This is a genomic window from Methylovulum sp. (assembly GCF_028687615.1).
Taxonomy (GTDB): domain Bacteria; phylum Pseudomonadota; class Gammaproteobacteria; order Methylococcales; family Methylomonadaceae; genus Methylovulum.
Map to the genome: position 1 here is coordinate 1 of NZ_JAQTZU010000025.1, position 41,552 is coordinate 41,552.

General features: G+C 49.2%; 29 protein-coding genes and 1 tRNA gene. 27 read left to right on the top strand and 3 right to left on the bottom strand.

Annotated elements, in window-relative coordinates:
* Positions 1 to 234 precede the first annotated feature (234 nt).
* Genes PHH59_RS13625 through PHH59_RS13635 form a run of 3 tightly spaced genes read left to right on the top strand, consistent with a single transcriptional unit; the run spans position 235 to position 9,172 of the window.
* Positions 235 to 6,072 (top strand): MBG domain-containing protein, encoded by a 5,838-nt coding sequence (locus PHH59_RS13625; protein WP_300017174.1) that lies wholly within the window; start codon positions 235 to 237, stop codon positions 6,070 to 6,072.
* A gap of 22 nt (positions 6,073 to 6,094) precedes the next feature.
* Complete coding sequence (locus tag PHH59_RS13630; RefSeq protein ID WP_300017177.1) at positions 6,095 to 7,570, top strand: FecR domain-containing protein; 1,476 nt, start codon at positions 6,095 to 6,097, stop codon at positions 7,568 to 7,570.
* 39 nt (positions 7,571 to 7,609) lie between these two features.
* A complete protein-coding gene (locus PHH59_RS13635; protein WP_300017180.1) occupies positions 7,610 to 9,172 on the top strand; it encodes a ShlB/FhaC/HecB family hemolysin secretion/activation protein in 1,563 nt (520 codons plus the stop codon).
* A 50-nt stretch (positions 9,173 to 9,222) separates the two neighbouring features.
* Here PHH59_RS13635 and PHH59_RS13640 read toward each other — a convergent pair whose 3' ends face one another.
* Complete coding sequence (locus tag PHH59_RS13640; RefSeq protein ID WP_300017183.1) at positions 9,223 to 9,687, bottom strand: cyclic nucleotide-binding domain-containing protein; 465 nt, start codon at positions 9,685 to 9,687, stop codon at positions 9,223 to 9,225.
* A 260-nt stretch (positions 9,688 to 9,947) separates the two neighbouring features.
* Between PHH59_RS13640 and PHH59_RS13645 the strand changes: the two genes are divergently transcribed.
* On the top strand, positions 9,948 to 10,556 hold the full coding sequence (locus PHH59_RS13645) for an alpha/beta fold hydrolase (protein WP_300017186.1): 609 nt from the start codon (positions 9,948 to 9,950) through the stop codon (positions 10,554 to 10,556).
* 99 nt (positions 10,557 to 10,655) lie between these two features.
* Here PHH59_RS13645 and PHH59_RS13650 read toward each other — a convergent pair whose 3' ends face one another.
* Positions 10,656 to 11,690: a metallophosphoesterase gene (locus tag PHH59_RS13650; protein WP_300017189.1), complete on the bottom strand. Its 1,035-nt coding sequence runs from the start codon at positions 11,688 to 11,690 to the stop codon at positions 10,656 to 10,658.
* Positions 11,691 to 11,888: 198 nt separating this feature from the next.
* Positions 11,889 to 13,178 (bottom strand): MFS transporter, encoded by a 1,290-nt coding sequence (locus tag PHH59_RS13655; protein WP_300017192.1) that lies wholly within the window; start codon positions 13,176 to 13,178, stop codon positions 11,889 to 11,891.
* A gap of 1,161 nt (positions 13,179 to 14,339) precedes the next feature.
* Here PHH59_RS13655 and PHH59_RS13660 point away from each other — a divergent pair.
* The 23 genes from PHH59_RS13660 to PHH59_RS13770 all read left to right on the top strand — a co-directional run bounded on the left by PHH59_RS13660 (position 14,340) and on the right by PHH59_RS13770 (position 41,408).
* Positions 14,340 to 17,738 carry a DUF2126 domain-containing protein gene (locus PHH59_RS13660; protein ID WP_300017195.1) on the top strand — a complete coding sequence of 1,133 codons (3,399 nt, stop codon included), beginning with the start codon at positions 14,340 to 14,342 and terminating at the stop codon, positions 17,736 to 17,738.
* A 46-nt stretch (positions 17,739 to 17,784) separates the two neighbouring features.
* Complete coding sequence (locus PHH59_RS13665) at positions 17,785 to 20,355, top strand: circularly permuted type 2 ATP-grasp protein (protein ID WP_366145488.1); 2,571 nt, start codon at positions 17,785 to 17,787, stop codon at positions 20,353 to 20,355.
* Positions 20,352 to 21,263 carry a transglutaminase family protein gene (locus PHH59_RS13670; protein WP_300017198.1) on the top strand — a complete coding sequence of 304 codons (912 nt, stop codon included), beginning with the start codon at positions 20,352 to 20,354 and terminating at the stop codon, positions 21,261 to 21,263. Before PHH59_RS13665 ends, PHH59_RS13670 begins: the two co-directional genes overlap by 4 nt.
* Positions 21,264 to 21,469: 206 nt before the next feature.
* Positions 21,470 to 22,165, top strand: coding sequence for a mobilization protein (locus PHH59_RS13675; protein WP_300017201.1), 696 nt, complete (start codon positions 21,470 to 21,472; stop codon positions 22,163 to 22,165).
* 63 nt (positions 22,166 to 22,228) lie between these two features.
* On the top strand, positions 22,229 to 23,026 hold the full coding sequence (locus PHH59_RS13680; protein WP_300017204.1) for a transglutaminase family protein: 798 nt from the start codon (positions 22,229 to 22,231) through the stop codon (positions 23,024 to 23,026).
* A 69-nt stretch (positions 23,027 to 23,095) separates the two neighbouring features.
* Entirely contained in the window at positions 23,096 to 23,851 is a 756-nt protein-coding gene (locus tag PHH59_RS13685) for a peptidase (RefSeq protein WP_300017207.1), read from the top strand.
* Positions 23,852 to 24,124: 273 nt separating this feature from the next.
* A complete protein-coding gene (locus tag PHH59_RS13690; RefSeq protein ID WP_300017210.1) occupies positions 24,125 to 24,304 on the top strand; it encodes a hypothetical protein in 180 nt (59 codons plus the stop codon).
* A gap of 151 nt (positions 24,305 to 24,455) precedes the next feature.
* Positions 24,456 to 25,554 (top strand): peptide chain release factor 2 gene (gene prfB / locus PHH59_RS13695; RefSeq protein WP_300017213.1). Its coding sequence is split into 2 segments (ribosomal slippage): positions 24,456 to 24,530 and positions 24,532 to 25,554, totalling 1,098 coding nucleotides; the frame shifts between segments, so codons are not numbered across the junction.
* A 56-nt stretch (positions 25,555 to 25,610) separates the two neighbouring features.
* Positions 25,611 to 26,798 carry an AAA family ATPase gene (locus PHH59_RS13700; protein WP_300017216.1) on the top strand — a complete coding sequence of 396 codons (1,188 nt, stop codon included), beginning with the start codon at positions 25,611 to 25,613 and terminating at the stop codon, positions 26,796 to 26,798.
* Positions 26,795 to 27,349, top strand: coding sequence for a DUF4276 family protein (locus PHH59_RS13705; protein ID WP_300017219.1), 555 nt, complete (start codon positions 26,795 to 26,797; stop codon positions 27,347 to 27,349). Before PHH59_RS13700 ends, PHH59_RS13705 begins: the two co-directional genes overlap by 4 nt.
* Before the next feature lie 46 nt (positions 27,350 to 27,395).
* Complete coding sequence (gene lysS / locus PHH59_RS13710; RefSeq protein ID WP_300017222.1) at positions 27,396 to 28,892, top strand: lysine--tRNA ligase; 1,497 nt, start codon at positions 27,396 to 27,398, stop codon at positions 28,890 to 28,892.
* Positions 28,893 to 29,132: 240 nt separating this feature from the next.
* Entirely contained in the window at positions 29,133 to 30,482 is a 1,350-nt protein-coding gene (locus PHH59_RS13715) for an adenosylmethionine--8-amino-7-oxononanoate transaminase (protein WP_300017255.1), read from the top strand.
* Positions 30,483 to 30,564: 82 nt separating this feature from the next.
* The gene (locus PHH59_RS13720) at positions 30,565 to 31,020 is read left to right on the top strand and encodes a DUF29 domain-containing protein (protein WP_300017225.1); all 456 of its coding nucleotides are present in this window, start codon (positions 30,565 to 30,567) and stop codon (positions 31,018 to 31,020) included.
* 96 nt (positions 31,021 to 31,116) lie between these two features.
* Positions 31,117 to 31,845 (top strand): 16S rRNA (uracil(1498)-N(3))-methyltransferase, encoded by a 729-nt coding sequence (locus PHH59_RS13725; protein WP_300017228.1) that lies wholly within the window; start codon positions 31,117 to 31,119, stop codon positions 31,843 to 31,845.
* The gene (locus PHH59_RS13730) at positions 31,845 to 32,720 is read left to right on the top strand and encodes a CPBP family glutamic-type intramembrane protease (protein ID WP_300017231.1); all 876 of its coding nucleotides are present in this window, start codon (positions 31,845 to 31,847) and stop codon (positions 32,718 to 32,720) included. Before PHH59_RS13725 ends, PHH59_RS13730 begins: the two co-directional genes overlap by 1 nt.
* Positions 32,721 to 32,838: 118 nt before the next feature.
* Complete coding sequence (gene dnaE, locus PHH59_RS13735) at positions 32,839 to 36,324, top strand: DNA polymerase III subunit alpha (protein ID WP_300017234.1); 3,486 nt, start codon at positions 32,839 to 32,841, stop codon at positions 36,322 to 36,324.
* Between the two features lie 191 nt (positions 36,325 to 36,515).
* A complete protein-coding gene (locus tag PHH59_RS13740; protein ID WP_300017237.1) occupies positions 36,516 to 37,250 on the top strand; it encodes a DUF5765 domain-containing protein in 735 nt (244 codons plus the stop codon).
* Positions 37,251 to 37,387: 137 nt separating this feature from the next.
* Positions 37,388 to 39,286, top strand: coding sequence for an ATP-binding cassette domain-containing protein (locus tag PHH59_RS13745; protein WP_300017240.1), 1,899 nt, complete (start codon positions 37,388 to 37,390; stop codon positions 39,284 to 39,286).
* 143 nt (positions 39,287 to 39,429) lie between these two features.
* A tRNA-Ser gene (locus PHH59_RS13750) sits at positions 39,430 to 39,517 on the top strand.
* Positions 39,518 to 39,679: 162 nt separating this feature from the next.
* Positions 39,680 to 40,537 (top strand): integrase arm-type DNA-binding domain-containing protein, encoded by an 858-nt coding sequence (locus PHH59_RS13755; RefSeq protein ID WP_300017243.1) that lies wholly within the window; start codon positions 39,680 to 39,682, stop codon positions 40,535 to 40,537.
* A complete protein-coding gene (locus PHH59_RS13760) occupies positions 40,479 to 40,895 on the top strand; it encodes a site-specific integrase (RefSeq protein WP_300017246.1) in 417 nt (138 codons plus the stop codon). The genes PHH59_RS13755 and PHH59_RS13760 overlap by 59 nt, the downstream gene beginning before the upstream one ends.
* A gap of 79 nt (positions 40,896 to 40,974) precedes the next feature.
* Positions 40,975 to 41,172 (top strand): hypothetical protein, encoded by a 198-nt coding sequence (locus PHH59_RS13765; protein ID WP_300016112.1) that lies wholly within the window; start codon positions 40,975 to 40,977, stop codon positions 41,170 to 41,172.
* A 20-nt stretch (positions 41,173 to 41,192) separates the two neighbouring features.
* Positions 41,193 to 41,408 (top strand): type II toxin-antitoxin system RelE/ParE family toxin, encoded by a 216-nt coding sequence (locus tag PHH59_RS13770; protein WP_300017249.1) that lies wholly within the window; start codon positions 41,193 to 41,195, stop codon positions 41,406 to 41,408.
* The last annotated feature ends 144 nt before the right edge of the window (positions 41,409 to 41,552 follow it).

The following is a 41,552-nucleotide window of genomic DNA, read 5'->3' on the forward strand; positions in this document are numbered from 1 at the left end:
AGGGAATCGCCAAGCGCCAACCCCCAAAGCCCGCCCCACAATGGACGGGCTTTTTTTTGCCCGCAAAAAAGCCACGGACTTTCGGCGGCCTCCGTTCACCGTTGCGTTATTGGTGTTCCAGGAAAGGTTTGCTATTATTCTAACATTGGATACTTACCAGGCCGTCTTTATAAATAGTCTGTATTCATCATTGATGATAAGATTAAAAAAGTAAATTTTTATGAGGATATCGCCTTGAATTCCAATCGGCAATGTGCAAAGTTAGGTCATCCTTTATTTGGCGATTTTTTGCCTGTTCGGCGGGCGCTTCATTTGGCGGTTTTGGCAATCTTGTCCCCTGCCACATTGTATGCAAACCCTGACGGGGCGCAGATTATCAGCGGGCAAGTCAATATTGACACATCTACAGCGGGTGTGGCCAATATCACCAATAGCCCGAATGCCATTATCCACTGGCAGAATTTTAATATTGCCCAGAACGAAATTACCCGGTTTATCCAGCAAAACAGCCAAAGTGCGGTGTTGAACCGGATTATCGGTGAAAATCCCAGCCAAATACTAGGACAATTGCTGTCTAACGGTAAAGTCTTGCTGATTAATCCCAATGGAATTGTGTTTGGCGCAAATTCAGTGGTGGACACGCAGGGGCTGATTGCTTCCAGCCTTAATTTGAGCGATGAAGATTTTCTAAAAGGCAATTACCATTTTTTTGCCGGTTCCCAAACTGGCAATATCGTTAATGAAGGCATCATCCGCGCCGGTAAGGATGGGAATATCGTATTGATTGCACCTAACATTAAAAATAACGGTATCATCAAAACTGAAGGTGGGCAGATTACGTTGGCGGCAGGGCAAGAGCTTATTCTGACAAGTCTGGATGATCCCGATATTCGTTTTGCCGTTCAAGCCCCCAATAATTCGGTGTTAAATTTGGGTAAATTATTGGCTGAAGGCGGTGCAGTCAATGTTTTTGCCAATACTATCAAGCATCAAGGTGAAATCAATGCTGATGGCGTCGAAATGGATGCCCAAGGCCACATAAAATTAGTTGCGCAACATGACATCAGCCTGACAGAAAGCAGTAAAGTTTCTGCGAATAGTACCTTGGGCGATGCAGGAAATATTCATATTGAAAGCAGGGCCGGAACGGTAAGCTTGCAAGGTAGCGTTGAAGCCAATGCCTCACAAATTGGTAAAGGCGGCCAGATTAAAGTTTTAGGCGAACAAGTTGGTGTGTTAGATAACGCCAGGATTTCCAGCAATGGCGGGCAGGGTGGTGGTGAGATTTTGGTCGGTGGTGATTTTCAAGGAAAAAATCCAGTAGTGCACAATGCCAAGGCTACGTTTATCGGTGCTGACACCCGAATTGACGCAGATGCCAAAAACCAAGGCAATGGGGGTAAAGTCATTGTTTGGTCTGACAAATATACCCGCGCTTACGGTCATATCAGTGCCAAAGGCGGCGAAAAGGGAGGGGATGGCGGCTTTGTTGAAACGTCAGGACACGCTTTGGATGCGTCGGGTATTAAAGTTGATGCGTCTGCCGCTAAAGGCAATAACGGCAAATGGTTGCTTGACCCTAACAATATCACCATCCAGGCTCTCGGCCACGACACCCATGTCAAAGGCAATCCTGATTGGACAACGGAAAATGATGATGGCTTGGTGACTACGGGTAGTATCCAGGCTGCACTGAATAACGGCACCTCAGTGACGGTGACTACTGGAACGTCCGGTACCAACAGCCAGGCAGGCAATATTACAGTGGCTTCCGGTATTGTCAAAAGTGCTGGCGGGGATGCTTCGTTGAGCTTGCAAGCGCATAATAATATTGATATTAACGCAGCGATCATTGCTAAAACCGGAAAATTGGATCTGATGCTGACTCCTAATTCAGATGGTACTGGCGGTGGAATGACCAGCATCTCCAGTTTGATCGATTTGAATAACGGTACGCTAACGTTAAACAGCGAAAGCCAAGTTTTATTTTCAGGGGGGATACACAATGCGACCTTGACGATTCCAGAACTGGCAGTAAGCAAATTCAATGGCTTGTTAAATAATGTACCCACGATCAACATTGGGCAAAGCGCGAAACTGACTATCAACCGGGCTAATGCTGGCCTGAATACGGTTATCAATAACAATGGCATGCTGGACATTAATGCGTTTTTTGTTATGAATACCTTAAATCTTAATAGCGGTTCGTTAAGTGGCGGCGGTAACGTGACGGTGAAAGGGGCGTTTAATTTCCATTCTGGTACGGCATTGACGGGTAGCGGGGTGTTGACAACCGTTGAGGGTGCCCAAACCACCTTAAAGGATTCGGGAATCGTCTATGTGGATAAGCAATGGAACAATTTAGGGACTATAGATTGGAGCGGGCAGGTTGGCATTAGCCACACGACCGGCAATGCGGCGTTCTACAATTTTGCCACCGGCAATATCAACATTAACGCTCCAGGCGTCCGTGAACTGAATACGGGTCTTTTTCATAATCGCGGTACGCTAAATCTTACTGACGGCGTGTTGAAAATATTGAGTCCTGGTAACGATACCGGCAGCTATAAAGTAAGCGGGGCGGGCTTATTGCAATTTTTATCGCCAGGCATACGCAATTTTGTCGGTGCTGATGTAAATAGTACCAATACGGTCGCTTTCGCAAATGGCATCAATAATTTTTCGCATAATTCCAGTTATTACGCACCCCAGACCGAAGTAAATAATTTTGCCACACTCAGTTTCAATACGGGTAAGGCAGTGACGTTATCTGAATTGGCAGTTGATCAGGCAACCCTAAGCGGAGTTGACCCACTGACCATCAGTGATAAATTTGCGATGCATTCCGGGAGTTTGACCGGTTTCGGCAAACTAACGACAGCAACCGCATCGGTCACTGATTTAGCGGACAAGGGCTTGGTTAATTTAAATAAACATTGGGACAATGATGGAACGGTGAACTGGAAAAACGCTGACTTTGTTGATAACGGCACCGTGTCTGTTTTTACCAATGCCCCAAGCGGTACTATCAATATCGGTAGCGCAACGACGGTGGTAGAAAAAGAATTTTCAATCAATACCGCACGGTTTAATAATCAAGGGACAGTCAATTTAGCTGGAGGGACTTTGAAGATTTTCAGCCCAGGTTTCGATACGGGCAGCTATCAGGTATCTGGCAATGGACAACTGCAATTCTGGCATGGTTTGCGGGTTTTTGATAGTGCCGAAATCCATAGCCCCAATACTGTCAAATTCAGTAACGGTAAAAACTATTTCAGGAATGGGGCGGTATACAGTGCCGCCCAAACTGAACTTATCAGTGAAGCCGTGCTAAATTTCAGTAACCATGAGCCGATCACCATTTCCAAATTGACCATAGACGGCGGTACCTTGGAAGGTTCTGATGCAGTCACCATCACCGATACGTTCAATTTCCATGCAGGTACGGTCAAGGGAGGGGCATTAACGACAACGGCTGGAACTGTCACTACCTTGGCCGATAAAGACACGGCCTATCTAGGCAAAACCTGGGACAATTGGGGGGCTGTTACTTGGAACGGTGTAGCCAATATCAGAAATCCCAGCAATATCAATGCGGCATTTAATAATCGTCTAGGTGGGGTCATCAATATCCATGCCGCAGATTCTACTGCCATGCTGGAGATCAATTTGACCCGGTTCAACAACGCCGGTACGTTGAACCTAAGCAGTGGCCAGCTAAAGATTTCCAGTCCTGGAACGGATACCGGCAGTTATCAAGTCAGTGAGTCCGGCCAATTGCAATTCTGGTCAGGTAACCGCGTTTTTGACAGTCATGCGGTAGTAAATAGCATCAATAAAGTCTCGTTTGGCGGTGCAGGGCAATACGTCTTTAAAGCAGGTTCGAATTATAGTGCCGCTGAAACGGGAATTGATGCAGCGCATGTTCTGTTCAATACCGGCAATACCCTCAAGATGCCAATATTGACAATTGCTAACGATGGAAGGGTGATTAGCTCAGATAATATTGAAATAAGTAAACGTTTGGATTTTTCTTACGGTCTTTTTACCGGTAACGGGCTATTGACCAGCACATCGGCCGGTACCATCACTAATCTTGACGACGGCGGGGCATTGCTGGATAAAAACTGGGAAAATTACGGGATCGTTAATTTTAGTGCTGGAGCGGTGACAATAAATCCCCCTGGAACGGGGTCATTGCGCCACTGGAATAATTATGGCGTGATTAACTGGCAAGGCGAAATAGCACCTGTCAACGATCTAGGTAGCAATATTGTCCTGACCAATAAGGCAGAAGGTATTTTCAATATTGACAGTGTCAATGCGGGTGCTGGAACCGCTGGTAGGCGTATTTTGAATTTAGGCGGTTTTAATAATGACGGTACTGTAAATATAACCGGTGGTCTATTGCAAATCCTAAGTCCTGGAACGGACACCGGAACTTACGATGTAAGCAGTAACGGACAACTCGAATTTAAAGACAGCGACCGTATTTTTGACGGTGCATCAATTTTCAGTAACAGCCCGGTCCTCTTTACCGATAACATGAGTTTCTTTAAGAACCATGCTTATTTTGACACTTCTTCAAATTCCACGAAAATCGTCATTGATGGCGGCGAGTTTACTATCAATACCCCTTTGTCTTTAAACAAAGTGGCGATGACCAAGGGTACTATCCATAACTCTGCTGGTTTAACGGTCATCGGTCAATTTGACTGGTCAGGCGGAACAGTGGCTGGCTCTGGGGCATACCAATTTGATGATTTTGTTTATAGCGGCGGCTTAATGGCGGCAACTGGAGCGGTATTGGTTTCCGATAACAATAGAGGCTCTTTAATCTTGCCGTCAATGCCGTCGATAAGCCGGTTGAGCGCATTCTCCGCCGGTCAGTTGACCTTGACGGGTGATATTCGGGCGAGTGGTCAAGGTACTGCGATAGTTATGGAGACCAAGCAATTTAATAATAAAGCGGATGCCTTGCTTTCTGCCCCAAATGGCCGCTGGTTGGTATACAGTGATACGCCCGCAGAAAATACCTTGAGTGGTTTGGGTTCAAATTTCAAGCATTATGGCTGCCCATACATGAGCTTATGTAACGACGGGTTTGATGCGGCCACCGCCAGCGGCAATGGTTTGCTTTATAGCATCATTCCGGTATTGTCAGTGACGCCAGATAAATTTAGCAGTGTTTACGGTGATCCTACTAATTTATCGGCAAGCTACTCAGGGTTTATTGACGGTGACAATGTCGGCTCAGCGGGTATCGGCGGTACGGCGGGCTATGCTGTCAGCGGCTCTTTGAGCGGTGCCGGTTATTATCATGTCGGGAGCCATGAAGTGGCTTATCTGAATGGCCTGACCAACCAATTGGGCTATAAATTACAGGATAACACGGCATCGAAATTGGAATGGACGATCACGCCACGGGATTTAATGATTACGGCTGATGCGGCGGGCAAAACTTACGGGGAACTAGATCCCCTGTTAAGTTACCATGCCAGCGGTTTATTGGTTGGCGATAGCCTGACGGGTTCGGTGAGCCGTTTGAGTGGTGAAAATGTTGGCGATTACGAGATTACACAAGGCGGGCTTGCCGCTTCCAGCGATTATAAGCTCAGTTATTCCGCTAGTAATCTGAGCATTACGCCCCGTGATTTAAACATTATTGCCAATCCACAAAGCAAATTATTGGGTGAGCTTGATCCGATGCTGACTTATCAAAGTGCTGGCTTGGTTAATGGCGACACGCTGAGCGGTTTTTTAAGCCGAATGGCTGGTGAGACAGTCGGGCGTTATTTAATCACCCAAGGCAATCTTGCCGCTAGCCGTAATTACCACTTGACTTACCGTGGTGCCGATTTAACGATTAATGGACCACACTCGGATCCTGTCATAGTGGGGCAGCAAGAGAATGTTCAACAGAACCAAGTGTTGGTGTTGACACAACAGGCCACATTTAACGAACAATTAGACAATGTCACCACCAATAACACCCCCACAGTAAGCAACAAGGGGGCCGTTGTGGACGATGCCAAAAAAGATCGGCGGAAACCACTTGAACAATGTCAATAATCCACTTATAAAACAAACACTTATGAATATTCATATTGCCGAATTTATAAAATGCTTTGGATTATTGTTCTGCTTGGGCTTGGGTGTCACCGCCAGCTATGCCGCCCCCCCGGTGGTCGGCAAGATCAGTTTTGCCCGTGGCAGCAATGCGGCGCAACAACCGGGGGCGGCGCCAAGGATACTGGGTCAGGATGCCGACATTTTTCAAGGCGACAATATCCAGACAACCGAGCGCAGTTTTGTGATCATCGCCTTTAATGACGGCGCGAAAATGACAGTGCGTCCGAACAGCAGTTTTACGGTTGACCATTACGACTCCCAATCGCCACACCCACAGGCGACAGTGACCTTACACGAAGGTGGGGTGCGTACCAGTAGTGGCGATATTGCCAAACAAACGCCAGGGAATTTTCAGATAAAAACGCCATTGGCGACGGTCAATGCCCAACAAGCGGATTATTCAGTCCGGCTTTGCCAAAAGGATTGCGAAAAAGAAGACAACGAAAAGGAAGACAATCTAAAGCAAACTGTCCGGGTTAAAACCGATCAAAGTGTCGTTGCCCGCGTGGTTGATATTAAAGGTTTGGTGATTGCCCATAATCCACGCGACAAGAATGCCAAAGAACGCCAGCTTGCCTTGGGTGCACCGCTTTACAGCGCCGATTATTTGCGTAGCCAAGATAACAGCTACGCATTGATGGTGTTCCGTGATGGTGAAAAAATCACCTTGCAGGCCAATAGTGAAATGGAAATTGCCGATTATCGCTATCAAACCCCTGGTGAACAAGACCACGCTTTGTACCGTTTGACAATCGGCGGGATGCGGGCGTTGACAGGCAGTATCGGCAAAACCAACAAGGCGGCTTATGCGGTTGACACGCCGGTAGGTACTATTGGCATACGTGGAACGGGTTTTGATTTGACTTGCGTGGGGGCTTGCGCCAATAACGGCTTACCGCAATCCGAGAACGTATTGGATGGGCTGGCCGAAGGCCTATACAGCCATGTGTGGCAAGGGCAAATCGTCTTAAAAAATGATAGCGGCGAGCAACTGATAACGATGCCGGAGAGTGGTTATTTTGCCAATCGTAAATCCGAAGTTTTTAAATTACCTGAAATTCCCCAGGTAATCCCTGATAACTTGGTGCCCAGGCCGGATCATGACAACAGTTCCCTGGAAAAATTATTTAGCAAACAGCAGCAACAAGGAGTGCCAAGCGGATTATATGTCACGGTGCATCAAGGACATGTACAGCTAAAACAAGAAAATGTTGCAGGCGATCATGAAAATGTCGATTTGGGTAAAGATGAAGTTGCCTATGTGACTCCGCAAAAAAGCATGGTTCGGTTGAGATGGGGGCAAGCTTTCCAAAAACTTGACCCTTATCCCTTGCCGTCGTCCGATTCCGATGGACAACACTCCAATACTGGCACTTATTCGGTGCTGACCGAAGATGATGCCAGCAGCGATGCAACGACTTATGAATGTAGCAACTAGCCCACTTGCTTGCGCAAGCTATTTTTTCAAGAATGCACTATGAAATCATTACGCCCGCAAAATCGCCTGCTACGCCCTGTGCTGGTTGGTATTTTTTGTTTATCCAGCCCATTAAGCCTGACCGCCGCCCCCCAAACCATCCAATTCATGGTCAGGCATTTTACCGTTGAAGGCGCATCCCCATTGCCTTTGAAAGTGCAGGAAGATTATTTCCAAGCCCTGCAACAGCGGCAATACACGCTTAAAACCCTGCAAGAAGTGGGCAAAGGCTTGGAATTGAAGATACGTGAACAGGGTTATCCGTTTTATCGCGTCATCTTGCCGCCGCAAACATTGGACAACGGTGATGTCAAACTACGGATTGTCTCTTTTGTTTTGGGCGAGGTCAGTGTTGAAGGCAACCATTATTTTAGCAAAGACAATATCCTTGCCAGTTTGCCAGGTTTGCAAAGTGCCGGGTCACCGGACACCCAGGATTTGGCAGAATCCATAAAAGTCGCCAATAAACACCCGTCAAAACAATTGCAATTAACTTTCAAACAAAGCGAGAAGGCGGACCGTGTCGACGCCAAAATCAACGTCGCCGAACAACGCCCTTACCAAGCCTCATTGATATTGAATACCGTGGGTACTAAAAGCACCGGCAATTTCCGTATGACCGGCGCCTTGCAACACAGCAACCTATGGGGTTTGGATCATATTTTCAACGGCAGTTACACCACGTCGCCCGACCATGCCGATTCCGTGGAACAATACGGCAGCAGCTACAGCTTGCCTATCTATGCCCTCAAAGGCTGGTTGAGTGCCTATTATGCGTTTTCCAACGTCAATAACGGCACGGTAGCGAGTGATTTTACCGTGACTGGTTCCGGGGAAATGTATGGACTGCACTACCAACAGTTTTTGCCTAAATGGGGACGTTACGAACACTGGCTGGATGTCGGGTTTGATAACCGTTACTTTATCAACGACATCCAGTTCCAATCAAATCAAATCGGAAAAAATGTCCGCAGTGTGCCCTTGAGTTTACTCTATAAAGCCGAATATCCGTGGCGTAACAGCCATTTTGGCTACCACGTCCAGTGGGTGGGCAATACCGGTGTCGGCGACCACAACGATCAAGCCGATTATCTTGCTGTCCAGCAAAATGCCAATCAGGACTGGAACTTATTGCGCTATGGCGGTAATTTCTCGGTTAATTTTCAACAATGGCTGATACAAACCGTGTTTACCGCGCAATACAGCCAGGATGCCTTAATAGCGGGCGAACAAATCGGCGTGGGCGGCAGTTATGATGTGCGGGGCTATCAGGAGCGGGAAACCAGCGCGGATCGGGGTGAAATTGTCAAATTTGAAATCACCACCCCGACTTGGCAACAGTTCAACTTATTTGCTTTTTACGATTATGGTCATGGCCGTATGGAAAACCATGCCGCCGGTCGTTTCAATGATTGGAGTTTGAGCAGCACCGGAGTCGGTGCGAGCTGGCAATGGCAAAATTATGTCCAGGCCAAAATTGCGGTTGCCAATGCCCTGGATGATGCGGTGACGACACGGGCGGGCGACAGCCGCATCCATGCCAGTATTGTCTTGCGTTATTAAAAACAAAACCCCGAAAGTTTTTAGTATTTTCGGGGTTTTTTGAGCGATGGCTATTTGTGGGCGGGGCTGTTTTCTTTCAAATACAATTCCAACACCGTTTTAGTCCGCAAGTTGTTTTGCCGTATACGCATGACCAAATTCATAAACAACTCCCGCAAGACAAAATAACCTTTTTCAGGATATTTTTCCATAAAACCCAACATTTGTGAGCCACCCACCTTGGCGATGTCGCATTCTGTCAGGGCCGTGACCTCGGCGCTACGCGGCTCGCCATCAAACATCGCCAGCTCGCCAAAAAAATCCCCTTTAGTCAATCGTGCCAATCCGGGCAAAATTTTGTCGATTTCTTCACCTATGCAAGTGCTGATCTGTACCTGTCCATCCAAAATAAAATACACATCCTGGCTGATTTCATTTTCTTTTAAAATCACTTCATTCGGACGATACTTTATTTTTTCAAATTGGACAGTAGCGGTAAAATCGGGGTCATCAAGTAAAAGTACTAAATTTATCATGGTATTGTTATCTCAAAGGAAGTGACAAAAGAAACCCGGTCAGGACATCCAGGTTGTTAGATAGAATTATAGCCGATGTTAAAGACGTGTGGCGTTGTAAAAAACCAAGAAAGTGAGTCAATACCTCACAAATGGGGCATAAGCTTAATTTTTTCAGCTATGCTCATTTAAGATGTTTTAGTGATTTTAGCAAGATGTTGACCGTCGTTTAAAATGCTGCTTATTCTCTGAATACTAACTCATTGTTTAACTTAAAAATTATGATATTTGTGCTAGTCCACGGTATCAACGATACCCGCGTTAAATTCAAGGCCATGCAAGCCGTTCTTGAAAACCAAGGCCACCGCTGTATTGTGCCATCATTGACTCCCAAAAATGGCAGCTCAGGTCTGGCGTATTTGGCGAGGCAACTTAATGGGATTATTTGTGCTGAAATAGACGGCTCCAAGGCCAAAATTTGTCTGGTGGGTTTCAGCATGGGCGGGCTGGTTGCCCGCTATTATTTGCAAGAGTTGGATGGCTGTAAATATGTCAGCCAATTCTTTTCCATTGCCACACCCCATCATGGCAGCGTGTTAGCTTATTTGTCTTCAAATTTGGGGGGCAAGGATATGCGTCCGGGCAGCGGATTTCTAAGGATGCTGGCGCAAAGCGAGATGCGCTTGCAGGGTGTGGATAGCTATTCTTACTGGACGCCGTTTGATTTGATGATTTTGCCTGCCACCAGCTCGATATGGGCAAAGGCCGTGAATATAAAAGTCAATGCCTTATGTCATCCGTTGATGGTAAAAAATGGGCGGATTATTGCGGACATGCTTGCTAAAGTGGAGATCGCAGAATCTGCCGGGCTTGGTGATAATCGGCTTTGATTATCGGGAAGCCCGCCGTTTTTGTGGCAAAAGTGGCGGGCTTCTTTAGCTGTGGTGTGGGCGGCCCTGCCAAATGATCGGAGGGCCGTTACAAATCAATTAAGGTGTAACAACACGGTTTTTTTCAACAATCATTTGTTCAAAAATAAATACGCTAGGCTTGCTGACATCAATAGTCGCTTTTACCCAATGCGAATTAGGATTGCCGAAAGTTTCGACGCGGGTGAAGTTTTCCAGTCTATTGGCGGTAGATTCCCAAGGCATAATGAAAGGGAAGTCCGTGCCAATCACGTCAGAAGGCAATTTGGAAGGAAAAGGCTTGTCGATACGGAAATAATGGCTGTCACCGTGGACCAGGACAACAGGTTTGCCAAATTTACGGGTTTCTTGTTCAAGCAACACCAGAAAATCTTCATATCCAGTCAAGTTTTGGGCTGGAATAAAATCCCAAGGGTTCGCCTGGATAGTGATCATGATGCCGGGGCTTTGTCTTTTGGTAGCGAGTGCAAATGAATTATGCAACCATCTTAAGTTTGCGGCGTTACGTGATTTATATTCCGCTTTTGCCTGGTCAAGGTATTTTGGATCAGTGCTTAAACCGTTGTTGCTACCCGGGATGTGCAAGCCCACAAACATGACGTTGTTTTTGAACCAGCGTAAGTTTTCAGGAAAGCCTTCACTTTGTCTGTTTACCGGTAATTTGGTTGCGCCCAGGCTAGTGGGTTCGCTGAATTTTGCAAACAGGCTACGCAATAATGCCAAGCGTTCAAAAGGATTATAACCGCCGGCCGCTGCACGGTGGCAATCAGTCCATTCGTTATCGCCAAACACATAAAAAAGCGGGTGTGTGGATTGGTTGAAGGTAGCCAAACGGTCGTTATAAATTTTATCGTCGCAAGGAACGCTGCCGCCTTTAAAATCACCATCATGGATAATGAATGACAATTCTTTATGGGCATCAAGGTCTTCCATAAGGTTTTGCGATTCAATCAATTTCGCATCGGAGTAAGGCAGGTCGCCAATAAGGGCGATTGAAAAAGGTGTGGTTTGGATTTCGGCTTGCAGGTCGATGGATGAGCAAGCAGAAAAAACTACCGCAGAAGCAATTAATAATGACTTGATTTTGTTATTCATTGTGTTTCCCGTGATGTTGTGAAAGGAAGGAGAAAGATAAACAAAATTTATGTCATTAACGTGTCAACTGGATCATGGATTCCTTAACTTACTTTAACTGTGGCATAACCTGACATTTTTGTGCGGATTGCGTCGGGTTACGCTTTCGCTTTTATGCCCTTTGGGTAAACCCGACCGACGGTTCTTACCAATATTCCATCAATCCAACCTAGAAACCTCCTTAGTCTCCTTCATCCCCAAAGACACCACCAAAGCTAAAGCCGCACACCCGCTCACATAATAAGCAAACCACTCAGGATGTCCGACGCTTTTCAGCCATAAGGCCAGATATTCGGCGGTGCCGCCGAACAGCGCGACGGTGAGCGCGTAGGGCAAACCGACACCTAAGGCGCGGATATGCACGGGGAAAAGTTCGGCTTTGACGATGGCGTTGACCGAGGAGTAGCCGGAGATGATCAGCAAGGCGCAGATGTACCAGATTAACGCAGAAGCCATGCTTTGCGGTTGTGACAGTTGGGTAAGAATCGGCACGGTAAACGCCGTTGCCCCAGCGCCAAAGGCAATCAGCATAAACCGCCGACCGACAAAATCGGAAAGCAGGCCGTACAGGGGTTGGATGACCATAAACACCAGCAGGGCGAGGGCGGAAAGGGTGGTGGCGTCATCTTTGCTGAATCCGGTGGTGTTGACCAAGAATTTTTGCATGTACACGGTGAAGGTGTAGTAAGACACCGTGCCGCCCGCCGTCAGCGCGACGACGGTGAGCAATTCTTTCGGGTAGTTCAGCAGTTCGCGCAGATGGGCATTGCGGCTGGAAAAGGTGTGCTGTTCGACAAAGGCGTTGGTTTCCGCCATATTGCCGCGCAAACCCATCGCAATCACCGCCAACAAACCGCCGATGATAAACGGGATGCGCCAGCCCCATTGGTGCAGTTCTTCGCTGGTCAACAGCCATTTTTGCAAGACCATCAACAACACCAAGGCCAGTAATTGCCCCAAAACGATGGTGACGTACTGGAAGCTGGAATAATAGCCGCGCCGTTTGTGATGCGCCATTTCGCTTAAGTAAGTTGCCGAACTGCCATATTCGCCGCCGATGCTGAAACCTTGCAGCATCCGCGCAAACAGCAACAACGCGGACGCCCAGCCGCCGATGACGGCATAACCGGGCGTGCAAGCGATAATCAACGAACCCAAACACATCAGGCTGACCGACAACAGCAACGCGCTCTTGCGGCCTTTGCGGTCCGCCATGCCGCCCAGCAACCAACCACCTAAAGGCCGGAAGATAAAACCCACGGCAAATACGGCGGCGTTGTTCATTAATTGTGCGGTTTGGTCGCCTTCGGGGAAAAACTCAGGCGCAAAATACAGCGCGAAAGCGGCATAAATCGCCCAGTCGAAATATTCCACCAAGTTGCCGACCGAGCCACTAAAGATATTGAGTAGGCGGGTTTTGTGGGTGAGCGGGGGCGTTTGTTGGTTCACAGATCAATAGTTCCAAGGTTTTTTGGCGTGGAAAATTAGGTTTAAATGGCATTTAGCCGATTGACGGGTTAGGTTATCGCTTTTATTCTGGGTTACATTTTAGCGAAGCACTTTGCATGCCTTGCCGTCTTATCTTTTTCTGGGAGGATAATTGCTTGATAAAACTTTCGCTAAACAATTGGGTTTTACGGGCTGGTGCCTTTCTAAACGCTAGGCAAAAAAAAGCGCGTTAGTCCGACGACAGGAATAACGCGCAGTGCTTAATAAAGCAAGTATTATCACGAGGAGGTACAACACGCCGATGAATGCGCTTAATGTTTTAAGCAGTTATAATGCCAATATTAAATAAATTATCGAAAATTATTTTAATATACTGATTTACAAAGTAATAAAAATAGTTAAGGCAAGTAAATCCTGATTATGGTTTTTTTCGTATTGCACCGAAGATAGGCAAACGATTAAACAATAGCCCAATTTTGGGCGGAAATAGGCGGTTGTTGTAGACAATCAATGTTATTTTATTAGTGCACGTTATTGGTGCGTAATAATGAAGTTAAAGCGGTTATCTACGGCATTATCAGCGGCTGAATAACGATAAACGGGAAAATTTTGCCTGTTATCGCCTTCATCTATAAAAAATAAAGCATTGGATAGTGCTGTAAATGATTTTTGCAAAGTTTCTGGTATAGCGTTTGCTTAAAGATTGAAGTATAAAGTGATTAAACCACCGCTGAAAACTATAACAGCGTGTCTGTCACTTAGGAATGGGCATGGAATAAGTTCGTGGATTAAGACCTTTCAGGTTTCTTGTGCCCTGGAGGGTATAAAAATTTGGAAGGTCTGACGGGTGTGTCAAAACTATTTCATGCCCATTCCTTAGGATTTGGCCATTAATAACTTCCCGATTAAGACCTGACAGGTTTTTGAAACCTGTCAGGTCTAGGGTTTCAAGAATGGTTCAAGGAAGTTATTTTTAACCCATTCCTTATTCATTTTTCCATTCAACTAAGATTATGTGTGTTTCATAAGTCCTTGCCAAAAAATATGGGCGGGGCATTCCCTGTCCATACCAGCACTTATGAAACAGTTAAGACAATACGAACTTTTAATACAATACGAACTTTTGATCACCACCCAGCACAGGCAATAGGAAGAATCACCATGACAATTCGAGTGGCCATCAGTCACAAAACCAAATACAGCTTTGATCGGGCGGTATCCTTGTCGCCGCATGTGTTTCGCTTGCGTCCGGCGGTGCATAGCCGGACGCCAATTAAAGGCTATAGCCTGAATATCGAGCCTAAAGACCATTTCATCAATTGGCAGCAAGACCCTTTCGGCAATATCTTGGCGCGGGTGGTGTTTCCGAATAAAACCCGCCATCTCAGTGTTGAAGTGGAAGTGATTGCCGATATGACGGTCATTAATCCTTTCGATTTTTTCGTCGAGGAATACGCGGAAAAATTTCCGTTTACGTATGAAGAACAACTGTTTCAAGAACTGCAACCGTATTTGGAAATTACCGAAGACGGCCCCTTGTTGGCGCAATGGGTTGCGGATTTTGATTTGACCAAACGCAACATCAATGATTTTCTGGTTGATGTGAACCGCAAGGTGTTTGCCGATATTGGCTACAATATCCGCATGGAAGTGGGCATTCAAAGCTGTGAGGAAACCTTGACCATCCTTAGCGGTTCATGCCGCGATTCGGCGTGGTTGCTGGTGCAAATCCTCCGGCATTTGGGGCTGGCGGCGCGGTTTGTGTCCGGTTATTTGGTGCAACTGACCGCCGACATCAAGTCCTTGGATGGGCCGTCCGGTCCCGAGCAGGATTTCACCGATTTACATGCCTGGACGGAAGTCTATATCCCTGGAGCGGGCTGGATAGGCCTGGACCCCACTTCCGGTTTGTTGGCTGGCGAAGGCCATATCCCCTTGGCCTGCACGCCCAATCCGGCGAGTGCCGCGCCCGTCACGGGCGGCACGGATAAATGCGAGGTGGAGTTTGAGTTCAGCAACACGGTTGAGCGTCTGCACGAAGATCCGCGCGTGACCAAGCCCTATACCGATGAACAATGGTTTTATATTGATGCCTTGGGCCAGCAAGTTGACCAACAATTGCTTGAAGACGATGTCAGGTTGACGATGGGCGGGGAACCGACGTTTGTGTCCGTCGATGATATGGAAGGTGATGAATGGAATACGCTCGCTGATGGTGCACATAAGCGTGAACGCGCACAAGAATTGACCAAGCGGTTGCGCGACGTCTTTGCCAAAGGTGCGTTGCTGCATTACGGCCAGGGCAAATGGTATCCGGGCGAGCCGATCCCGCGTTGGCAATACGGTATTTTCTGGCGCAAGGATAATGTGCCAATGTGGCGTAATCCCGGGCTGCTTGCCGACATTAACAAAGATTATCAGCATACCGCCCTACATGCCGAGCGGTTTGTCCGCCAGCTCAGCCAGCATTTAGGCGTGCCGCACCGCTACATCAGCGCCGCGTTTGAAGATAATTTTTACTATCTCTGGCAAGAAGGCAATTTGCCGACCAATGTCAATCCGCTCAAATACAATCTAAAAGACTCGATTGAGCGCAAGAACATCACTAAAGTCCTGGATGCCGATCTGGGCATACCCGTGGGTTTCGCCCTGCCGTTGAAATGGAACTGGCATGGACAAGGCTGGCAAAGCGGCCCGTGGGATTTCCGCCGTGGCAAACTATTCCTGATTCCGGGCAATTCGCCTATGGGCATGCGGATGCCGCTCAACAGCCTGCCGTGGGTCGCCCCTGACAAACGCGATACCCAAGAGCCGCAAAGTTTGTTCGGCGATTTGCCTGAGCTGGGTGATTATTATGGCGAAGTGGCACGGCGTTACAGCCATTTTGAGGAAAAATTTAAGGAACACCCTGAAATTGTCGAACAAGATTCGGGTGATGTGCCAAGCATACATGTCGAAGTGCCGCACACTGCGGTTTGTATCGAAGCCCGTGATGGACGCCTGCATATCTTTATGCCGCCCTTGTCCTTGTTGGAACATTATCTCGATATGATCGCCGCGATTGAAGCGACCGCTGAAAAACTGGCGATGCCGGTCGTGATTGAAGGTTACGAGCCGCCGCGTGATTACCGTATCGAACGCCTGATGGTCACGCCCGACCCCGGCGTTATCGAAGTCAACATCCATCCGTCAAAAAGTTGGGAAGAGCTGGTCGAAAAAACCAACATCTTGTACGAACAGGCTTTCCAAGTGCGTTTGGGCACCGAAAAATTCATGCTTGACGGCCGTCATACCGGCACCGGCGGCGGCAACCACATCACGATGGGCGCGGCAACGCCAACCGACAGCCCGCTATTGCGCCGCCCTGATTTGCTACGCAGTTTGGTGACGTATTGGCAGCACCATCCGGGTTTGTCCTACCTGTTCTCCGGCATGTTCATCGGCCCGACCAGCCAAGCCCCGCGTGTCGATGAAGGCCGCGACGAAAAATTGTACGAGCTGGAAATCGCTTTCCAGCAAATGCCCGAAGGCGAAGTGCCGGCACCGTGGTTAGTCGACCGTTTGCTTAGGCATTTGTTGACCGACATCACCGGCAATACACACCGTTCCGAATTTTGTATCGACAAACTGTATTCGCCCGATAGTTCGACCGGACGTTTAGGTATTCTGGAATTACGCGCTTTTGAAATGCCGCCCCATGCGCGGATGTCCTTGGTGCAAATGCTGTTGTTGCGCTCGTTGATCGCCTGGTTCTGGCGTAATCCATACAAACATGAACTGGTGCGCTGGGGAACCGAACTGCATGACCGTTTCATGTTGCCGCATTATGTCCGTGAAGATATGAAGCATATCGTCAAAGATTTGCAACGGGCCGGTTATGCGTTTGAACTGGAATGGCTGGACCCATTTTTTGAATTCCGCTTCCCGCGTTACGGCACAACCATGATTGACGGCATGGAGTTGGAATTGCGCTTTGCGATTGAGCCTTGGCATGTGTTGGGCGAAGAAGTCAGCAGCACCGGCACGGCAAGATATGTCGATTCCTCGGTCGAGCGGGTGCAAATCAGAGTGACGGGCTTTACCGAAGGCAGGTATGTACTGGCCTGTAATGGCCGGCGTTTGCCGCTGCGCAACACCGGACGCAAAGGCGAATACACGGCGGGTGTACGTTACCGCGCTTGGCAGCCGCCTTCGGCCTTGCATCCGACCATCAGCCCGCATGTGCCGTTGGTGTTTGATGTCATCGACACCTGGAATGGTCATGCTATTGGCGGTTGTACCTACCATGTCGCCCATCCTGGCGGACGTAGCTACGATGCCTTCCCGGTCAACAGCTTTGAAGCCGAAGCACGGCGCATCACGCGCTTCTGGGATTACGGGCATACGCCGGGGGTGGTCATCCGTCCACCGTTGTCGGGTTCCCACGATATTGCTTCCGAAAAACCGTTTATGAACAGTTTCAGTGTCAACGACGCGGCACCCCGACCGATGGCCCCGCCGCCGGAAGAGCCTACCCAAGAGTATCCATTTACCTTGGATTTACGGCAGCGCGGGCGGTAAAACCGTTCCAGTTTTTCTAAAATGAACAACAACAAAGGTCAAGAGGGTGCGTAGCACAACTGAAATAGCCAATGATATAGGCGTGCAATATTACGAAACCCGTTTGGGTGTCTATGATGAAATGGTGGCGACCGAGCACAAGGTCTTGCCGTATTGGCAACATTTCATCAAAGCCTTGGAGACGATGGGCAGCGAGCAAATCGAACGCCGCCGCCGCGAAGCCCAGCGTCTGCTACGGGAAAACGGCGTCACCTACAATGTTTACGGCGACACCCAAAAACTGACCCGCCCGTGGCGGCTAGACCCGATTCCGTTATTGATCAGCAATGAAGAATGGACGGTGATAGAAGCCGGTTTAAAACAACGGGCTGATTTGCTGGATTTGATTTTTAAGGATATTTACGGTGAACAGACTTTACTGAAAAAAGGCTTGCTGCCGGTTGAGCTGATTTTCGCCCATCAGGGCTTTTTACAGCCGTGTTGCGGCACTTTACAAAGTCAGGCCCGACAACTGACGATTTATTCCGCCAACTTGGTGCGGGGTTCCAAAGGCCGGTTTTGGGTGTTGGATGACCGTACCCAAGCCCCGTCCGGCTCCGGTTATGCGCTGGAAAACCGTACCGTGATGACGCGGGTATTGCCGGATATATTGCGCGATACCCAAGTGCATCGTTTGTCGGGTTTTTTTAAAGGCTTTGGCAAAGGCTTGGCGAATATCGCCCTGCATAACAAAGACAATCCGCGCGTGGTGGTGCTGACACCGGGGCCGTTTAACGAAACCTATTTTGAACATGCCTATCTGGCTTCCTATTTGGGTTATACCTTGGTGCAAGGCGATGACTTGACGGTGCGTGATGGTCATGTCTGGCTGAAATCGCTGGAAGGTTTGCAACATGTCGATGTCATTTTGCGCCGTGTCGATGATTCGTTTTGCGATCCCTTGGAGTTGCGCATTGATTCCCGCTTGGGCGTGACCGGATTGTTGGAAGCGGTGCGGCGCGGCAATGTCGCCATCGCCAACCCTTTGGGCAGTAGCGTGTTGGAAAATTCCGGTTTGCTGGCGTTTTTGCCCAAATTGGCGCGGTATTTCTTGGACGAAGACCTGATTTTGCCTTCGGTGGCGACTTGGTGGTGCGGGCAGCAGCGTGAACGTGATTTCGTCCTGCAAAATCTAGAACATCTGGTCATCAAGCCCATTAACCGGCGTAAAGATGACAATTATTTTGTCGGCAGCACACTAAGCAGTGAACAAAAAGCGTCCTTGCGCGGGGCGATATTAGCCAAACCGCATTTATATGTCGGTCAGGAACAAGTGAGTCTGGCAACGGTTCCGGCGTTCATCAACCATCGCATGGAACCGCGCACGGCGGTGTTGCGTAATTTTGTCGTCGCCAACGGCGAGGAGTATCTGGTCATGCCGGGGGGCTTGACCCGCGTCGCCCATGATAAAGACGATTTTGCCGTTTCCAACCAAGCTGGTGGGATCAGCAAGGATACGTGGGTGCTGGGTTCCGGGCCTAGCCAAGCGCAAACGGTATTGACGCGGGCTAACCGGCCTGTGCCGGATGCGATTACCGAACCATTGACCAGCCGTGCCGCCGACCATTTGTTTTGGGTGGGCCGGTATTCAGAACGCACCGAAGCGGTGGCGCGTTTGTTGCGCACCGTCTTGCTGAAATTTCAAGATATGCTGGAATTTAAAGATGACATTGACACTGCGGCTTTGACGGCCTTGCTGCATAGCGTGACCCATGTCACGATGACTTATCCGGGTTTTGTCAACAGCCATCCCGATTGCCTGGAGCAGCCGCAAAAAGAATTGTTGTCCCTCGCCAAAGATAACCAGCGCCCTGGCTCTTTGGCCACCAATATCCATGCTTTGGTGCAATCGGCTTATAATATCCGTGATTTGTGGTCTCAAGACACCTGGCGCAGTGTCGACAATATCCAATATCGCTGGCAGTTACGGGTGGTCAATGGCGATATTGCCATTGAGCATTTGCAAAGCCATTTGGATGAGCTGGTCACCGGCGTAGTGGCATTCACTGGTTTGACCGGCGAAAGTATGACGCGTGAAGCAGGGTGGTTGATGTTGGGTAGCGGGCGGCGTTTGGAGCGGGCTTTGGCGCTGATTTCCTTATTACGCGCCACGGTGGTGCAACGGCATGAACCCGCCGTGCAAAACCAGGTGTTGGAAGCCGTGCTGTTCTCAACGGATAGCTTGACGATTTATCAGCGCCGCTACCGTTCATTTATCGAGTTGTCGGCGGTGTTGGATTTGCTGTTGCTGGACGAAACCCATCCACGGTCAGTCGTCTATCAATTGCGCTTGTTGTCCGAGCATATCAGCACCTTGCCTAGGGAACGCGGCAAGCATCAGTTAAGCGAAGAAGAACGTTTGATCCTCAAGGCATACACCGATATGCGCCTAAGCAACGTCGCCGATTTGCTTAAAGTTGACGATGATGAAGGTATTTATAGCGCACTTGAAGCCTTGCTGGCGGCGACTACCGAACTGTTATGGCGCATCGCCGACACCATAGCCAGGGCTTATTTCAGCCATTCGCAAACCTCGCAGTTAATGACTGCCAACACCGTGTCGGAGGAGGAGCTGTGAAATATCGGATCACCCATACGACGACTTACAATTACAGCCAGGCGGTCGGTTTGTGTCAGAATGAAGCGCGTCTACAGCCTCGTGATTATTGGCGGCAATATTGCGAAACCAGCCATCTTGAGATTACCCCGACACCGATGGATTTTCGTGAGCTGGTCGATTTTTTTGGCAACCGTCTGGTTTATTTCGCCATCCAGCAACCGCATAGGCAATTGGTTGTCACCGCCGTCAGTGAAGTCAGTTTATTTCCCGGACAACAGGGCAACGCCCCTGCGCCACAAATTAGCTGGCAACAGGCACGGGATTTGATCCAGAGCATTTACAGCCAAGATTTGACGCGCCAACAAATGCAGGCATTGTTGGATGCCAAACAATATGTGCTGGATTCGCCGATGATCACCGCAACAGCGGAGCTGGCCGATTATGCGAGGCCTTCATTCCAATTCGGCCGCCCGTTGATGGATGTGGTTGCGGATTTAACGCAACGCATTTACCACGATTTTATTTATGATCCGGCGTTTACCACGATTGCCACACCCTTATCTGACGTGTTGGAACATCGGCGTGGTGTTTGTCAAGATTTTGCCCATCTGGCGATAGCTTGTTTGCGTAGTTTCGGGATTCCCGCCCGTTATATCAGCGGATATATGGAAACGCTACCGCTACCTGGAAAGCCGCGTTTGGTTGGTGCGGATGCGTCCCATGCCTGGTTTGCCGTTTATGTCCCCGAGTTTGGCTGGGTGGATTTTGACCCGACCAACAACAAAATGCCGCATGACCAACACATCACCTTGGCCTGGGGACGTGATTATGCCGATGTCACGCCGCTTAAAGGCATCGCTTTTGGCGGCGGGCATCATACCTTGTCGGTGTCGGTGGATGTGTTGCGGCTGGATGGCGAGGGTTAATGGCTTGCTGGTTTTTTTAACGGTTTTTGTCCACGACTCGTAGGCCACGAAGTGAAAAACACGACAAAACAGCGTGTCAGGATAATGCAAGGACTCGAAGAACGGGTAACAAATCCCAGGATTTTGCATCCCCCGTTCCGCATTGGGTCTTTCGTGGACAATACCTATATTTAACGATATTTTTCAACAACTTAAACAGAGGATTTATGGCTACTATACATTTTATTGGCGGCGAAAAAGGCGGCGTGGGCAAATCGGTCGTCGCCAGGATATTGGCGCAATACATGATTGACAGCAATATCCCGTTCATCGGTTTTGATACTGACCGGTCACATGGCGCCTTGCTACGGTTTTATGCGGATTATGCGTCACCGACCGTCATTGAAGATTACCAAAGCCTGGATGTCATCATTGAAACCGCCGTCGCCAAACCGGAACAACGCGTCCTTGTCGATCTGGCGGCACAAACCCATCATTTGCTTTCCACGTGGATAGACGAATCCGGTGTCTTGGAATTGGCGCAAGAAGAAGGCATTACCCTGGTTTACTGGAATGTCATGGATTCCGGCAAGGATAGCGTCGAATTGCTGGGCAAACTTCTCGACCATTATGGTGTAAAACTGAATTACGTCCTGGTGCAAAACCAATTGCGGGATGAAGATTTTCGGTTGTTGGAGTTTTCCGGAGTCAAAGACCGCGCCCTGGACATGGGGGCCAAAGTGATGGCCTTAAAGCGGTTGTATACGCCGATCATGACTAAAATTGACGGTAACAACTCCAGTTTTTGGGCTGCCAGAAACCGCGATTTTGAGAATCTTAACACACTGAATCTGCTGGACCGGCAACGGGTAAAAATGTGGTTGAACCATGTTTATAGCCAACTTGATGTGCTCGGTGTTTGAGCCATCCAATAATTTTCGCCGGAAGCGGTTAAATTGTCTGGTGGGGTAATGGGCAAATCGGTCATGAAGCTTTTAGTCAATTGTAACCTGTGCTTCCAAATTGATGATGCGGCGGCATTGATATTGATGTTGCGCCCGTTCCGTGGCATCCGGCAATGGATTATCCGCGAAACCTATACCATCAAACCCGGGGTGGCCGTCACCGAAAGCACCGATAGCTACGGGAATTCACGCCAGCGGCTGGTCGCCCCCCAAGGCGAGTTCCTTATTTACACCTCGGCCGAGGTGATCGTTGCCGACCATCTGGATATCGCACCTGGCGCGTATTTTGTTGAAATCCAATACTTGCCAAATTATGTCTTGCCGTTTCTGCTGCCCAGCCGGTATTGCGAATCTGACCGCTTCGGCGAGCTGGCAAGGGAGTTGACCGCCCATGTCCAGCCAGGCTACGACCAGGTCCATTGCATTGCCGAATGGGTGCGCCAAACGGTGCAATATTTGCCCGGTTCCAGCGATTTTCCCTTATCCGCCACGGAAATCCACCAGCGCGGCTACGGCGTTTGCCGCGACCTGGCGCATTTGGGTATCGCTTTATGCCGCAGTATCAGCATTCCGGCGCGTATCGTCGTCGGTTATCTGCATAACCTGCAACCGATGGATTTGCACGCCTGGTTTGAGGCCTACATCGGCGGCCATTGGTACGCTTTTGATTCGACGCAGAACACATTATTTGGAGGCCGCGTGATTATCGCCTTTGGCCGTGATGCCGCCGATGTCTCGGTTTTTCATCAGTTTGGCTCAGGAGCCATCCTGACCAGCATGGTCGTGCGCGTTGAATATCTGGGTAATACCATGAATTGATGGCGCAATTCCATCTGAAAACGTTTAAAATGGCGGTCATTTTGAATGTTCCATAGAAAAATAATAACTATGACTTATTGTATTGCAGCTTCAATCAACGAAGGACTTATACTGGTTTCCGATTCCCGGACCAATGCCGGCATTGATAACGTCAGTACGCACGGCAAAATGCACGCGTTCAATAGCCATGCGGATAGAAAAATCGTTATGCTTTGTGCCGGCAATCTTGCCACCACCCAGGCAGTTTTGGAGCAAATGCACCGCGATAAGATCAAAAATGCCAAAATCAATATCAACACCGTCGAATGCTTGTCCGAAGCGGCTGATTATTTAGGCCATATCAGCGTCGAAAAACAAAAACAGCATCTCAGCACCCAAGGCCAATCCGCGTTCAACCCTTCTGCGACTTTTATTTTAGCCGGACAAATCGGTGATGAACCGCATGGCGCGTACATGGTTTACGCCGAAGGCAACAGCATCACTACCTCTGCGAACACGCCGTTTTTACAAATTGGCGAAAGCAAATACGGCAAACCCATACTCGACCGCTTCATCAAACCCGACACCCCTATAGACGAAGCCGCGCGTTGTTGCCTCGTTTCAATGGATTCGACCATCCGCAGTAATGCCAGCGTCGGCGCCCCCGTGGAAATGTTGGTTTACCGTAAAGATAGCTTCGATTTTAACGAATATTATTGTTTTGATGATGGCGACGATTATATGCTGCAACTGCGCCGTAATTGGGAAACTAAACTGCGCGAAGCCATCGCCGCCTTGCCTTCGTTAAATAAAGGCACTATCAAGACTATGCGGGTTGAGCTTTGATTTTTTCGTAGCCCTCACAAGGTATGTAATACGCAATATAGAAACCAAGTTAGACCCAAATTCTTAAACCCATCCAGCCGTAAAATCTGTACCCGGTTTTGCACTAAGTTGCATAAAGGCAACAAAGAGCAACACAAATCTATTCCACGCCACATTTTGTTGTTTTATCTTCAGCCGCCGTTCAGCCGCTAAGTTCCATGCTGTACTCCAGGACACGGAACATGCTTTCTTGAAAGGAAAGCGACTGACAACGGCAAAGAGAAGGTAAGCAAAATGATGCAACAAAATTCTGAAAACACCGGCAACAACATTATCGAATCTATGGATCAAGCATTTGGACATCATGGTTTTTATGGTTTGGAATATGTCTTGGATGAGTGGTTGGAAAAAAAACCGCCCATCATCTATCAAAACCCAATCGAATCATTTCATCTTTGGGATTTTCGTGATTGATCCGAATTGATCCGAAACGTCAACTGCCGTTGCGTTGGGTGTCAACGGGCAGTTGAAATAGGCTATAATCGGTGTCTTTTTTTAAATGCTTAAGATCAGCCGCTTTACGTTGCCATGCAGCTAGCGGTGCTATCAGGATAAAAAACACACCATGCAAGAAATAAACCCGATCAAAAACCAAATTGCCGACCTCAAAAGCCGTGGCGACGCGCTGAGGAGGTATCTTTGACTTCGACAACAAATCTGAACGCCTAGTCGAAGTCTTACGCGAGCTGGAAAACCCGAAAATCTGGGACAAACCGGAAGAAGCCCAAGCCCTAGGTAAAGAACGCGGGCAATTGGAACTGGTGGTCAACACCATCACCGAACTGGAACGCGGCCTTACCGATGCCGAAGAACTGCTGCTGATGGCAGTGGAAGAGGAAGACGAAGACACGGTCGATACCGTTATCCACGACTTGGACGGTTTTGAAAAACGCGTCGCCGATTTGGAATTTAGGCGCATGTTCTCCGGCGAAATGGATGCCAACAACGCCTTCTTGGACATCCAATCCGGTTCCGGCGGCACGGAAGCACAAGACTGGGCTTCGATGATCGAGCGCATGTTCCTACGCTGGGGCGAGCGCAAAGGCTTTAAAACCGAGCTGATCGAAGAATCCGACGGCGATGTCGCGGGCATCAAAAGCGCCACCATCCGCTTTGAAGGCGAATATGCGTTTGGCTGGTTGCGCACCGAAACCGGCGTGCATCGTTTGGTCAGAAAATCCCCCTTCGATTCCGGCAACCGCCGCCACACTTCCTTTGCGTCCGTGTTCGTCTCCCCCGAAATCGACGATAACATCGCCATCGACATCAACCCCGCCGATATACGCGTCGATGTCTACCGCGCCAGTGGTGCGGGCGGCCAGCACATCAACAAAACCGAATCTGCCGTGCGCATGACCCATAACCCCACCGGCATCGTCGTGCAATGCCAAAGCGACCGCTCGCAGCACAAAAACCGCGACACGGCGATGAAGCAACTGAAAGCCAAATTGTACGAGCTGGAAATGCGCAAACGCAGCGAAACCGCGCAAGCCTTGGAAGACACTAAGTCTGATATTGGTTGGGGCAGCCAGATCCGCTCTTATGTGCTGGATCAGTCGCGGATTAAGGATTTGCGCACGGGCGTGGAAACCGGCAATACCCAAGCGGTGTTGGACGGGGATTTGGATCAGTTTATTGAGGCTAGTTTGAAGAGTGGGTTGTGATTGATAGTAAATCCAGTGATTTTTCCGCTTAAATTTTTCAAGGTAATAGCACCATTATGAAAATAGAAGCATTGCGTGTTAAGAACTTTAAAGCTTTTAGGGAAATTAAGTTATCTAATTTGCCCGCCATTTCTGTCTTTATAGGCGCAAATGGCACGGGTAAAACAACTTTGTTTGATGTTTTTGGTTTTTTACGCGATGCCTTGCAAGATAATGTCCGTGTTGCCTTGCAAAAGCGGGGTGGTTACAAAGAGGTGGTGACAAGGGGCGAGAATGGCCCGATTGAAATTGAAATTAAATTTCGTGAACATGATGATAGAGCACATAGCCCTTTGGTCACTTATTCCCTAACCATTGAATTAGACAATAATCAACCCGTCGTTAAGCGCGAAGTTCTTAAATATCGAAGAGGGGCAAAAGGCCAACCTTGGCATTTTTTGGATTTTAAGAAGGGTTCAGGGATGGCGATTACTAACGAAAGTAGCTATGAAGATAAAGAGTCTCAAGAGACAAAAGAAGAACAAACTGTCGATTCTCCAGATATTCTTGCCTTAAAAGGCTTGGGGCAGTTTCAACGATTTAAAGCGGCCAACAGTTTTCGTAAATTAATTGAAAGCTGGCATGTGTCTGATTTTCATATTGGTGATGCACGCCCTAGCCAGGAAACTGGCTATGCCGAACATCTTTCAACACGCGGCGAAAACATGGCATTAGTTGCCCAGTTTATGTATGAAAACCATCGGTCGATTTTTAACGAAATTTTAGAAAAGATGGCGCAACGCGTTCCAGGTGTATCCAATGTGGAAGCGACTGATACCGAAGATGGACGGATTCTTTTAAGGTTTCAGGACGGCTCATTCAAAGATCCTTTTATTGCCCGTTATGTCTCAGACGGCACAATAAAAATGTTTGCTTATTTGTTGCTGCTACACGACCCCAATCCGCACCCGTTATTGTGCGTGGAAGAACCGGAAAACCAGCTTTATCCAAGCTTATTTTGCGGCTTGGTAGAAGAGTTTCGGGATTATGCTGACAAAGGTGGGCAAGTGATGATTTCAACCCATTCGCCGGATGTGTTGAACCATATTAAACTGAATGAAATTTTCTGTTTGTCAAAAAAGCAAGGCATCACAGTTATTGAGCGGGCAAGTGAAAATGCTTTATTGGTTAATTTAGTACAAGAAGGCGACCTTCCTGGTGCATTGTGGAAGCAAGGCTTGTTTACGGGGATTAATCCGCAATGAAGCAATTGGTTTTTTTGTTGGAGGAAGAATCCATGAAAGTATTGCTTGAGGTTTTGTTGCCAAAAATTTTGCCGCCCGAAACCAGCTTTATTTGCATTGCCCACGAAGGCAAGCAAGACCTTGAAAAATCGACTCCCCACAAATTAAAAGCTTGGCGAACACCAGCAAATTTTGTGATTGTGCGAGATAAAGACGGTGCGGATTGTTTGGAAATTAAAAAACGTCTGGTGGATTTGTGTGTGCAAGCAGGTCGCGGAGACAGTTTGGTGCGTATTGCGTGCCATGAATTGGAGGCTTGGTTGCTGGGCGATTTGGCGGCAGTTGAAAAAGCATTTGGAATCAATAAACTCTCCTTGCAACAACAAAAAAGTAAATTCAAAGAACCCGATAAACTAGCGAATGCCTCAGAAGAATTAGAAAAATTAGTTAAAGGCTACCGTAAAGTGAGCGGGGCAAAAAAGATTGCCGCTTACATGGACATCAAGCAAAATCATTCCCATAGCTTTAACTGCTTCATTAGTGGAGTCAATCGCTTGTTAAGCACTGACTAAACTTTATTTTAACCACATTCCACATTTTAATATCTAATTAACAACCATGTCCGAAATCCAACAAGACGAACAAGAACAAATCCGCCAACGCCGTAGTAAACTCAATGAGTTGCGCGGACACAGCATCGCTTTTCCTACCGACTTCCGCCGTGATGTTATCGCTGGCGAATTGCTGGCGGGATACTCAAACAAGAGCAAAGAAGAGCTGGAAGCCGAACCGTTGCGGGTAAAAATCGCCGGACGCATCATGACCCGCCGGGTGATGGGCAAGGCCAGTTTCTGCCACATCCAAGACATGTCCGGCAAAATCCAATTGTATGTGACCCGCGACGCGCTGCCTGAAGGCTTGTACAACGAGCAGTTCAAAAAATGGGACATTGGCGACATCATCGGTGCGGAAGGCGTGTTGTTCAAAACCCAAACCGATGAATTGAGCATCAAAGTCGATAGCATCCGTTTGCTGACCAAAGCCTTACGCCCGTTGCCGGAAAAATTCCACGGCATTGCCGACCAAGAAATCAAATACCGGCAACGGTATCTGGATTTGATTATGAGCGAGGAATCACGCAACACCTTTTTCATCCGCTCGAAAATCGTCGCCTACATACGCCAGTTTTTGACCGAACGCCAGTTCTTGGAAGTGGAAACGCCGATGATGCAAGTCATCCCTGGCGGCGCGACGGCGCGTCCGTTCACCACCCACCACAACGCGCTGGATATGGATATGTATTTGCGTATCGCGCCGGAATTGTATCTGAAACGCTTGGTGGTCGGCGGTTTTGAGCGCGTATTTGAAATCAACCGCAATTTCCGCAACGAAGGCTTATCGACCCGCCACAACCCTGAATTCACGATGCTGGAATTTTATCAAGCCTACGCCGAATATCACGATTTGATGGACTTGACCGAAGCCATGTTGCGCGGCATTGCCGAAGAAGTGGTCGGTCACACCGTCATCAACTATCAAGGCGAGGAATACGATTTCGGCAAACCATTTGAGCGCATGACTGTGGTTGAATCCATCCTGCATTTCAACCCGGATTTGACTGCCGATGATTTGGCAACCCGTGAAGCGGCGGTAAAAGTGGCGGAAAACTTGCGTATTCCAGTCAAAGACGGTTACGGCCTGGGCAAAATCCAGATTGAGATTTTTGAAAAAACGGTTGAAAGCAAGCTGATGAACCCGACGTTCATCACCGCCTATCCGGTGGAAGTGTCGCCTTTGGCACGGCGCAACGATGACGACCCGCATGTCACCGACCGTTTCGAGTTTTTCGTTGGCGGCCGCGAAATCGCCAATGGCTTCACCGAGTTGAACGACGCCGAAGACCAGGCGGTGCGTTTCCAGAAACAGGTTGAAGAAAAAGAAGCGGGTGATGATGAAGCCATGCACTTTGACGCCGATTACATCACCGCGCTGGAACATGGGATGCCGCCAACGGCAGGCGAGGGCATAGGCATTGACCGTTTGGTGATGCTGTTCACCGATTCGCCATCCATCCGCGATGTATTGTTGTTTCCGCACATGCGGCCTAAGATTTAAACTGTTTAGCTCACCTTTCAGCACAAGGTCGGGTTAGCGAAGCGTAATCCGACGTAATTGGCGTAAAAGAATGTCGGGTTACGCTTTTTCGCTCGGCAACTGCCCCCTACGTTGCCCTATCTCCTGCATGACCCACATGGATGTGGGAAATGCAGATAGTGCAGGAGCAACTATCTGTCCATGCAATCGTAACCCGACTTACGATTGATCTGCTTTCATCCCCGCATGACAACAAACCCAATCAATAACAAAATCTTAGCCCAACGCGACCTCGCCGTGTTATGGCATCCCTGCACGCAAATGAAAGATCATGAAAATCTGCCGATGATTCCAATCAAATCGGGGCGGGGCGTTTGGCTGGAGGATTTTGACGGCAAGCGTTATTTGGATGCGGTCAGCTCGTGGTGGGTGAATTTGTTTGGCCACGCCAACCCGGTAATCAACGCCGCGCTGAAAGAGCAATTGGATACCTTGGAGCATGTCATTTTTGCCGGTTTCACGCATGAAACCGGTATCCAACTCGCCGAAAAACTGGTGGACATCACCCCCGCTGGCCTGAACCGCTGTTTTTATGCCGATAATGGTTCGGCGGCGGTGGAAGTCGCGCTGAAAATGAGTTTCCATTATTGGCGCAACGGTGGGCAAACCCAAAAAACCCAGTTCATCACCTTGGAAAACAGTTACCACGGTGAAACCTTGGGTGCGTTGGCGGTGGGCAATGTCGCGCTGTACAAAGAAACTTACGCGCCTTTGCTGATGGACGTCATCACCGTGCCGGGGCCGGATTGCTATTATCGGGAAGCGGGCGAGACGTGGGCGGAGTATTCCACGCGCCGCTTCGCGCTGATGGAGCAAACCTTGCAACAACACGCCGATACGGTGTGTGCGGTGATCATCGAGCCGCTGGTGCAATGCGCGGGCAGTATGCGCATGTATGATGCGGTTTATTTGTCGTTGTTGCGCGATGCCTGTGATAAATACGGCGTGCATCTGATCGCCGATGAAATTGCCGTAGGATTTGGGCGCACGGGGACGCTGTTCGCCTGTGAACAAGCGCACATCAGCCCTGATTTTTTGTGTTTGTCCAAAGGTTTGACGGGCGGTTATCTGCCCTTGTCGGCGGTGCTGACGACCGATACGGTTTATCAAGCGTTTTACGCGGATTACACCCAATTGACCGCGTTCCTGCATTCGCACAGCTACACAGGCAACGCCTTGGCCTGTCGCGCGGCCTTGGCTACCATCGGCATTTTCCAGCAAGAGGACATCATCAACAAAAACCAACGGCTGATTGCCAAATTGGCGGAGGCGGCGGCTCGTTTCCATGGGCATCCCAATGTTGCCGAAGTAAGGCAAACGGGGATGATTTTAGCGATAGATTTGGTGAAAAACAAAACCACCCGCGAGCCGTTTGCGTGGCAAGAGCGGCGTGGTTTAAAGGTTTACCAATTTGCTTTGACGAAAGGCGTGTTGTTGCGGCCTTTGGGCAATGTCATTTATTTCATGCCGCCGTATATCATTACCGAAGCGGAACTGGAATTGCTCGCCGAGGTGGCTAGTCAGGGCATAGAATATGCCGTTAAAGACTAATTTTCCAAACACCAACACGCGATAGAATGAATGCTGTAAAGATTTGTTTGTTATCTAAAACTGAAAAACTATCAGGAATGCTATGGCAACGGTAAATTATGAAGAAGATATTGTCGCTTGGGCCAACGAGCAGGCGTGGTTAGTCCGTAATAAAAAATTTGACTTGCTGGATCTTGAACACATCGCTGAGGAGATTGAAGACGTGGGTAAAAGCGAGCAACGTGAACTGGCAAGCCGTATGGCGGTGCTGCTTTGCCATCTGCTCAAATGGCAGTACCAGCCCGCACGTCAAGGCGCGAGTTGGCGGGCGACGATAAAGGCGCAACGGGCGCGCATTAAGCGGCGTTTGCATAAAACACCCAGTTTAAACAGTTGCTTAACAGATGCGGAGTGGTGGGCGGACGCTTGGGATGATGCACGCGATGTGGCAGAAAAAGAAACGGGCATCGCTTATGAAAAATTTTCTGAACAATGCCCGTGGGAAGTTGAAAATATTTTGTCGGAAACTTGGTTTCCGCAATTTTTTGAAAGCCATTGAAACCGTGTAGGGTACGTTGAGCGTACATTTTAGCAGTTAAAGGAAGTTATTTTAGCCAAATCCTTACACATTCAATCCTAACTATTTACAAGCACCATGCGCGTTTCCAGACTCTACACCCCCCTGACGCTAAACCCAGGCCAAACCGTCGAACTCGACGATGACAGCGCCCATTACTTACGCTCGGTTTTACGGCTGAAAACTGATGACGCGATTGTCCTGTTCAACGGTGATGGCAACGAATTCCAGTGCCGGATTGATGAAGTCACCCGTAAGGCGGTTAGGATTGCTTTGGGGCAACGGCAAGGACGCACTGTCGAATCGCCGCTGCATATCACCTTGGGTTTGGGTATTTCTCGCGGCGACCGGATGGATTTGTCGGTGCAAAAAGCCGTGGAACTGGGCGTGAACCAGATCACGCCCCTGTTGACCGAGCGGTGCGTGGTGCAGTTTAAAGGTGAAACCAAACCGCAACGCTGGCTGCATTGGCAAAAAATCATCGAACATGCCACCGAACAAAGCGGACGGACGGTGTTGCCGGCGTTGTCAGCCATAGAACCGCTCTATAATTGGGTAGATAACCAACACGGTTTGAAAGTGTTCCTCGACCCTTACGCACAAACGTCCTTGGCCGAATTGCAACCGGAAGACATGAAAGTGACTTTGTTGACGGGGCCGGAAGGCGGTTTTGCCGGGCAGGAACGTGAGTTGGCGCAGGCGGCGGGATTTATCCCCGTGCGTTTAGGCCAGCGCATTTTACGCACGGAAACGGCCTCGTTGACGGCCTTGGCGGCGGTGCAGATGTTGTGGGGCGATTTTAAGTGATGCGGACGTTGTTTTACGCGCTGGTGCCGTTGTTGGTTTTATTGTTCGCCGCCGTGTTGGCCAGTGTCATCGGTTTCTTCATCGTGCAGGTGTTTGACGGTTTACCTGTGCAGAAAGCCATCAACAAAACCACGCAAGTGCTGTTGGTGTTGAGCATTTTTCCGGCAATGGCCTGGCTGAAATTGACCAAAACGGATTTGGGTTTTGCCGGACGCAAACTATTTTTCAAACAATTAGGGCAAGGTTTCGGCTTGGGTTTTGTCACGCTGATGCCGGTGTTCATCGTTTTGACAATTTTGAAAATTAATGTTTTGGACGAATCACAAGCCTGGACGCTGGCTTGGTTTTTAGAAAAATCCAGCATCGCCGTATTGCTTTCGTTGTTAATTTCCTTGATTGAAGAACCGTTATTTCGCGGGATTTTATTGGCGGGGCTGTTGAAAAAACTGCCCGTATCGGCGGCGGTCATCATCAGCTCGGCCTATTACGCCTGCCTGCATTTCATTAAAACTTCCCAAAATATCCCGACGGCGGATTTGACCTTGTCCAGCACATTTGGCCTTTTAGTCGATGCTTTCGCCAATCTGCTCAACCCCGATATTTTGAGCGCATTCTTGGCTTTGCTGATGGTCGGGATATTTCTGGGCTTGCTCAGGACGGGGCGCGAAGCCAGTTTGGGTTTGTGCATCGGTTGCCATACCTGCTGGGTATGGTTGATAAAAATGAATAAAACTTTGTTCAACACCGATTTTAATGCCGACATGGCGTTTTTGGTCAGCCCTTATGATGGCGTGATCGGGCCGTTGGTGACGGCTTGGTTGCTGTTGGCAGTTTTCGCGTATTGGTTTTGGCAACGCGGTAAGCAAGCGCTTTGAGAGCTGGCTTCATGTTTAATCCAACTCACATTTTCATTGGATGCGTCTAGGCCACCCAGACAGGGAAGCTACGTTATAATGGGCCGCTTTGCATTATCCATCTAACCATTCCAATCCCATGCACCCGGCTTTTGTCCATCTCAGGCTCCACACCGAATTTTCACTGGTAGACGGCATCGTTAAGATTAAGCCGTTGGTCAAACGCTTGGCGGAATTGAACATGCCCGCCGTCGCCATTACCGATAATGCGAATTTGTTTTCGCTGGTCAAGTTTTACAAAGCGGCGATGGGGCAGGGGATTAAGCCCGTCGCCGGTGCCGATGTGCTGATGTTCAATCCTGACGAACCCGACAGCCCGTTCCGTTTGACTTTATTGGTCAATCACCAGCAAGGCTATGTGACTTTGACCGAATTGATTTCGCGCAGTTATCAGGAAGGCCAGCTTTTGGGTGTGCCTATGCTGCGTAAAGAATGGCTGGAAGCCAATCATGCCGGCTTGTTGGCTATGTCCGGCGCGATGGATGGCGACATCGGCAAGGCCTTGTTGGCGGAAAACACGGAAGCGGCGCGGCAGTTGGCGGCTTACTGGAGCGGACTGTTCCCGCAGCGTTTTTATCTGGAATTGCAACGGGTCGGCAAACCGGAAGAAGAGCGTTACATCGCCGCCGCCGTGGATTTGGCAATCGCGGCGGGCTTGCCTGTGGTGGCGACCAATGACGTGCGTTTTATTGATAAGGAGGATTTTGCCGCCCACGAAGTGCGGGTGTGCATCAACCAAGGCCGCGTGTTGGACGATACGCGGCGGCCTAAAGATTACACCGAGCAACAATATTTGCGTAGCGGTGAGGAAATGCAGGTCTTGTTTGCCGACTTGCCGGAAGCCTTGGCGAATACGGTCGAAATTGCCAAACGTTGCAATATCAGTTTGAAATTAGGCGAGAATTTCTTGCCGGATTTTCCCGTACCAGCGGGCATGACGCTGGGCGGATTGATGGCGGCGGAGGCGAGAAAAGGCCTGGATGAACGCTTGCAACATTATCCCGCCATCGGCAAAGGCACGGATGAGGAAAACCGACTTCCGTATTATGAACGCTTGACCATCGAGCTGGACGTGATCAACGCGATGGGTTTCCCCGGCTATTTCATGATCGTCGCCGACTTTATCCAATGGGCGAAAAACCACCAGATTCCGGTTGGGCCAGGCCGGGGTTCGGGAGCCGGATCGTTGGTTGCTTACGCTTTGAAAATCACTGACTTGGACCCGATTGAATTTGATTTGCTGTTCGAGCGGTTCTTGAATCCCGAACGGGTTTCGATGCCCGACTTTGATATTGACTTCTGCATGGACCGCCGCGACGAGGTGATCAACTACGTCGCCGGGCATTATGGACGTGACCATGTCGCGCAAATCATCACTTACGGTTCGATGGCGGCGAAGGCGGTAATCCGCGATGTCGGGCGTGTGTTGGGTTTTGCTTATGGTTTTGTCGATGGTCTGGCGAAACTGGTGCCGTTTGAAATCGGCATGACCTTGGACAAGGCTTTAAAAGACAGCCCTGAGCTGAAACAGCGTTATGACAACGAGGAAGAAGTCAAGACCTTGATTGATATGGCCTTGTCTTTGGAAGGCACGGTCAGGAACGTCGGCAAACACGCGGGTGGCGTGGTCATTTCACCGACCAAACTGACCGATTTCACGCCGTTGTACTGCGAAGAAGGCGGCGGCAACCTGGTCACGCAATTTGACAAAGATGATGTTGAAGCCGTGGGTTTGGTCAAATTCGACTTTTTGGGTTTGCGGACGCTGACCATCATCGACTGGGCCTTGCAAACCATCAACACCCAAAAACACAAAGCGGGTGAAGCACCGATAGACATCACCACCATCCCCCGCGATGACCCGCCAACTTACGAGTTGCTGAAAAAAGGCCTGACCACCGCCGTGTTCCAGCTCGAATCACGCGGCATGAAAGAGCTGATCAAAAAACTCAAGCCGGATTGTTTCGACGACATCATCGCGCTGGTGGCCTTGTTCCGCCCCGGCCCGCTGGAATCCGGCATGGTCGATGATTACATCAACGTCAAACACGGCGCGAAGGCCGAATACGCGCACCCGCTGCTGGAGCCAATTTTAAAGCCGACCAACGGCGTTATCTTGTACCAAGAACAGGTGATGCAGATTGCGCGGGAATTGGCGAGTTACACGCTGGGTGGTGCGGATATGCTACGCCGCGCGATGGGCAAGAAAAAACCCGAAGAAATGGCGAAGGAGCGGGAGAAATTCACTTCCGGCGCGGTCGCCAATCAAATTGACGAGTCTATCGCCACTTATGTGTTTGACTTGATGGAAAAATTTGCGGGTTATGGTTTCAACAAATCGCATTCCGCCGCTTATGCCTTGGTCGCCTATCAAACCGCATGGCTGAAAGCGCATTACCAGGCGGCGTTTATGGCGGCGGTATTGTCGTCAGATATGGACAACACCGATAAAGTCGTCGTGTTGATTGAAGAATGCCAGCAAATGAAGCTGACTATCTGCCCGCCCGACATCAATTTGTCGGAGCATAAATTTACCGTCAATGATAAAGGCCATATCGTTTATGGCTTGGGCGCAATCAAAGGTGTGGGCGAAGCGGCGGTTGAAGAGGTGATTATCAACGAGCGCAACACCCACGGCGCATTCACGGGCTTGTATGATTTGTGCAAACGCGTGGATTTACGCAAGGTCAACAAGCGCGTCCTCGAAGCCTTGATCAAAGCGGGGGCGTTTGACGAATTCAATCCCTGCCGCGCCAGCCATTTCGCCGAACTGCCCACCGTGTTACGCGTCGCCGAACAGCACGGCAAAATGGCCTTGACCGGGCAGAATGATTTGTTTGGTTTGGCGGTCAATCACGAAGAGTCAGAAAATGCCGAAGCCTACAGCACCTTGGTCGAACCGTGGACGGAAAAGGAAAAACTCGACGCGGAAAAAGCTATTTTAGGACTCTATCTGAGCGGGCATCCGATAGACCAATACGCCGCCGAATTGCGCCAATTCACCAATGGCACACTTGCCAGTATGCAGGATACGGTGGAACGCTCGCGCGGGCCAGTTTCAGGGCGGGTGGCGGGCTTGGTCGTTGACATCCGCGCCCGCCAGGCCAAAAGTGGCAAGACCATCGTGTCCGTCCTGCTGGACGACCGCACCGCACGTCTGGAATGTACGGTTTTCGGCGAAACTTACGAACGTTACCGCGACGTGTTTGTCCGTGACACCTTGTTGATCGCCGAAGGTGCGTTGGCTATCGACAGCTATGCCAATGCCTTGCGCCTGAATGTCGAGAAAATCTACACTATAGAACAGGCCCGGTCCACGTTTGCCAGGTCATTGCAGGTGCAGTGGACGGCTTTCGGGCCTGATCAAATGACCATCAACCAACTTGCCGCCATTTTGCAGGATTTTAAAGGCGGGCAGTGTCCGCTAGAGCTGAATTACCAATCGCCCGTTGCCAAGGCCATGTTAAGGCTAGGTGACGAGTGGCGCGTGAATGCGGGTGACGGGTTGGTGATTAAATTACGCGCCTTGTTTGGCAAGGACAATGTGGACATCAAGTATCGTTGAGGCATCAGGCGGAAAGGCTGGGCCAGCATAAAAGACGCCACCCGAATGTCCGCCGCATTGGACGCCTGTAGATAATCCACGAAAAGCATCACTCCCTCGACAACAGACACTTACGCCGCTTATACTCTCACCTTAGTCAAATGACTAGCTTAACTGCCCTCATCAACCTAAATAAAAATATAGGGTTACTTATGTGTTTCAGCGCAACTATGTCACTCGGTCTGGGCGTGGTCGGTATTGCCGCCTCAGGTGTTACTTTCCTTGATAAAAAAGAGACTTTTTGGGTACGCTCCGCCAGAGCCTATGCCATTTTCCATTTTTCCTTGATGGAATTTATCCAGTATTTTGCCTATCCGGTCGCTGACCAATGCGGCTATGGCACGAATTTATTCTTAAGCGAATTATCGACTTACCACATCGCTTTACAAGCTTTTGCCATCATGCCCGCGTTGGCGACGTATTCATCCGACCCGACCGCCTTGAAACGTGCCGCACAATTGGGTGGTGGTTTAAGTGCCATATTTATCTTATGCAGTTTCCTGCCGACTAACTGGCAATTATTTAGCGAAGAATCGAATTTTATCGGCAATATCATCGCCTGCATGCGCAACGGCAAATACCATATCGCTTATAACATCGCCAGTGCCTATGGTGAATTGGTGATGTATGGCTCCTTGTTTGCCCTGGCCTTGAGTGGTTTTGTTTGGAAAAACAATAAAAAAATAGCGGCTTACCATTTCGTCATGGCGATTTTCACCCTGTATTTCCCGCAATGGTTTTTTGGCGTCACCACCGGCGAAGCGGGGGCGATTTATTGTTTTTATTCGATCCCCATCACCGCCAGCTTTATGCCGCAGTTTAAAAAGTTTTTCACCGCCCAGGTTTATGATTATCAGCCTGATGAGACTTTGGAAGAGAATGCCTGATTTACTTTAGCTGGTTGGAGTACAAACCCAGGTTTGTACTCCAAAACACTTGATTGATACGCCACCGAAAAACAACATCCCTCAAAGCCACCGACTCTATATAATAGGTTGCTTTCTTCCCTCTGTAGATTTTATCCATGCCTTTATTACGATTAACCAACGTCTCCATCGCTTTTGGTACCCATGCTTTACTCAAAAACGCCGATTTCCAGCTTGATGCGGGCGAACGGGTCGGATTGCTGGGCCGCAACGGCGAAGGCAAATCCACCTTAATGAAAATCATCGCCGGCAATATTTATGCCGACCACGGCGACATCTGGCAACAACCGGAATTGCGTCTGGCCTGGCTGGAACAAGCACCCGAATTGCCAAACGGTGCGACCATTTACGATGCCGTTGCCGATGGCCTGGGCGAATTGGGGCATTGGATCACGCGCTACCATGCCTTGACGATGACAATGGATTATGAAGATCCCAAGGCGTTGGATGAACTGGGGGATTTGCAACATAAACTCGAAGCCCATAACGGCTGGCATTTCCAGCAACGGGTGGATACCACCTTAAGCAAGCTGGATTTGCCTGGCGAATTAATTGTCGATAGCCTGTCCGGCGGTTGGAAACGCCGCGTCGCCTTGGCCCGTGCCTTGGTCATCGAACCGGAAGTGCTGCTGTTGGACGAGCCGACCAACCATCTGGATTTTGAAAGCATTTTGTGGCTGGAAGAGCAAATCCTGGCTTTCCAAGGGGCAGTATTGTTCGTCACCCATGACCGTGCATTTTTACAAAAACTGGCGACACGGATTATTGATTTGGATCGCGGTAACCTAGTGTCGTGGCAAGGCACCTACGACGATTACTTGCGCCGCAAAGCCGCCGCGTTAGAAGACGAGGCCAATCAAAACGCCGAATTTGACAAGAAGCTTGCCGAAGAAGAAGTCTGGATACGCCAAGGCGTAAAAGCGCGGCGCACCCGCAACGAAGGCCGCGTCCGCGCCTTGGAAAAACTCCGTGAAGAACGCGCCCAACGCCGCAACACCCAAGGCACGGCGCGTCTGGCTTTGGAAAGGGCCGATGCCTCTGGTAAAAAAGTCATTGAAGTCAAAGACATCAGTTTTGGTTATGGCGAAAAAACCTTGATCAAAAACTTCTCCACGCTCATCCAACGCGGCGACAAAGTCGGTCTGATCGGCGCGAACGGCGCGGGCAAATCCACCTTGTTGAAACTGTTGCTTAAACAACTCGAACCCAACACGGGCAGTGTAGAGCAGGGCACACGTCTGGAAATCGCCTATTTCGACCAATTGCGCGACCAGCTCGACCCCGAACTGACGGTTGCCGAAACCGTTGGCAACGGCAGCGATTTTATTGAGATTGGCGGCAATAAACGCCATGTCATGTCGTACTTGGGCGATTTCCTGTTCCCACCCGCCCGCGCCCGCTCGCCCGTGAAAAGCTTGTCGGGCGGCGAGAAAAACCGTCTGTTATTGGCGCGTTTGTTCACCAAACCCGCCAACCTGATCGTCATGGACGAGCCGACCAACGACTTGGATTTGGAAACCTTGGAATTGCTGGAAGAAAAACTCATCAATTTTGAAGGCACTTTATTGCTGGTCAGCCATGACCGCGCCTTCCTCGACAACGTCGTCACCAGTGTCTTTGTGTTGGACGGTTCCAGCAAAGTGCAGGAGTTTATCGGCGGTTACAGCGATTGGATAGCCTACAATGAAAACAAACCACAAACCGCCTCGCCAGCCGCCAAAAAAAACCAGCCAATTCAAGCAATTGAATCCAGTGTTGGTGCGAAAAAGAAGAAACTCAGTTATAAGGAACAGCAGGAGCTGAAAGCGTTACCGGAATTGATAGACAAACTGGAAACCCAACAGGCCACGTTGAGCCAACAAATCGGCTCCCCCGATTTTTATAAAAACTCACCGGATAAAGTCAATAAGGCCTTGGATGATTTGAAAAAACTGGAAAGCCAACTCGCGCAAACCTACCAACGTTGGGATGAACTGGAAGCGGCGGACGAAGCATAAAATCATTGCCATAATTAGTTGCGCGTAAAAACCGAAACGGACTTGAAGTTCTTAATAAAGCTAAAAAATTTGTAAAACAGATTGCAACACAAGGCAATCTGCATTATTCTATCGGGCTATCTGTAGCCCTACAGAGCAGATCAGGAGAGATGGCCGAGCGGTCGAAGGCGCACGCCTGGAAAGTGTGTATACGGCAACGTATCGAGGGTTCGAATCCCTCTTTCTCCGCCAAACAGGCATCCAGCGAGGTGCAAAGAAGTACAAAAACCCGCAAGCTGTATGGCTTAGCGGGTTTTTTATTGTCCAACGAAGTGTAACGAAATACAGTAACAGTTTGCACTTTATGCAGTAAGTATTACAGTAACAGGCACTCCCCCACTATGAGTTACTGCAATGGCTAAAGAATTACTGGCGGATGTTACTGTAAAGAGCGCAAAACCAAGCGACAAGGACAAACGATTAAACGATGGCGGCGGGCTTTATCTGCTTATCAAACCCAACGGGGCTAAATGGTGGCGTTTTGATTACACCATTAACGGAAAGCGTAAAACCTTATCGCTTGGCGTTTATCCAGATACCGGATTAGCCGATGCCAGACGTAAAGCTGAAACTATCCGTAACCAAAAATCAAACGGTATAGACCCCGGCCTTGCCCGCAAGATTGAGAAAGCGGGCGATGAGGCCAGCACCTTTGCCGCCATTGCTAAAGAGTTTATGCAAGCCAAGCCGAACTGTAGCGAAAGCCACCGTAAACACATTGGCGAATGTTTCGAGCGTGACGTATTCCCTTGGTTAGGCAACAGGCCAATGAAAGATTTAACCGCTATGGAAGTGCTGGCAACCTTGCGGCGCATTGTTGACCGTGGGGCACTTGAAACCGCAGCCAGAACCAAGCAATTTATCGGGCAAGCCATACGCTACGGTATCGCCACGGGCAGGGCTGAACGTGATGTAACGCAGGATTTACGCGGGGCTTTGCCTTCACCCGTGCGCGGTCACTATCCCGCTATCATCGAATCCAAACCACTGGCGCAACTGCTACGCGATATAGATTCTTATGGCGGCAACTTTGTGGTCAGAACCGCCTTGCAACTGCAACCCCTGATATTTGCCAGACCCGCCAACCTTGCTGCGGCTGAATGGACAGAATTTGACCTTGACGCGGCGGAATGGCGCGTAAGCCCACGACAAAATGAAAATGAAAGACGCGCATATCGTACCGTTAAGCACTCAGGCAATCGCCTTGCTTAGGGATATTCACCCGCTGACCGGAAACCAACAATACGTTTTTGCCAGCAACCAAGGCAAAAACGGCGAAAAGCACATAAGCCGCGAATCCATAGGTGCGGCAATCCGGCGCATGGGCTACCAAGGCCAGCACACCGCCCACGGTTTCCGCACCACAGCAAGCACACTTTTACATGAGCAAGGATTCCATTCTGACATGATCGAACGCCAGCTTGCCCATGCCGAACGTAACCGCGTAAAAGCCGCCTACAATCGGGCGCAACACTTGCCAGAACGCCGGAATATGATGCAAGCATGGGCGGACTATCTGGACGGCCTCAAAAACGGGGCGCAAGTAATACCGTTTAAAAAAGCCCTGTGATGCTGGATTGCTTTTGTGGCTTGAATTGTCCAGAGACGTATAATAAAGGCCAATAACCTACTAAATAGGCGGTGAGATCATGAACCAACCCCAATTTATAACCAACGCTAACGGCGACAAGACCGCCGTTATTTTGTCAATGGCTGATTATCAAGAACTGATGGAAGACCTAGAAGACTTGGCGGCAATTGCAGAAATTAGCGAAGAGGAAAGCACCCCGTGGGAACAAGTAAAATTGGAATTGTCCGAACATGGCTTGTTTATAAGGTCGAGTTAAAAAAATCCGCCCAAAAAGCCTTGCTAGGCTTACCCAAGCCGATTATTCAAAGCCTTACGCCGTTGATTGATTCATTAAGCGGCAACCCTTATCCATCAGGCTGTAAAAAGCTATCAGGCTTAGACCACACCTACAGAATAAGGCACGGTGATTACCGGATTGTTTATTCTGTTTTCGATACGCGGCTGATTGTCCAGATTATCAAAATCGGACACCGGAAAGACATTTACCGCTAACCCTCATAAAGCATAAGTGTTTAGTCCCGCATTTAAATGGTTTACTATATCCTAAACTCAAGGAGCAAAAGCTATGGGGCAACTACTACACGGAACAGCCACGACCACGCACGCCGTCCGAGAAAAAATACAAAACGCTGAAGG

Excerpts from the sequence above, each read along its gene's own strand:
- PHH59_RS13635 (WP_300017180.1), top strand. The coding sequence starts at position 7,610 with ATGAAATCATTACGCCCGCAAAATCGCCTGCTACGCCCTGTGCTGGTT.
- PHH59_RS13660 (WP_300017195.1), top strand. The coding sequence starts at position 14,340 with ATGACAATTCGAGTGGCCATCAGTCACAAAACCAAATACAGCTTTGAT.
- lysS (WP_300017222.1), top strand. The coding sequence starts at position 27,396 with ATGTCCGAAATCCAACAAGACGAACAAGAACAAATCCGCCAACGCCGT.
- PHH59_RS13685 (WP_300017207.1), top strand. The coding sequence starts at position 23,096 with ATGACTTATTGTATTGCAGCTTCAATCAACGAAGGACTTATACTGGTT.
- PHH59_RS13690 (WP_300017210.1), top strand. The coding sequence starts at position 24,125 with ATGATGCAACAAAATTCTGAAAACACCGGCAACAACATTATCGAATCT.
- PHH59_RS13680 (WP_300017204.1), top strand. The coding sequence starts at position 22,229 with ATGAAGCTTTTAGTCAATTGTAACCTGTGCTTCCAAATTGATGATGCG.
- PHH59_RS13630 (WP_300017177.1), top strand. The coding sequence starts at position 6,095 with ATGAATATTCATATTGCCGAATTTATAAAATGCTTTGGATTATTGTTC.
- PHH59_RS13765 (WP_300016112.1), top strand. The coding sequence starts at position 40,975 with ATGAACCAACCCCAATTTATAACCAACGCTAACGGCGACAAGACCGCC.
- PHH59_RS13650 (WP_300017189.1), bottom strand. The coding sequence starts at position 11,690 with ATGAATAACAAAATCAAGTCATTATTAATTGCTTCTGCGGTAGTTTTT.
- PHH59_RS13705 (WP_300017219.1), top strand. The coding sequence starts at position 26,795 with ATGAAGCAATTGGTTTTTTTGTTGGAGGAAGAATCCATGAAAGTATTG.
- PHH59_RS13645 (WP_300017186.1), top strand. The coding sequence starts at position 9,948 with ATGATATTTGTGCTAGTCCACGGTATCAACGATACCCGCGTTAAATTC.
- dnaE (WP_300017234.1), top strand. The coding sequence starts at position 32,839 with ATGCACCCGGCTTTTGTCCATCTCAGGCTCCACACCGAATTTTCACTG.
- PHH59_RS13730 (WP_300017231.1), top strand. The coding sequence starts at position 31,845 with ATGCGGACGTTGTTTTACGCGCTGGTGCCGTTGTTGGTTTTATTGTTC.
- PHH59_RS13740 (WP_300017237.1), top strand. The coding sequence starts at position 36,516 with ATGTGTTTCAGCGCAACTATGTCACTCGGTCTGGGCGTGGTCGGTATT.
- PHH59_RS13720 (WP_300017225.1), top strand. The coding sequence starts at position 30,565 with ATGGCAACGGTAAATTATGAAGAAGATATTGTCGCTTGGGCCAACGAG.
- PHH59_RS13725 (WP_300017228.1), top strand. The coding sequence starts at position 31,117 with ATGCGCGTTTCCAGACTCTACACCCCCCTGACGCTAAACCCAGGCCAA.
- PHH59_RS13745 (WP_300017240.1), top strand. The coding sequence starts at position 37,388 with ATGCCTTTATTACGATTAACCAACGTCTCCATCGCTTTTGGTACCCAT.
- PHH59_RS13675 (WP_300017201.1), top strand. The coding sequence starts at position 21,470 with ATGGCTACTATACATTTTATTGGCGGCGAAAAAGGCGGCGTGGGCAAA.
- PHH59_RS13700 (WP_300017216.1), top strand. The coding sequence starts at position 25,611 with ATGAAAATAGAAGCATTGCGTGTTAAGAACTTTAAAGCTTTTAGGGAA.
- PHH59_RS13640 (WP_300017183.1), bottom strand. The coding sequence starts at position 9,687 with ATGATAAATTTAGTACTTTTACTTGATGACCCCGATTTTACCGCTACT.
- PHH59_RS13760 (WP_300017246.1), top strand. The coding sequence starts at position 40,479 with ATGAAAATGAAAGACGCGCATATCGTACCGTTAAGCACTCAGGCAATC.
- PHH59_RS13755 (WP_300017243.1), top strand. The coding sequence starts at position 39,680 with ATGGCTAAAGAATTACTGGCGGATGTTACTGTAAAGAGCGCAAAACCA.